The organism is Mesorhizobium hunchu (assembly GCF_040081975.1).
Lineage (GTDB): Bacteria > Pseudomonadota > Alphaproteobacteria > Rhizobiales > Rhizobiaceae > Mesorhizobium > Mesorhizobium hunchu.
This window is the reverse complement of the sequence record NZ_JBEBMG010000017.1, coordinates 1-55,764: the sequence shown is the minus strand read 5'-3', so window position 1 is coordinate 55,764 and position 55,764 is coordinate 1. Positions and strand designations below refer to the sequence as shown.

49 protein-coding genes and 5 pseudogenes are annotated in these 55,764 nt (G+C 61.3%); 32 read left to right on the top strand and 22 right to left on the bottom strand.

Annotated elements, in window-relative coordinates; genetic code table 11:
- A pseudogene (locus ABMA46_RS20390) lies at positions 1-122 on the top strand (ATP-binding protein); the annotation flags it as partial.
- Positions 123-195: 73 nt separating this feature from the next.
- Here the strand turns inward: ABMA46_RS20390 and ABMA46_RS20385 are convergent.
- From ABMA46_RS20385 to ABMA46_RS20350, 8 genes and pseudogenes are all read right to left on the bottom strand, one after another.
- Positions 196-698 (bottom strand): annotated as a pseudogene (locus ABMA46_RS20385) (IS5 family transposase); the annotation flags it as partial.
- Between the two features lie 359 nt (positions 699-1,057).
- Entirely contained in the window at positions 1,058-1,912 is an 855-nt protein-coding gene (locus ABMA46_RS20380; RefSeq protein WP_349001837.1) for a hydroxymethylglutaryl-CoA lyase, read from the bottom strand.
- On the bottom strand, positions 1,912-3,411 hold the full coding sequence (locus tag ABMA46_RS20375; protein ID WP_349001836.1) for a sugar ABC transporter ATP-binding protein: 1,500 nt from the start codon (positions 3,409-3,411) through the stop codon (positions 1,912-1,914). The genes ABMA46_RS20380 and ABMA46_RS20375 overlap by 1 nt, the downstream gene beginning before the upstream one ends.
- The gene (locus ABMA46_RS20370) at positions 3,408-4,490 is read right to left on the bottom strand and encodes an SMP-30/gluconolactonase/LRE family protein (RefSeq protein WP_349001835.1); all 1,083 of its coding nucleotides are present in this window, start codon (positions 4,488-4,490) and stop codon (positions 3,408-3,410) included. Before ABMA46_RS20370 ends, ABMA46_RS20375 begins: the two co-directional genes overlap by 4 nt.
- Positions 4,490-6,601, bottom strand: a complete 2,112-nt coding sequence (locus tag ABMA46_RS20365) for an ABC transporter permease (RefSeq protein WP_349001834.1) — start codon at positions 6,599-6,601, stop codon at positions 4,490-4,492. Before ABMA46_RS20365 ends, ABMA46_RS20370 begins: the two co-directional genes overlap by 1 nt.
- Positions 6,602-6,614: 13 nt before the next feature.
- Entirely contained in the window at positions 6,615-7,631 is a 1,017-nt protein-coding gene (locus ABMA46_RS20360) for a sugar ABC transporter substrate-binding protein (RefSeq protein WP_349001833.1), read from the bottom strand.
- Between the two features lie 32 nt (positions 7,632-7,663).
- A complete protein-coding gene (locus tag ABMA46_RS20355; protein ID WP_349001832.1) occupies positions 7,664-8,677 on the bottom strand; it encodes an ABC transporter permease in 1,014 nt (337 codons plus the stop codon).
- On the bottom strand, positions 8,674-9,999 hold the full coding sequence (locus tag ABMA46_RS20350) for a hydroxymethylglutaryl-CoA reductase, degradative (protein ID WP_349001831.1): 1,326 nt from the start codon (positions 9,997-9,999) through the stop codon (positions 8,674-8,676). The genes ABMA46_RS20355 and ABMA46_RS20350 overlap by 4 nt, the downstream gene beginning before the upstream one ends.
- 116 nt (positions 10,000-10,115) lie before the next feature.
- Between ABMA46_RS20350 and ABMA46_RS20345 the strand changes: the two genes are divergently transcribed.
- The gene (locus ABMA46_RS20345; protein ID WP_349001830.1) at positions 10,116-10,346 is read left to right on the top strand and encodes a GntR family transcriptional regulator; all 231 of its coding nucleotides are present in this window, start codon (positions 10,116-10,118) and stop codon (positions 10,344-10,346) included.
- Between the two features lie 63 nt (positions 10,347-10,409).
- The gene (locus ABMA46_RS20340; protein ID WP_349001829.1) at positions 10,410-11,510 is read left to right on the top strand and encodes an aminotransferase-like domain-containing protein; all 1,101 of its coding nucleotides are present in this window, start codon (positions 10,410-10,412) and stop codon (positions 11,508-11,510) included.
- Positions 11,511-11,692: 182 nt separating this feature from the next.
- Here the strand turns inward: ABMA46_RS20340 and ABMA46_RS20335 are convergent, their stop codons facing one another.
- The 3 genes from ABMA46_RS20335 to ABMA46_RS20325 are packed head-to-tail and all read right to left on the bottom strand — an operon-like array spanning position 11,693 to position 15,538.
- Positions 11,693-12,802, bottom strand: coding sequence for a serine hydrolase domain-containing protein (locus ABMA46_RS20335; protein ID WP_349001828.1), 1,110 nt, complete (start codon positions 12,800-12,802; stop codon positions 11,693-11,695).
- Positions 12,803-12,812: 10 nt separating this feature from the next.
- Positions 12,813-14,408, bottom strand: coding sequence for an ABC transporter substrate-binding protein (locus ABMA46_RS20330; RefSeq protein WP_349001827.1), 1,596 nt, complete (start codon positions 14,406-14,408; stop codon positions 12,813-12,815).
- Positions 14,405-15,538 (bottom strand): NAD(P)/FAD-dependent oxidoreductase, encoded by a 1,134-nt coding sequence (locus tag ABMA46_RS20325; protein WP_349001826.1) that lies wholly within the window; start codon positions 15,536-15,538, stop codon positions 14,405-14,407. The genes ABMA46_RS20330 and ABMA46_RS20325 overlap by 4 nt, the downstream gene beginning before the upstream one ends.
- Positions 15,539-15,665: 127 nt before the next feature.
- Here ABMA46_RS20325 and ABMA46_RS20320 point away from each other — a divergent pair, with 127 nt between their 5' ends.
- Entirely contained in the window at positions 15,666-16,298 is a 633-nt protein-coding gene (locus tag ABMA46_RS20320; RefSeq protein ID WP_349001825.1) for a helix-turn-helix domain-containing protein, read from the top strand.
- A 163-nt stretch (positions 16,299-16,461) separates the two neighbouring features.
- Here the strand turns inward: ABMA46_RS20320 and ABMA46_RS20315 are convergent, their stop codons facing one another.
- Positions 16,462-17,169, bottom strand: coding sequence for a GntR family transcriptional regulator (locus ABMA46_RS20315; RefSeq protein ID WP_349001824.1), 708 nt, complete (start codon positions 17,167-17,169; stop codon positions 16,462-16,464).
- A 173-nt stretch (positions 17,170-17,342) separates the two neighbouring features.
- Between ABMA46_RS20315 and ABMA46_RS20310 the strand changes: the two genes are divergently transcribed.
- The 8 genes from ABMA46_RS20310 to ABMA46_RS20275 all read left to right on the top strand — a co-directional run bounded on the left by ABMA46_RS20310 (position 17,343) and on the right by ABMA46_RS20275 (position 25,969).
- Positions 17,343-18,941 (top strand): ABC transporter substrate-binding protein, encoded by a 1,599-nt coding sequence (locus ABMA46_RS20310; RefSeq protein ID WP_349001823.1) that lies wholly within the window; start codon positions 17,343-17,345, stop codon positions 18,939-18,941.
- Positions 18,942-19,024: 83 nt separating this feature from the next.
- Positions 19,025-20,200, top strand: coding sequence for a mandelate racemase/muconate lactonizing enzyme family protein (locus tag ABMA46_RS20305; RefSeq protein ID WP_349001822.1), 1,176 nt, complete (start codon positions 19,025-19,027; stop codon positions 20,198-20,200).
- Between the two features lie 4 nt (positions 20,201-20,204).
- Positions 20,205-21,239 carry an ABC transporter ATP-binding protein gene (locus ABMA46_RS20300; RefSeq protein ID WP_349001821.1) on the top strand — a complete coding sequence of 345 codons (1,035 nt, stop codon included), beginning with the start codon at positions 20,205-20,207 and terminating at the stop codon, positions 21,237-21,239.
- Complete coding sequence (locus tag ABMA46_RS20295; protein WP_349001820.1) at positions 21,236-22,249, top strand: ABC transporter ATP-binding protein; 1,014 nt, start codon at positions 21,236-21,238, stop codon at positions 22,247-22,249. Before ABMA46_RS20300 ends, ABMA46_RS20295 begins: the two co-directional genes overlap by 4 nt.
- Positions 22,250-22,253: 4 nt before the next feature.
- Entirely contained in the window at positions 22,254-23,204 is a 951-nt protein-coding gene (locus tag ABMA46_RS20290) for an ABC transporter permease (RefSeq protein WP_425475780.1), read from the top strand.
- A 4-nt stretch (positions 23,205-23,208) separates the two neighbouring features.
- Complete coding sequence (locus ABMA46_RS20285) at positions 23,209-24,066, top strand: ABC transporter permease (protein WP_349001818.1); 858 nt, start codon at positions 23,209-23,211, stop codon at positions 24,064-24,066.
- A 25-nt stretch (positions 24,067-24,091) separates the two neighbouring features.
- On the top strand, positions 24,092-24,967 hold the full coding sequence (locus ABMA46_RS20280; protein ID WP_349001838.1) for an NAD(P)-dependent oxidoreductase: 876 nt from the start codon (positions 24,092-24,094) through the stop codon (positions 24,965-24,967).
- Positions 24,968-24,985: 18 nt separating this feature from the next.
- Positions 24,986-25,969, top strand: a complete 984-nt coding sequence (locus ABMA46_RS20275; RefSeq protein ID WP_349001817.1) for a hydroxyacid dehydrogenase — start codon at positions 24,986-24,988, stop codon at positions 25,967-25,969.
- A 25-nt stretch (positions 25,970-25,994) separates the two neighbouring features.
- Here the strand turns inward: ABMA46_RS20275 and ABMA46_RS20270 are convergent, their stop codons facing one another.
- Genes ABMA46_RS20270 through ABMA46_RS20255 form a run of 4 tightly spaced genes read right to left on the bottom strand, consistent with a single transcriptional unit; the run spans position 25,995 to position 30,192 of the window.
- Positions 25,995-27,203, bottom strand: coding sequence for a CaiB/BaiF CoA transferase family protein (locus ABMA46_RS20270; protein WP_349001816.1), 1,209 nt, complete (start codon positions 27,201-27,203; stop codon positions 25,995-25,997).
- 54 nt (positions 27,204-27,257) lie between these two features.
- Positions 27,258-28,211: a Bug family tripartite tricarboxylate transporter substrate binding protein gene (locus ABMA46_RS20265; RefSeq protein ID WP_349001815.1), complete on the bottom strand. Its 954-nt coding sequence runs from the start codon at positions 28,209-28,211 to the stop codon at positions 27,258-27,260.
- The gene (locus ABMA46_RS20260; RefSeq protein WP_349001814.1) at positions 28,208-29,737 is read right to left on the bottom strand and encodes a tripartite tricarboxylate transporter permease; all 1,530 of its coding nucleotides are present in this window, start codon (positions 29,735-29,737) and stop codon (positions 28,208-28,210) included. The genes ABMA46_RS20265 and ABMA46_RS20260 overlap by 4 nt, the downstream gene beginning before the upstream one ends.
- 8 nt (positions 29,738-29,745) lie before the next feature.
- A complete protein-coding gene (locus tag ABMA46_RS20255; RefSeq protein WP_349001813.1) occupies positions 29,746-30,192 on the bottom strand; it encodes a tripartite tricarboxylate transporter TctB family protein in 447 nt (148 codons plus the stop codon).
- 134 nt (positions 30,193-30,326) lie between these two features.
- Here ABMA46_RS20255 and ABMA46_RS20250 point away from each other — a divergent pair, with 134 nt between their 5' ends.
- Positions 30,327-31,253, top strand: coding sequence for a LysR substrate-binding domain-containing protein (locus ABMA46_RS20250; protein WP_349001812.1), 927 nt, complete (start codon positions 30,327-30,329; stop codon positions 31,251-31,253).
- 148 nt (positions 31,254-31,401) lie between these two features.
- On the top strand, positions 31,402-32,574 hold the full coding sequence (locus ABMA46_RS20245; protein WP_349001811.1) for an acetyl-CoA C-acyltransferase: 1,173 nt from the start codon (positions 31,402-31,404) through the stop codon (positions 32,572-32,574).
- A 67-nt stretch (positions 32,575-32,641) separates the two neighbouring features.
- Here the strand turns inward: ABMA46_RS20245 and ABMA46_RS20240 are convergent, their stop codons facing one another.
- A complete protein-coding gene (locus ABMA46_RS20240; protein WP_349001810.1) occupies positions 32,642-33,550 on the bottom strand; it encodes a LysR family transcriptional regulator in 909 nt (302 codons plus the stop codon).
- A 91-nt stretch (positions 33,551-33,641) separates the two neighbouring features.
- Between ABMA46_RS20240 and ABMA46_RS20235 the strand changes: the two genes are divergently transcribed.
- From ABMA46_RS20235 to ABMA46_RS20220, 4 genes are read left to right on the top strand one after another with little or no spacing between them, the layout of a single operon-like run.
- A complete protein-coding gene (locus ABMA46_RS20235) occupies positions 33,642-34,796 on the top strand; it encodes a mandelate racemase/muconate lactonizing enzyme family protein (protein WP_349001809.1) in 1,155 nt (384 codons plus the stop codon).
- Positions 34,797-34,833: 37 nt separating this feature from the next.
- Positions 34,834-35,808 (top strand): TRAP transporter substrate-binding protein, encoded by a 975-nt coding sequence (locus ABMA46_RS20230; protein ID WP_349001808.1) that lies wholly within the window; start codon positions 34,834-34,836, stop codon positions 35,806-35,808.
- A complete protein-coding gene (locus ABMA46_RS20225) occupies positions 35,808-36,326 on the top strand; it encodes a TRAP transporter small permease (protein WP_349001807.1) in 519 nt (172 codons plus the stop codon). The genes ABMA46_RS20230 and ABMA46_RS20225 overlap by 1 nt, the downstream gene beginning before the upstream one ends.
- A 10-nt stretch (positions 36,327-36,336) precedes the next feature.
- Positions 36,337-37,617, top strand: a complete 1,281-nt coding sequence (locus ABMA46_RS20220; RefSeq protein WP_349001806.1) for a TRAP transporter large permease — start codon at positions 36,337-36,339, stop codon at positions 37,615-37,617.
- A gap of 114 nt (positions 37,618-37,731) precedes the next feature.
- Here the strand turns inward: ABMA46_RS20220 and ABMA46_RS20215 are convergent, their stop codons facing one another.
- Positions 37,732-37,974 (bottom strand): conjugal transfer protein TraD, encoded by a 243-nt coding sequence (locus tag ABMA46_RS20215; protein ID WP_349001805.1) that lies wholly within the window; start codon positions 37,972-37,974, stop codon positions 37,732-37,734.
- Position 37,975: 1 nt separating this feature from the next.
- Positions 37,976-38,302, bottom strand: coding sequence for a conjugal transfer protein TraD (locus tag ABMA46_RS20210; RefSeq protein WP_349001804.1), 327 nt, complete (start codon positions 38,300-38,302; stop codon positions 37,976-37,978).
- Positions 38,303-38,483: 181 nt separating this feature from the next.
- On the opposite strand from ABMA46_RS20210, the pseudogene traA reads away from it, so the two are divergent.
- The 11 genes and pseudogenes from traA (at position 38,484) to ABMA46_RS20155 (ending at position 51,094) form a co-directional block, all read left to right on the top strand.
- Positions 38,484-41,601, top strand: a pseudogene (gene traA, locus ABMA46_RS20205) (Ti-type conjugative transfer relaxase TraA).
- A 129-nt stretch (positions 41,602-41,730) separates the two neighbouring features.
- Positions 41,731-41,958, top strand: coding sequence for a helix-turn-helix transcriptional regulator (locus tag ABMA46_RS20200; RefSeq protein WP_349001803.1), 228 nt, complete (start codon positions 41,731-41,733; stop codon positions 41,956-41,958).
- A gap of 428 nt (positions 41,959-42,386) precedes the next feature.
- Positions 42,387-43,445, top strand: coding sequence for a LacI family DNA-binding transcriptional regulator (locus ABMA46_RS20195; RefSeq protein ID WP_349001802.1), 1,059 nt, complete (start codon positions 42,387-42,389; stop codon positions 43,443-43,445).
- A 152-nt stretch (positions 43,446-43,597) separates the two neighbouring features.
- Complete coding sequence (locus ABMA46_RS20190; RefSeq protein WP_349001801.1) at positions 43,598-44,938, top strand: extracellular solute-binding protein; 1,341 nt, start codon at positions 43,598-43,600, stop codon at positions 44,936-44,938.
- Between the two features lie 90 nt (positions 44,939-45,028).
- Entirely contained in the window at positions 45,029-45,967 is a 939-nt protein-coding gene (locus tag ABMA46_RS20185; RefSeq protein WP_349001800.1) for a carbohydrate ABC transporter permease, read from the top strand.
- Positions 45,960-46,784: a carbohydrate ABC transporter permease gene (locus ABMA46_RS20180; RefSeq protein WP_349001799.1), complete on the top strand. Its 825-nt coding sequence runs from the start codon at positions 45,960-45,962 to the stop codon at positions 46,782-46,784. Before ABMA46_RS20185 ends, ABMA46_RS20180 begins: the two co-directional genes overlap by 8 nt.
- Positions 46,785-46,813: 29 nt before the next feature.
- Positions 46,814-47,578, top strand: a complete 765-nt coding sequence (locus ABMA46_RS20175; RefSeq protein WP_349001798.1) for an SDR family NAD(P)-dependent oxidoreductase — start codon at positions 46,814-46,816, stop codon at positions 47,576-47,578.
- A 25-nt stretch (positions 47,579-47,603) separates the two neighbouring features.
- A complete protein-coding gene (locus ABMA46_RS20170; protein WP_349001797.1) occupies positions 47,604-48,713 on the top strand; it encodes an ABC transporter ATP-binding protein in 1,110 nt (369 codons plus the stop codon).
- A gap of 32 nt (positions 48,714-48,745) precedes the next feature.
- Complete coding sequence (locus ABMA46_RS20165) at positions 48,746-49,516, top strand: SDR family NAD(P)-dependent oxidoreductase (RefSeq protein ID WP_349001796.1); 771 nt, start codon at positions 48,746-48,748, stop codon at positions 49,514-49,516.
- A 40-nt stretch (positions 49,517-49,556) separates the two neighbouring features.
- Entirely contained in the window at positions 49,557-50,450 is an 894-nt protein-coding gene (locus tag ABMA46_RS20160) for a sugar phosphate isomerase/epimerase family protein (RefSeq protein WP_349001795.1), read from the top strand.
- The gene (locus tag ABMA46_RS20155) at positions 50,450-51,094 is read left to right on the top strand and encodes a nucleoside/nucleotide kinase family protein (RefSeq protein WP_349001794.1); all 645 of its coding nucleotides are present in this window, start codon (positions 50,450-50,452) and stop codon (positions 51,092-51,094) included. The genes ABMA46_RS20160 and ABMA46_RS20155 overlap by 1 nt, the downstream gene beginning before the upstream one ends.
- 107 nt (positions 51,095-51,201) lie before the next feature.
- Here ABMA46_RS20155 and ABMA46_RS20150 read toward each other — a convergent pair.
- Both ABMA46_RS20150 and ABMA46_RS20145 read right to left on the bottom strand, forming a co-directional pair.
- A pseudogene (locus ABMA46_RS20150) lies at positions 51,202-51,760 on the bottom strand (integrase core domain-containing protein); the annotation flags it as partial.
- A 182-nt stretch (positions 51,761-51,942) separates the two neighbouring features.
- Positions 51,943-52,857 (bottom strand): LysR family transcriptional regulator, encoded by a 915-nt coding sequence (locus ABMA46_RS20145; protein WP_349001793.1) that lies wholly within the window; start codon positions 52,855-52,857, stop codon positions 51,943-51,945.
- A gap of 102 nt (positions 52,858-52,959) precedes the next feature.
- Here ABMA46_RS20145 and ABMA46_RS20140 point away from each other — a divergent pair, with 102 nt between their 5' ends.
- The 3 genes from ABMA46_RS20140 to ABMA46_RS20130 are packed head-to-tail and all read left to right on the top strand — an operon-like array spanning position 52,960 to position 54,807.
- On the top strand, positions 52,960-53,697 hold the full coding sequence (locus ABMA46_RS20140) for an SDR family oxidoreductase (RefSeq protein WP_349001792.1): 738 nt from the start codon (positions 52,960-52,962) through the stop codon (positions 53,695-53,697).
- Positions 53,697-54,584 carry an SDR family oxidoreductase gene (locus ABMA46_RS20135; protein ID WP_349001791.1) on the top strand — a complete coding sequence of 296 codons (888 nt, stop codon included), beginning with the start codon at positions 53,697-53,699 and terminating at the stop codon, positions 54,582-54,584. Before ABMA46_RS20140 ends, ABMA46_RS20135 begins: the two co-directional genes overlap by 1 nt.
- Positions 54,585-54,597: 13 nt before the next feature.
- A complete protein-coding gene (locus ABMA46_RS20130; protein ID WP_349001790.1) occupies positions 54,598-54,807 on the top strand; it encodes a tautomerase family protein in 210 nt (69 codons plus the stop codon).
- A 494-nt stretch (positions 54,808-55,301) separates the two neighbouring features.
- Here ABMA46_RS20130 and ABMA46_RS20125 read toward each other — a convergent pair.
- Positions 55,302-55,764: pseudogene (locus ABMA46_RS20125) on the bottom strand (hypothetical protein); the annotation flags it as partial.

Genomic DNA, 55,764 nt, shown 5'->3' with positions numbered 1-55,764 from the left:
ATCGCCTCACCCATCACTGCCACATCCTGGAGACCGGAAACGACAGCTTCCGCTTCAAGAACAGCTCCGCCCAGACCACACCAACAAAGAAGGAGAAAGCACCCACCTTGACCAAAACCTAAGACCCAAACCATACATGAAGGCGGGTCACTTCTCGGCGAAAATCCCGGGTCAGCTCTCAACGGAAATCAACACCTTGTCGGCCAAGAGCATTGCGCCCTCTGGAAGATCAGCGATGAGGTCTTCCGCCGAGGCGATGTCGCTCTTCTGACCTGCGGACAGCGTCAGTTTTATCGGCCTGCCCTGCGCATCGACAAGGGCGTGGATTTTGGTTGTCAGTCCGCCTCGGGAACGACCGAGACAATGATCTCGATCCCCCTTTTTGCCGTCGCACCCTGCTGGTGGACGCGAACAACAGAAGTGTCGATCATCTGCACCTTGCGATCGTGGGCTTTGGTGATGGCATCCATCAGGCGATCCCCGACACCTGCTTTTCGCCATCGAACGAAGCGATTGTAACAAGTGGTTCGCGGGCCGTAGCGCTCGGGCAGATCGCGCCATGGCGCACCGGATCGCAGCACCCAAAAGATGCCATTGAGCACCCGCCGGTCGTCGACACGCGGCACGCCTCGCGGCTTGTTGGGCAACAACGGCGCAATCATGCGCCATTCGAAGTCAGTCAGATCGTATCGGCTCATGATGAGCCTGAATCAGATTTCACCGAAGTAGGAAAGGCATAGTCGGGGAAGTGGGCAACGCGTAGCCTCATTCGGCCAGCCGACGCGCCAACTCTTTCTCAAGATTGTATAGGCGGCTTGTCCTGAGTTTCCGAAGGGACGAACTGAGGTGAGGCAATGTTTGAAGCTGCGAACGCACGCGAGCAATCTCCCGGCGGAGCCCTTCATTGTCATAACTGTCAGGCTTGTTGCCTCTGTCCTTCGTCCTCGTTCCCAACGTCTCACCTCAGCAAACGCGACCTTTTCGGTGATCGCAGCTTACCGGCGGCAGCGGCCGCTTTCTACCCAATCGCAGCCATTCCCATTTATGAGTTCACGGCCTAGGATTTCAAATTGTGAGCGAACTTTTCCGCCGAATTTAAAGCTGCAATATCCACGCCTGTTTGGAAGCCAAGTTGAGACAGGTGCTGCACCAACGAGCCGGTCCGCAGATTGCCGGCCGCCCCAGGCGCATAGGGGCATCCGCCAAGCCCGTCAGCCGCGGCGTCGAATGTTCGAACTCCAAGAGCCAGTGCGACATCGACATTCGCTAAGGCACCGCCGAACGTATCGTGGAAGTGGCATGCTATGCGATCTGGTGGCAGCTTGGCGACAACCCGCTCGAGCATCGCCTGCACACGTGCAGGCGATCCTCGCCCCAACGTATCCGCCACCGCAACCTCATCGCAGCCGAGTTTATCCAGCGACGAGACCACAGCCTCCACGGCATTCGGTTGAATCTCTCCTTCGAAGGGACAGTCAGTTGCGCAGGACACGTAACCTCTGACGCGTAGGCCGGCTTTATGCGCAAGTGCGAGCACCGGCCTGAAGCGATCCAGGCTTTCGGCGACGCTACAATTGATATTTTTCCTCGCAAACGTCTCCGAAGCGCTTGTAAAGACCGCCAATTCGTGTGCGCCCGCAGCGATTGCGTTTCTTGCGCCGTATTCATTGGGAACAAGAGCCGAGTAAACAACTCCCGGCCTTCGCACAGCGCCCTGCATGACCGCGTCGTGATCAAACATTTGTGGCACCCATTTCGGTGAGACGAATGCCGTCGCCTCGATAAATCGAAGCCCGGCCTCAACCAGCAACTCGATCAGCCGAAGCTTGTCCGCCGTCGCGATAATCGACTTCTCATTCTGCAACCCGTCACGCGGGCCTACTTCCACGATCGAGATCTCGTCGCCCGACATCAATGCACCGCGGCGTACATGATACTTTCCTCGGTGGCGTCTTCGATCGACATTTCTTCCACGATGCGTCCTTGTCGCGCCACCAGAATGCGGTCTGAGATGGAGAGAATTTCCGGCAGATAGGACGAAACGACCACCACCGCTGCGCCGGCATCCGCCAAATCCCGGATCATTGCGTGTATCTCGGCGATCGCACCCACGTCGACCCCACGTGTCGGCTCGTCGAAGATGATGATATTGGGCGCTTGTATAAGGCTTTTCGCTATGACTACCTTTTGCTGGTTGCCACCAGAAAGTTCGACCACGCGAGCATCGGCGCGGATCGTGCGAATGGTGAGCTTTTCCAGCCAGCCGGCAGCCTCGCGGCGCGCCTGCGCCATCGAGACCACGCTGATTGGATTGGCGCCTTTGGCCAACTTGCCGAAGAAGATGTTTTGAGAAATGCTCATCGTGTCGAAGATCCCGTCGAGTTTGCGGTCTTCGGTAATATAGGCAATGCCCTTGTTCACAGCCTGGCGGGGCACGGAGAATCTGACACTTTCTCCATTCAGCTTGACGCGCCCACCATGGAAGAAATCGCGCTTCAGGACGCCGGCCGCGATCTTCATCATTTCCGTGCGCCCCGCGCCGACCAGACCGAACATTCCAGTAATCTGGCCTGCGAATACCGACAACGTCGCGCTGCGAACCGTCTTGCCCATAGAGACGTTTTCAAGTGCGAGCGCCTTTGCGCCGGCCGGTCGCGCAGTGCGTTTGGCCTGCTCCCCGTACAGCTCATCTTTTAACTGCCGACCGACCATCGCCTGGACGATGCGGTCGCGCGTGAACATGGCGGCGGCGTCAGTTGCCACCAATTCGCCATCGCGCAGGACGCTGATCCGGTCCGCGATGGCCAGCGCTTCTTCCAGCGCATGGCTGATGAAAATGATTGAGTTGCCGTCCTGTTTCAGGCGTTCGACGAGCGCGAAGAAATGCTGCTTTTCTTCCGGTGTCAGTGTAGCCGTCGGCTCGTCGAAGATGAAAATCCTAGCATTGCGCTGCACCGCGCGGGCGATCTCCACCATCTGCTTCTTGGCAGCGCCGAGCGACGAGACGAGCGCGGTCGGCTCGACGTGAAAGCTTAAGCGCTGGAGCTGCTGCTGCGCCTTGATGTTGATGCCGCGCAGGCGGTTGAAGAAGTTTTCTTCTCCCAGGAACAGGTTCTGCGCCACCGTCATCGACGGGATCAGGTTCGTTTCTTGGAAAACCATCGCGACGCCGTGTCCCAGTGCGTCGATCGGAGACGAGAAGCTGCGTGCCTTTCCTTCAACGAACAGCTTTCCCGACGTAAGCGGATAAAGGCCCGCAAGCACCTTGGTCAGCGTCGATTTGCCCGCGCCGTTCTCGCCGAGAAGTGCATGAACTTCGCCTCTGGCAAGCGTGAAGTTGACATTCCGAAATGCAGGGACATTGCGAAACGACTTGGTCGCGTTGCGGAATTCGACAATCACCTCGCTCACGTCATCTCCTCCAGCGGCAGGCGCAGCAAGGCACCCGCGCCCCGCGCGGCGATGTAGAGGTGGCCGTCCCATTCAAGGATCGAGGCAATGCCGTGCATGTGACCATCAGCGCGAGAATGATAGCTGCTGACGGGCTGTAACTGCGCGTCCAGGTGAACCACCAAACCGTAGCTGCGTGATGGCGCCCATGGCTTCATGATCCCCATTTGCCGCACCGATCCGGATTGCAGGGGCTGGTCGCCATTCGCATGGTCACGAAAATCCGGCCCTATCCAGCTCTCTTGGGCAATGGTTGCCATCATCTCTCGCCGATAGTCGTCCTCGCGCAGAACCAACTCCGTCAGCTGTCGCCGCGGCGCAAACAAAGCCAGCCAAAAGCCGCCGTCGGATGCCGGACTGATCCGTGCCGGATAGGCCGGCAACTCACCCAGCATCACACGCGCTAACCCGCCGGCTGGCGGCATCGCCAAAAGCCGGTGCCTCCAGCTCTCGGAAACAATCAACTCACCGTTCGCGGCTATCTCAATGCCGTAAGGAAATGCCAGGGCATCACGAACAACCCGCGCTTCACCACTGGCGATATTGACGCTCACCACCCCACCTGACGCGCCGCGGCTCATCAGATCGCGCTTCCATTCGGTCCAGGGATGATGGCGCGAACCTACCGTCACCAGCAACTCGTTTTCCGACCGGAACAAGGCCGCGGTGATGCAACCATTGGCGTCGCCCAGATTGCGCGAATGCCATGCGCCGCCTGCGCAAATCTCGAGACCGCGTCCCTCGACGCCTACCGCGAGCACGCCGCCGGGCGATACGGCCACAGCTGTAATATGCCCTTCGAAGCTGCGAATTGGCGCGGTTTGCCATCCAGCGGGATCTACCGAAAACAAGGTGTCTCCGCTGCTGCAGATCAGGCGTGCGCCGTCAAGCGCCAGATTATCTATCTGCGGCAGGTGTAAAAGCCGTTCGGCGGCATCCAGCCGGCTATTGGGTTTGAGCTTGCCATCGAGGGGAGGGATGCTCAGCGCATCATCCTCGCTGCGGCCGAACCACTTGGCAAAGCGTGACCAGATCGTCATCAGGCCTGCCCCCAGTAGTCGCGCTGGGCAGTCCAGTCGGGATCGGCGTTGGGTAGTTTCACCCGACCGATGCGATTGTTTGAGACGCCGCCGAGATAGAGATACCCCTTGTGTTCGCAGCTAGAGGTGATCGACGGATGGTTCTTGCCATCCCGGTCCCATAGGACGTCGAGGAGTTCGCCTGTTTCTGAGATCTGGACGATACAGCCGCGATTGACGTTCGGAAACAACCATTCGTCCGCCGCGATCCTTCGTGCCATGCGGCGGCGAAAGGCGGGCTTGCGCATCGCCAGATCGAAGGTCGATGTCCGCAGACCGAGCAAGGCCACCCAAAAGGTTCCCTTCGAGCCGCGGTTGATGTTGTCGGGATAACCCGGCAAATTCGAGACGAATACCTCGCGCGTACCCTTCTTCGGTCCGTCGAACCAATAGCGGGAAATCCGGCACGCCCAGGTTTCGGCAAACAGCAGCGACTGGCCGTCGCGGCACATTGTGATGCCGTTGGGAAAGACCAGGCCGCGCAGGACGGTTGTGGTCCGGCCCGTGTTCGGGTCATGGCAGATCAGTCGTCCGTTGCCGCGACCTTCAAGGGCGTCGGTGACCCAATCCGCCATCTCGTATCGGATGGTCGCCTCGCTGAAGAAGATGCGTCCATCGGCTGCGATGTCGAGATCGTCGGGCAGACGCAGACGTGAATCGTCGATCACCGACACAAGGCTGCGGTTGGTCTCGTCGGTGATGCGAGCGACCGAGCCACTGGGGCTGACGCGATAGACCCCCATGCCGCCGACGCAGGTCAGCAGGTTCCCGTGGCGGTCGAAGGCAAGCCCGAGCGGATGTCCGCCAATGCGGGCGAAGATTTCACTGCGGCCATAGTCCGGCGCAAAAAAACGCACGATCGTGCCATGCCGCGTGCCGGTATAGAGGTTGTCGTCGGCATCGAGTACCACATCCTCCGGACCTTCCACGACGCCAAGACCAATCGGCTCGACCACGCCCAGGCGGTCGTTAAGTGCGTAAGGGTCATCCTGGCGCTCCGGGCGGGCAGGCAGCGCCAGATAGGTCGGCGAGACGTAGACTTTGGAGAGGATCTTGCCGCGGTTCTTCACCCATTTGGCGTCGAACAGCACAGCGAGGATCAGGATCAATCCCAAGACAAGCTGATTGACCGAGCCCGGCGTCGACATGCGGATCAGGCCGTTGGTCAATATCAGCACCAAAAGGGCACCAACGATGGCGTTGCCAACCGATCCGCGACCGCCGCCCAACGAAACGCCGCCGAGCACGACAGCGGTCAGGACGGAAATCTCCATGCCGATCCCCGTGTCGGCTCCCGTCGAGCCGAGACGCGCCGAAAACAAAAAAGCGGCGATCGCGACCAGCACACCGGACGAGGCATAGGCAAGACAGACGGTGCGCTTTACGTCGATGCCTGCGTTATAGGCGGATTTGCGTGCGCCTCCCACGGCGCGCAGACGCCAACCTGGGCGCAACCGCGACAGCGTCATGTGGATGATCAGGGCAATTGCCGCAAAGATGAGGAACGATACCGGAAATCCGTACAGAGTGCCGAACCCAAGATAATCCCACAATGTTGATTCAGGCGTATTGCCAACGATGGCGCTCGCCAGCCGAGGAAAGATGATGTCGTAGACGGCACGGTAGATCACCAGAGTGACCAGTGTCGTGATGAAAGCGCGGAGGCGCAGATAGCCGATCAAGAGGCCATTGAGCGTCCCGCAGATGGCGCCTGTACCCAGCGCCATGACAAGCGATACGCCGAGCGGCAGACCAAGAACGTTCATGCCGATAAGCGATGCAAGCACGCACAAGGCAAACGTCGACCCGACTGAAAGGTCGATGCCGCCTGACATCACCACAATGGTCAGCGCGAGTGCGACCAGTCCGAACTCGGCTAGTTGCCTGGACAGATCGGCCACATAGGCCACAGTGAAGATGCCTGGCACGAGAACGGCCATGGCCAGCAGCACCACAGCGAGCGCCGCCACGGGAATAGCGCTGTCGATCCAGCTCTTCGACAGGATTTCTCCGACCAGACGGCCGGAGAAAAACCGATAGCGCAACCGGGTGAGCGCATCGCTGTTTGTCATGAGCAGCGCTGCCTTACTTCAAATCGTCCAGCGTCCAGCAATTGCGCTGGTTCACATTGTCCTTGGTGATCAGCGTCAGCGGGTTGAAGTACATGGTCTTGACTTCGCCGGCGGGGCTGTCGGACATCAGAAGCCGGGCGATCTCCTGGTTGAGCAGGTCACCCTGAAGGGGCACGTTGTAGCTGATATAGAGGTTGAAGAGGCCGTTCTTGACGTTCTCGCAGCCGACCTGGTTGCCACCACCGGAGGTTACGAGAAACACCTGGTCGCTCTTGCCGGCTTCCTTAATGGCAGATGCGGTGCCGGTATCCTGATTGTCCCAGATTCCGATCGCGCCGCACAGATCGCCGTGCTGCTGCAGCACGGTCGCCATGATCGAGCGTGCCTTCTCGGGATTGTATTCGGTCGCCTGCTGCGACACGACCTGGATAGCAGGATGAGCGTCCAGAACCTTGTAGATGCCGTCCAGCTGGAACACGTCGGAGGCGGCGGTGGGGACGCCGGTATCGATTGCGACCTTGGTCGAAATGCCCTTGCCGGCATCGCACTTGTCGACGATCGCTTCGGCGGCCTTCTCGCCGATTTCGGTCCAATCGGCGCCGACATAGGAGTCGGTCGTCGTGTTCGATTCCAGATTGATCTGAATGACCTTGATGCCGGCGGCCTGAGCCTGTTTGAGCAAGCGGGCATAGGACTGGATGTCAGGATTGTGGACAACCATCAGATCCGGCTTTTCCGAAATCAGCGACTGGATCGCCTTGGTGCCCGCGTCCGTGCTCCACGCCGGATCCCTGATCTCGAACGAGTAGCCAAGTCGCGCAGCCTGCTTCTTCATCTGCGCAGCCCAACCCTCGGTCAGGTCGAAGCCCATCGAGAGCGGCACGAAGACAACCTTCTTGTCTTTCAGCGCCGTGTGGAAGGTGGTGCTGCGCGGGTTTTCCAGACCCTTGTCCTGCGCGTGCGCAACCGAAAGCCCAACTGCGATCGCGACCGCGGCGGCCAATGCCTGAACGAGTATTTTGATCTTCATGGTTTCCTCCCAGATGAATGAAGCGGTCTTTCCTACAGATCACCCTGCTGCGAGGTTTGCTCGTCGCGAGGGTTGACCAGGGAATCGACGACGATGGCCAGCAACAGCACCACGCCTTTGACGAGGTTCTGGATCGTGTAATCGATGTTCAAGATGGTCATGCCGTTGAGCAGGATGCCGACGAAGACGGTACCAAGAACGACATTGCGCACGCTGCCATGGCCGCCGTTGAGGCCGATCCCGCCCAGTACCACGACCAGCAAAATGTCGTAGATCATGGTCGAATTGAACAAGCGGGCATTGATGGCGGCGGCCGAGGAGGCAAGGATCAGGCCGGCGAGATAGGCGATAAAGGCGCTGATTGCATATTGCGCGACGACCATGAGCCGCGTCGGCAGGCCGGTCACGCGGGCTGTGTTGGGGTTGTTGCCCATGGCGTAGGTGGTCCAACCGAAACGGGTGCGGCTCAACACCAGTTGCATCACGATGCACAAGACAGCGAAGGCGATGATTGTGATGGGGATGCCGAAGAGACTGCCCTGTCCGATTAGCCGGAACCAGTCGGTGTCAGGCGGCACGTTTTGCATCTCCAGTGTAAAGAAGAATGTGCGGCCGGTTCCATAGATGACGGATCCAGCCGCCAAGGTCGCAAAGATGGGCGGAACATCACCAAACGCAATCAGCGTACCGATGCCTACCCCAGCCAGCAGTGCAAATCCGGCACCGATCAACAATGCGATTTCGAACGGATAACCCGCGCGGGTGATAACGAACGCCCATGAGACCGAAACCACCATCACCGCGATCATCGAGACATCGATGCCGCGTGCGATCACAACCAGTGCCATGCCGAGCGCGAGAATGCCGAGGATTGAGACGCTTCGCACCAGCACCAGGAGATTACCGGCGCTGAGAAAGCTTGGAAGCAGAACCGAAAACACCACGAATGCAACCAAGGCCAGCAGGAAGACAATGCCTTCCTGGCTTCGCAAAAGCCGCTCCACCCACGCCTTTGAACCCGCTTCCCTGCCAGCCGCGCTGCTCATTCTCCGGATGCCCCGTTACGCATGGTTTCAAGCAGTTCCCTTGCGCGATCGACGCGAACATCGTGCGTGCGCGCGAGTTCGCCAGCAATCTGGTCGATCTCCTCGCCGCTGGCGCCGGCAACAATCGCGATATTGCGCGCGTGCAGCGCCATATGACCTTTCTGGATCCCTTCCGTCGCCAATGCGCGAAGGGCGGCCATGTTTTGTGCCAGACCGACCGCTACGGTCACCTCTGCGAGTTCCTGAGCGGTTTGAACGCCAAGAACCTTCAGTGCCGCACGGGCGGCCGGATGCGTCTTGGTGGCGCCGCCGACGAGACCAAGCGCCATCGGCATTTCCAGTGTCCCTACCAAGGCCCCGTTCTCGCCGATCTCCCAGTTGGAGAGCGACGTATATCGGCCGGACCGCGCAGCCCACACATGGGCCCCGGCCTCTATGGCGCGCCAGTCATTGCCGGTAGCGACCACGATGGGATCGATGCCGTTCATGATACCTTTGTTGTGGGTGGCGGCGCGATAGGGGTCGACAATCGCGAAGGCGCAGGCTTCGACAATGCCACGCGCGATGCGCTCACCCGAATAGGCGCTGTTCGCGAGCGCCTCGGGTGTTACCGACACCATGGCGCGCGCCAGACGCAGATCGGCGAAGTTCGACAGAATGCGCAGCCGAACGGCGCCACCCGCAATCTGCTCGATCATCGGCGCGACCGCTTCGGCCATGGTATTGACGGTGTTTGCTCCCATTGCGTCGCGCACATCAACCAAAAGGTGCAGCGCAAGCATGGGACCGGCAGGCGTCTGCTCGAAGATATGGACTTCGATGTCCTGGCAGCCGCCGCCGAGCGAGACCAGCAATTTGTCCTTGGCGTTCGCGGCTGCGATGATCGCCTCGCGTTCGCGCAGCAATCTGGCACGTGCCCCGTGCAGATCGCGCACGTCGATAATCTGCACCTGTGCCCGCATAATGGGCCCGGTGCTCGACGTTTTAAACCCGCCACAGTCGCGCGCAATGCGCGCCATATAGGATGCAGCCGCGACAACGGAAGGCTCTTCGACCGCCATGGGGATCAGGTAGTCGCGACCATTGACGGTGAAATTGGTTGCCACGCCGATTGGCAATTCGAACGTGCCGACGACATTTTCGATCATGCCATTTGCCAGTGGAATTGGCAGACCGCCGCCGCTCAAGGCGGCGCGCTCCTGCGCGCTCAACGACACGGCGTCGGCCACCCGGCCAAGCCTGTCGGCGGGCGTCAGGTTGCGAATGTTTTCCAAACGCGAGTTGACGGCGGAACGGGTCCCACCCGATGCCAAGTCGACCAAGCATTTCCTCCCAGGACGCAAACTTCCTCTTGCACACAATCAGACAGATTTCGTACCCTTGTAAAAGGTACAGTTTTTGAAAAATCGAAGAAATTGTACCTCTTAGAGGAGCAGGCATGGCCGAATTGATTTCCCCGAAAAAGGGGGAGACCCTCGTGGAGGCGGTCACCGATCGGCTACAGCGCGATATCGAGCAGGGCATCCTGCCCGCCGGGTCGAAGTTGCCCTCGATACGGCGCGCGGCATTACAGTTCGGGATGTCGAAGAACACGATTGTCGATGCCTATGCGCGGTTGGTCTCCAGCGGGCATGCATCGGCGCGCCCGGGATCCGGTTTTACCGTCTAAGCTTTAAGCGGCGAGCGCCGGCGCCCCCGCCACGTCACGGAAGCGGTCGACATCGCGTCGCTTTTGAGCGCACAGCTGGAGCAGGATTTCGAAGTTCGCGTCGGCGATGGCCGTCCTCCGGCATCGTGGACCGAAGGATCGGAGATCAAGCGCTATCTCGGCATTCACGCACGCACATTGTCGGCCGACTCCGATGCGTACGGGTCTGCAATGGGACATCTTCCATTGCGCCAACTGCTGGCACGGCGCCTCGTCTCGCAGATGATCGAGGCCGGTCCCGACAGTCTCTTACTGACGTTCGGGGCCAATCACGCCCTTGACCTTATCATCCGCGCATTGGTCTCGCCGGGTGACACAGTCTTCGTCGACGATCCGGGCTATTATCCGCTGTTTGCCAAGCTCAAGCTTGCGCGTGCCAACGTGGTGGGAATCCGGCGCACGCCAGATGGACCGAGCGTGGAGGATTTTACGGCGAAAACCGACGCGCTGCGGGGAGGGCTTTTTTTTACCCAGTCGATCGGACACAACCCGACCGGCGGCTCGACCACCCTGCCGTTTGCGCATGCCATTCTCAACATCGCCGCCCGAAACCGGGTGATCGTCGTGGAAGACGATCCTTTCGCCGACCTCCCGATTGTCGGCGAAGACTGCCGTCTCGCCCGCCTCGACCAACTGGAGAACGTCATCTTCGTGGGCACCTACTCCAAGACACTGTCGGCGAGCCTTCGCTCCGGGTTTATCGCTGCACGGCCGGATCGGATCGCGGCACTGGCTGAGCTGAAGATGCTGACCACGGTCAACAGCTCCGGCCATATCGAATCTTTGATCCACCGGGTGATTGGCGACGGGCATTATGACCAGCACCTCAAGCGCCTTGGTCGCCGCATTCAGACCGCGGCGGCGCGCGTGAGGGGCAATCTGACAAAGGCTGGAATGCCGATCTTTTCTGATCGTACGGAGGGCTACTATCTCTACATGCAATTGCCGCCGGCCGTGGATGATATCGAACTGGCAAGGCGCGCTGCCAAGAAGGGACTGTTTATCGCGCCTGGCAGTTTGTTCTGCATCGACAAATCGAGCCGTCTGGCAAAGGGAATACGCGTGAACGTCTCGCGGGCAGACGATGATCGATTCTACAGCTTCGTCTTGAGCGAGATGGCGTAGTGGCACCAAGCGCAACCATCCCTGAACGAGAACGATGACGCCCACGCGCATTGCCGTACAGAATGTAGCCCCAGTTGCGCACAGACCCGCCTTCGGCACCGTGCGTGGCGGGAATTCGCCCTCAAAATGTGGACGTCGACCTTAGCGGCGACAACAGCACACGGTTGGCGCGAAGAACTTCGTCAATTCAATATATCCTCGACCACACTGTCGACGACCTCGTGAAGGCCGCTTGCCTGGAAGGAGAGGCGGTTTCCCGATCCTACATTGCTCGCCATGGCGATCGTCAGACCGCTGTCCGGATCATGTTGCATGACGCAGACATAGCCCGGGATGCTGCCCTGGTGGCCGTAAAAGGCGCGGTCGCCGTAGCTGCTGAGGAACAGGCCGGCACCAGTCTCGCGCATGCGCGTGCCGGGGAAGGAGACGGTTGCGCGCGAGCCGAACATCTCGTCAAACCATTTTGGCGCAATGACCTTGCCTGCGAACAGGCCGCGCATGAAGCCGACGAGATCGGCGGGCGTGGCGATCATGTCGCCGCAACCGTAGGCACCTGAATAGGGGAAGGTGTCGGAGGAATCCTGCAGTTCTTCCGAATAGGGCAAGACCCCTTCCATGCGCCACATCTCGCCACCTGCCGCCAGCGCGGTGGAAGCATTTTCCGGGGGAGGGGGACGGTGATAATAGCCGCGCACCAGCCGTTCGGCGGGAAACGACTCGCTGGCGGGCGACCAGGTATCGCGCAGACCGAGCGGCTCGAGCACCACCTGCCGCACATAAGCGCCGAGGGGCAGGCCAGTGACCTTCTCGATCAGCAGACCAGCCAGGACGTAGCCGGTGTTGTTGTAGACGGCGGTGCCGCCCGGTGCTTTCTGCCCACCCGCCTTGAAGGCGATGTCGACCAGGTCCCACGGCTTCCACACCCGGCCGGGATCCATCGGGATGTCGTATTCGAATTCCGGCAGGCCGCTGCGGTGGTTGACCAGTTGCCGGATGGAGATCTTGTCTCCACCCGGCAGGTCGGGGAACCAGCCGGCAATGGGCGCGCCCAGATCGATCTTGCCGTCCTCTGCCAGCCGCACCAGGGCGGCGGCGACGAAGGTCTTGGTGCAGCTGCCGATCTTGAAAAGCCTGTCGGGCGTGACCGGCATGCCGTCGCGACGGTCCGCCACGCCGGCCGTTGCGGTCTCCACCGGAGCGGTTGCGTCAGAGAAGGCCAGTGAAGCGCCCACCGCGCCCCGCTCGATATAGTCGGCCAGCAGGCCGCGGATTTCGTCTGCCTTGCGGGTCATCCGGCCTGTCCTATTCGGCAATGTCGACATGGGCGAAGTTCTGCCGGCCGAACGGGTCGAGAACGTAGTTCAGCACGCTCTTGCGCACCGGGATCGAGACGACGGAATGGGCGATCGGCTCCAGCGGCACCTGCTCCTTCAAGATGTCCTGAGCCTTGCGGTAGATGTCCGCGCGCTCAGTGGCATCAGCGGTTTCGCGGCCTTGCATGAGCAGCTTGTCGAAATCCCTGTCGCACCAGCGCGAGCGGTTGGATCCGCCGGCGATGCCTTCGCAGGTCAGCATGTAGCTCAGCATGTTGTCGGGATCGCCATTGTCGCTGCTGCCGCCGAGCAGGAAGGTGTCGTGTTCGCCGGCCGCCGTACGCTTCAGGTATTCGCCCCATTCGTAGGTGACGATCTCGGACTTCACGCCGACAGCCGCCCAATCCGCCTGGATCAGTTCCGCCATGCGGCGCGCATTGGGGTTGTAGGGGCGCGACACCGGCATCGCCCATAGCGTGAGCTTGAGATCGTCGGCATGGCCGGCCTCGGCCAGCAGCTTCTTTGCGCCTTCCGGATCGTACTCGACGGCGGCATCCTTGACCGCGCCGAGTTGCGCGGGCGGCACCACGCTGCCGGCCACCGTGCCGGCGCCTTCATAGACCGCGTCGACGATCGCCTGCCGGTTGACCGCCTTGGAAAGCGCCATACGCACCCTGACGTCGTCGAGCGGCTTGTGCTCGACATTGAAGCCCAGCACGCCGATGTTCTGTCCCTTGAGCTGGAGCACGTCGATGTTTGGATCGCCCTTCAGGCCGGCCACCGCGGAGGGCGGCGGCGGCGCCGCTACCTGGCACTCGTCGGCCTTGAGGCGTTCGACCCGCACAGTCGGTTCCGGCGTAATTGCGAAGACCAGCGTGTCGATCTTTGGGGCACCGCCCCAGTAGTCCTTGTTGGCGGTGTAACGGATCTGGCTGTCCAGCATATAGGCCTGGAGCATGAAAGGCCCGGTTCCGACCGGCTCCCTGTCGATCAGTTCCGGTGTGCCGGCGGCGACCATCTTCTGCGTCTGCTCCAGCGACATGATCGACATGTAGTCGAGCGCGATGCCGGAGAGGAACGTCACGTTAGGCGCGGTCAGGGTGAAGCGCACGGTGTAGTCGTCCACCTTCTCGATCTTGCCGATCATTGAACCGAGGCCGAGCGCGTTGAAATATTCGTACGAGGCGTTGCCGAGCTTGTGGTAGGGATTGTCCTCGTCGCGCTGGCGGTTGAACGTGTAGAGCACGTCGTCCGCGTTGAACTCCCGCGTGGGCGTGAAATGCGCACTGGAGTGGAATTTGACGCCCTTGCGCAGATGGAACGTATAGGTCTTGCCGTCGGGCGAGACGTCCCAGCTTTCCGCCAGCGCCGGTCCGATCTCGGTCGAGCCCGGCTTGAACTCGACCAGCCGATTGAAGATCGTCTTGGCGGCCGCGTCCATGGTGGAGTCGGCGGTGCCGATCATCGGTGTGAAGGTCTCGGGGCTTGCTTCGGAACAATAGACAAGCGTCTTGGCCGTGGCATGCCCGGCCACGAGGACAGACGACGCAAGCACGGCAGTGCGCAAGAGCTGCAGGGACTTCATTTCGGAAACTCTCCTGTTTGAGGATCTATGAAACGGTCCGGCGCCAGCGCAGCGCGGGCGACGCCGAGGGCGGCGATGTCGTCCGGCACCTTGTTGTCTCGCAGCAGTGCGGAGGCGATGCGGGCAAGGGCGAAGGAAACCTGGAAGCCGTAGCCACCCTGGCCCGCCAGCCAGAACAGGCCGGACAGGCGCGGATCGGTGCCCACCACGGGGGACCGGTCGGGCGAGAAGGTGCGCAAGCCGGCCCAGGGTGTATGAGGCCGGTCGATACGCAATTTCGTCGCCTGCTCGATGCGGTCGACGGCAGTAGCGACATCGATATCTTCGGGCCAGGCATCGCAGGGTGGTGAATCCGTCTCGTCGGCAAGCGAACCAATGAGCCGCCCGGCGTCCGGCTTGAAGTAGAAGCGTTCCCTGATGTCGACCACCAGCGGCCAATGACGTGTATCGTAGCCCGGCGCGTCGAAGATGAAGGCGGTCCGTCGCTTGGGTGCAAGGCCGATCCGCGCCAGGCCTGCCCGCTCGGCGACCGTATCGGCCCAGGCGCCGGCCGCGTTGACCACGAAGTCCGCGTCATACGCGCCGGAAGTGGTGGCGACACGCAGGCCCTCGCCGTGTCGCTCGATGCGCAGTACTTCCTCGTTCAGGCGGATAGCGCCGTCACTATCGCGGAACGCGGATGCGCAGCTTTGCACCACCTTGCCGGTGTCGATGTCCATGGCATCCGGCTCGTATACGCCGCCGCAGGTCGCAGCGATGTCGATCACAGGGACCATTTCGGCCACTTCGGAAGCCGTCAGACGCCTTATGCCCGGCAACAATGCCTGCGCTTCCCGGGCAAGGGCGTCGACCCTTTCGACATCTGCGGCTTCACCGAAATGAAGGGCTCCACGTCGATGCTCGAAATAGCCCCCGCTGGCCAGCGCTTCCCGACTTGCCAGCGACAGTGCCCGTATCAGCGCATTGCCATAGGACTCCGAAAACAGCGCCGCCGACCGGCCTGAGGCGTGGTAGCCGAGCTGGCTTTCGCGCTCGATCACCGTGACAGACGCCCATTCCTGCAGCGCCAGCGCGACGGTGAGACCCGCCACGCCGCCGCCGACCACGATGATCCTTGCTGATCCCGACATGCGCCGATGCTAGAAAGAGATATTCGTATCGTCAATAAATTTAGCGTATAATAAAATTTTGGCTCGATGTTGATGTGTCCAATAAGCGGGATTAGGTAGGTCCAGAGCGCGCATCAGGAGGAAATCCATGCAGGAACAACCCAGGCTCGGGGACTGCCTGCGCAGTCTGCGCCGGAAGCATGGCTGGACCTTGCAGGATGTCAGCACGCTGACCGGCGTCGCCGTATCGACCCTGTCGAAGGTCGAGAACGACCAGATGTCGCTGAGCTACGACAAGCTGCTGCAGGTGTGCGAAGGGCTGGGCATCCACGTCACCGAACTGCTCAGCGGCAGCGGGAAGGAGCCTTCGCCGCGCACGCGCCGCTCCGTCACCCAACCGGCCAACACCTTGCGCCAACTCACTCGAAATTATGACTATTACTATCTGGCCACCGATCTCGTGCGCAAACGCATGGTTCCGATCCGGGCTTTCGCGCGAGCCCGCAGCCTCGATCAATTCGGCCCCCTGACGCGGCACGCCGGCGAGGAGTTCCTCATCGTGCTGAAAGGCGAAATCGAACTGCATACCGACCAGTATGCGCCGGTACGGCTGAAGCAGGGTGAAAGCGTCTATATCGATTCCACCATGGGCCATGCCTATCTTTCGGTGGGCGAGGGGGATGCCGAAATGCTGTGTGTCTGTTCCGGCGAAGAACCGGAAATGGAACAGACGCTGCTCAGCCTCAATGTGATCGAGCCGGCGGCCGACAGCCTCGACTAGATAGTTTGACCTGTGCGGCCCCAGGAACACTTAAATTGCAAGTGGGCGACGGCAGCGATGCGCGCCAACGACGTCATCCCCTTCATTCGTGGCTGGTCCTCACATACTGCTCGGCCGGTATTGCGGCGGAGAGCGCCATTCCAGTAAATTGGCAGGCATGATCTTAGATGTCTAACACAGGCGCCGGTACCGCTTTACCGTCAACGGTCAGCAACTGGCGCTCATTTTCCATTCGCGACAAAAGGTCTTCTTTCGCGGAATCGCAATGCTCCTTTACGGCAAGCATTGCACGCTCGGGATCGCGGGAGCGGATCGCCTCGACGATGTTTCGATGCTGGCGCACGATTTCGTAGGTGCGGTCCTGGCTGAGGCCGAATCGGTAGCGCAAGCTGATCACCAGTTCCCATCCCTGATCGAGAATATAAGAGGCTTCTGGATTGTCGGCCACCTGAGCTATGAAGCTGTGAAAAGCCTTGTTCGCTGCGGACATGTCTTCCGCGACGCCCGTTGCCGCTGCAATCTCATGTTGGCCACAAAGCCTGTCGAGCGTCTTCAATTCTTCATCGGTGATACGTTGCGTCGCGCGGCGCACCAAAAGCCCCTCGATGGCGGCGCGTGTATCGTGGATATCCGCCACGAATTTGGGCGTAACCGGGCGCAGGATGGCACCTTTGTGCGGTTCCAGCACGACTAGCCGTTCGCCGGCCAGGTGCAGCAATGCTTCCCTTACGGGAATATGACTGATGCCATAGCGCTTACTCAGTTCATCGACCCTAAGCCGCACCCCCGGCGCCAGATTGCCCAGAACAATGTCGCGCCTGATTGCGTTCAGCAGCCGCTCTGAGACCGTTTCGGAAATGGGATTTGCCACCACTGGCGATTGCCTCTCACAACGCGTCCCGACCAACCAACGATACAACATTGTGCGTCCCTGCGTAAAAGGCCGGTTGCATCGTTTTCCATATTATATATAATATAGATCTCAATGCCAAGACGACTCCGTTGGCGGGAGGTGCTTCCAGCGGAGACACAGGGAGGAAAGACATGGCGCTGAAGTCAGGCGAAGACATTGTTGTCGAATCGGCGGTGCGGTTGCATCGCCGGCAACTTCTGCAAATGTTGGCGGCGGGGACCGCCCTAGCACTTGTTCCAGGAGTGACGGCAGGTCCGGCCCATGCTCAGGAAACGCCGGCCAAGGGCGGGGTGCTTCGCGTGTCGGCTCCCTTCAATCCGTCCAGTCTCGATCCGGTTACCAGCGGTGCCGGCTCCGATCACATGATCCTTTATTCCCTTTACGACACGCTGGTGGATTTCGAACCAGCGACACTCCAGCCGAGGCCCGGCCTGTCGACTGAATGGAAGTTCGAGACTCCGACCCGCCTCGTCATGACGCTGCGGGAAGGCGTGAAGTTCCATGACGGCACGGACTTCGACGCGGAGGCGGTCAAGGCAAACCTGGATCGTGCGCTCAACCATCCCCGGTCGACGGCAAAAGGCGATCTCGCGTCCGTCAAATCCGTCGAAGTGATCGACAGCCACCGCGTTGCAATCAACACGGATCGTCCCGATACGGCGCTGCCGCTGATCCTCGCCGACCGGCCGGGGATGATGGTCTCGCCCACTGCTTTCAATGAGGCCCCGGAGCGTTTCATCGATCGCACGCCGGTAGGCACCGGCCCCTTCAGCTTCGTTCGCTGGAATGACGGCGACGTGGTCGAGATGAAGCGCTTCGACGGGTATTGGGAAGACGGTATCCCATACCTCGACGGCATCGTCTTCCGTATCATAACCGATCTGAACACCGGCCTGCGTTCGGTCATCGCCGGAGAAAGCGACTTCGTCTATCGCCTCAATCCACAGCAGAAACTTGTTGCTGATCGCATGGGTGATCGGGTGGTCGTGCGCAGCTCTCCAACGATTGCCAACTATCATATCGTTTTCAACTACGCGAAAGCACCGCTGAACGACGAGCGGGTGCGGCAGGCCATCAACTACGCAGTGGACCGCGACGCCTTCAATAAGGCAGCTCTTCTGGGGCTCGGAACCGTGGCGCAGACAATGTTGCCACCCGGCTACTGGGCCCACGATTCGTCCCTCGACGGCTTCTACAAGCTCGACCGCGGCAAGGCGCGCGCGCTGCTGGCCGAGGCCGGATATCCAGACGGATTCGAACTCAAATACTACAGCAACGCCGACCAATCCTCGCAGCAGCGCGCCGAGGTCATCATGGAGCAGTTGCGCCAGGTGGGAATCCGCTGCGTTCTGACGACAGGCTCCAATGCGGACATGTTCCAGCGGTTCATGGTGCAGGGTGAGGGCGACGCCATGATGGTGAACTGGACGGGCCGTCCAGATCCGGTCCAGTGCTTCCTGTTCATTTATGGCGAGCAGGGCGCCAACAATGCCGGCAAGGTACCGCCGCCGAAGGATTTGGCTGATGCCATCGCGGCCGCGCAGGCTGGGGTCACGCAGGATGAGCGCAAACCTGCCTTCGCCCGGGCCGAACGTGCGGCGCTGGAGCATGCGCTGTCATGCGAGGTTGCCTTCGTTCCAGGCATCGAGGTGCACGGGAAGAATGTCGGCGGCTATGAGCCAAGCCTCTTGGGCAAGCCGAAATTCAACCGGTTGTTCCTGAAAGCCTGAGCGTTTCTCGCGAACCGGCTGGCGCATCGGTGCCAGCCGGCCATTCGTGTCGATCACGTCTCATTTCCCATAGAGCGTATTTCATGAAGATTGCCCGTTTCGAAGTCCTTCACGCTACGTCGGGTTGGCGGGTCACTTCCTACCTGAAGGTCGAAACCGCCTGCGGCATCGTCGGCTGGTCCGAATTCAGCGAGAATGTCGGGACGCGCGGGCTCTCGGCTACGATCCTTGCGCTTGGAGACAAAGTAGTGGGGCTCGATCCCCGGCGGATCGAATGGATAACCGCGGTCCTGAACACTTCCGTCGTGCCTGCATGGAGCGGCATCAACCAGCATGCCGTGGCGGCCATCGTCAACGCGATGCTTGACATCAAGGGCAAGGATCTCGGCGTGCCGGTGCATGCGCTGTTCGGCGGCACGGTGCGCGACAGGCTGCCGCTCTACTGGTCGCATTGCGCGACTTACCGAGTGCGCTACGCCGACAGTCTGAACATGCCGGCGCTGACGACGTTCGAGCAACTCGAGGAAGCGGGCGCGGAGGTCGCGCGACGCGGTTTCGGTGCGCTCAAGACCAACGTCATGATGTTGGAGCAAGGCAGGTTGGCCAATTATCGCGCCGCTTTCGGCTCAACGCCGGGGTATCCCGAGCTCAATCCGCAGCCGGACGTCCTCAAGGTTCTCGACAGGCAACTCAAGGCCTTGAGAAAAGGGGCGGGGCAGGACGTGCAGATCATGCTGGATGCCAATTTCAATTTCCGCCCGGAAGGCTATCTGCAGCTCATCCGGACGATACGGCCGCATGGGCTCGCCTGGCTGGAACTCGATTGCTATGACCCCGACGCAGTCGCCCTGATGCGGCGCGAGGCGGGGTTTCCGATCGCGACGGGCGAATCCCTCTACGGGCGCCGCAGCTACCGCCCGTTCTTCGAGAGCTGCGCCATGGACGTGGCCATCGTTGACGTGTTGTGGAACGGCGTGCTGGAAGGTCTGAAGATCGCTGCCCTGGCGGACGCGCACGACGTGAACGTCGCGCCTCATAATTTCTACGGTCACCTTGCCGACCACATCAGCGCGCATTTCGCCGCCATGATCCCCAACTTCCGCATAATGGAGATGGATATCGATGACGTGCCCTGGAAGGGAGAGTTCGTCACTCATCAGCCGGTGATCGAAGCGGGGCAATTGGTCGTGCCCTCCCGTCCCGGCTGGGGAACCGACGTTGACGAGAAGGCCGTTGCTCGGCACCCGGTGACTTGGTAGGCCGATGACGACGCAGCACCAAAGCGTGACGAAGGGACCGGCCACGCCCGTTGCCGGCACATTACTCGACGTGCGTGGACTGGGCATTTCCTTCGCCACGCCCGACGCTACGGTCTCGGTCGTGCGCGACGTCTCTTTCAGGGTGGCTCAAGGCGAGTGCGTTGGGCTCGTTGGCGAAAGCGGATGCGGCAAGACCGTCACCGGTCTCGCTCTGGTGGGGCTCCTGCCGTTCCGCTCCAGTCGCTTCGAAGGACAAATCCTCCTCGATGGCGAAGACCTGCTGTCGCTGCGCGAGAGCCAGTGGCGCAAGCGGCGTGGGCGCCGGATCGGCATGATCTTCCAGGAACCGATGAGTGCGCTCGACCCCGTTTTCACCATCGGCGAGCAGATCGGCGAAACGCTGCGTACCCACTTCGATATCGGCCGGGCCGAGGCGCGCAAGCGGGCCATCGACGCCTTGGACAAAGTCGGAATTCCCGAACCTGCGACGCGCTATAATGCCTATCCACATGAACTGTCTGGCGGCATGCGTCAGAGGGCTATGATCGCCATGGCGATAAGCTGCGAGCCTTCGCTGCTGATCGCCGACGAGCCCACGACCGCGCTCGATGTCACGGTCCAGGCGCAGATCATGGATGTTCTCGCCGAGATCAGCGCGCGATCAGGCATGGCGATCCTGTTCATCAGCCACGATCTCGGCCTTGTGTCGCAGACCTGCAGTCGCATCGTCACCATGTATGCGGGAGAGGTGGTGGAAAACGGCGCGGCCGACGACGTGCTTGTGCGCCCACGCCATCCTTATACGTCCGGTCTGTTGCGCTCGTTGCCGTCATTCACACAGCGCAAGGGCCGGCTGAATTCCATTTCCGGCCGAGTGCCTCGACCCGGCGACTTTTCCGACGGATGCCGGTTCGAGGAACGTTGCACCCATGCTCAGCCGGAATGCTCAAGGCGACAGGTCCTGTTGCCGCTTCCCGACGGCCGGCTGGCACGCTGCCGCCGCAGCGCGGAACTCGATTTGCCCGGTGTAGACACATGAAGGAGAACAGGGCCTGCTCGACGGATATGCCGATCGTGACAGTGGAGAACGTCACAGTCCGGTTCCCCATCGGCCGGACCAGGACGTTGACGGCAGTCGACAGTGTAACGCTGTCGGTTCGTAGAGGAGAGACGTTCGGTCTCATCGGTGAATCGGGGTCTGGAAAATCGACGCTCGGACGCGCCGTCGTCTGTCTTCAGAAACCTGCCGAAGGCAACATATCGCATGAAGGGCAGGATCCCTATTCGATGCGACCCGCCGACTTGCGGCGCCATCGGCGGCAATATCAGATCATCTTCCAGGATCCGGCCGCCGCGCTCGACCCTCGCATGACGATCATCAAGTCCGTACGTGAGCCGCTCGATGCCGTGGGCGAAGGTTCTGTGGCGGAACGCGATGCCCTCGCGCTTGAAATGATGGAACGCGCAGGGCTAGGTCCTGGCTTTGCGAAGCTCTATCCGCACCAGTTGTCGGGCGGGCAGAAGCAGCGTGCCTGCATAGCCCGGGTTCTGACGCTTCGGCCTTCGCTCATTGTCTGCGACGAGGCCGTCGCGGCGCTCGACGTGTCCATCCAAGCCGAAATCCTAAACCTTCTCGCCGACCTGCAGCACGAGTTCGGGCTGACCTACCTGTTCATCACGCACAATATCGGGGTGGTTGAGCACATCAGCGACACTATAGCGGTGATGTATCTCGGGCAGATCATCGAGATCGCGCCTGCCGAGCAGCTGTCGCAAAACTATCGGCATCCCTATACGGAAGCCCTGCTCTCGGCCGAACCGGTCGCGTTGCCCTCACATCTGCGGCCCGACCGGCGCATCATCCTCGAAGGCGAATTGCCGAGCCCGATGGAACCGCCGTCCGGCTGCCGGTTCCGCACGCGCTGCCGCTATGCCACGACGCGCTGCGCCGCGGAAATGCCGGCGCTGCGCGAAATCGCGCCGAGGCACCATGCCGCCTGCCACTATGCCGAGACGTTTCGCGACGGTCAGTCGCCAAGGGCCGTGTGATCCGATGCCGGTGCTCCGCTTTCTCTTCTGGCGTGCCATGCAGGTGATCCCGGTGATCTTCATGGCCACGCTCGCAATTTTCGGGCTTGTCCAGCTCGTGCCGGGCGATCCGGCGGCGACGATCGCTGGAGAATACGCGACCGCCGAAAATATCGAAGCCATCCGCCAATCCCTCGGGCTCGACCGGCCTGCCTGGGAGCAATACGGCACCTGGCTCTGGAACGCCGTTCATGGCGACCTTTCGAATTCGCTTCTGACAGGTCTTCCTGTACTCGATGAAGTCATGCGCCAGCTGCCATCGACCTTGCTGATCGCGGTTCTGGCTCTCGTTATCGCGATACTGGTCGGCGTTCCGCTGGGCATCCTGGCGGCAACGCGCGCCAATTCCATGCTGGATCGGGTCGTGACGGGGATCGCTTCGCTCGGCGTCGCCGTCCCCAACTTCTGGCTCGGCATGATTCTCGTCAGTATTTTCGCCGTGGGTTTCGGCTGGTTTCCGACGACGGGCGCCCGGCCGTTGACGACAGATTTCTGGGGCGCATTGCAGCACGCGGTGCTGCCGGCGGCGACTTTGGCAACCGGAGGCATCGCCGAGATCACCCGGCAACTGCGCAGCTCCCTTATCGAGGTCCTGCAATCCCAGTATGTCCGCACACTTCGCGCCAAGGGCCTGTCGCCGGCGCTGATCCTGTGGAAGCACGGGCTGCGCAACGCTTCGCTGACGCTGCTGACCGTGGTGGGCCTTGTCTTCAACCATACGCTGGGAGCGACTGTGGCGACCGAGGCGGTGTTCGCCATTCCCGGCGCCGGCTCGATGATCGTCAATGCAGCCATCAACAAGGACTTCCCGATTGTCCAAGGGGCGGTTTTCGTCCTGGTCATGATCGTGATCGCAATGAACCTGATCATCGACCTCCTCTACACCGTGCTGGATCCGCGGGTGAAGAAGGACTGATTTCATGACATCCACCTTCGACAGACCGGCTTCCTCCTTCCTGTCCTGGATCAGGAGCGATCTGCGCGCCGCGTTGTGCTTCGGGTATCTCGTGCTGCTGGTTCTGCTGTCGGCTGCGGCACCTTTGATCACGCACTATTCGCCCATCGAGCAGACGATGGATTTCCTGGCTCCGCCCGGGGCCGATCACTGGCTCGGCACGGACGATCTGGGGCGCGATGTCTTCGCCCGCGTCGTCTACGGCACGCCCATGAGCCTCTACGCCAGTTTCCTCGCCGTCGGCGTCGGCCTGGTGATCGGTCTGCCTTTTGGAATGCTGGCCGGGTACTGCGGCGGTTGGTTCGACGCGGTGGTCAGCCGCATGATCGACACGCTGCTTTCCTTTCCGGGAATTGTGCTGGCGGTTGCCGTCACAGGTGCGCTGGGCATCGGCCTGACCAATGCGATGATCGCGGTCGGCATCGTCTTCGCGCCCAACATTGCCCGCTTGATCCGTATCCAGACCATCGTCGTGAAGAACGAACTCTATGTCGAAGCGGCTCACAGTTTCGGCATGCCGGTCTGGTCCATCATCCTGCGTCATATCGTGCCGAATGCTATCCAGCCGATCATCGTTCAGGTGACACTGATGTTGGCCGGCGCCTTGCTCGCCGAAGCGAGCCTCAGTTTCCTGGGGCTTGGCGTGCAGCCGCCTTGGCCGAGCTGGGGACAGATGCTGGCCCGCGGCTATACCTACATGGAGATCGCCCCGGCGCAGATGTACGTGCCCGGCCTCGCGATCCTGCTGACGGCGCTGGCCTACAACGGCCTGGGCGAATCGTTGCGATCCCGCCTTGATCCGACCCGCCTCGGACGCGGTTGACGTTCAAATTGCAGTTCAAAAAAGGATAGAAAAGATGAAAATCGGTTTCATCGGGCTCGGCGTCATGGGCGCCCACATGGCGCGCCATCTGGTCACCGCCGGGCATGAGGTGACGGTCTACAACCGCACGAGCGCCAAGGCGGAGGCCTGGGTCGGCGCAAACCGGGGAAAGGCGGCGGCCACGCCGCGCGCCCTGGCCGAAGGTCAGGATATCGTCATGTCCTGCGTCGGCAACGACGCCGATCTCGCCGAGGTCACGACGGGCAAGGAGGGCGCCTTCCATGGAATGGCTCCGGGCACGCTGTTCGTTGACCATACGACCGCTTCCGCCGAAATCGCACGCGATCTCCATGGCAAGGCAAGGGCCCTGGATATCGGCTTCATCGACGCTCCGGTCTCGGGTGGCGAGGCGGGCGCGCGCGACGGAAAGTTGACGGTCATGTGCGGCGGCGAGGAAAAGGACTACGCACGAGGCGAACCGGCTATCGCCGCCTTTGCGCGCGCTTGTCGCCTGATGGGTCCGTCCGGTGCCGGCCAGCTGACCAAGATGGCCAATCAGATCTGCATTGCCGGACTGGTGCAGGCGTTGTCGGAGGGGATTCATTTCAGCCAATCCGCCGGGCTGGATGTGGAGGCGATGCTTGACGTCGTTTCCCAGGGAGCGGCCGGATCCTGGCAGATGCAGAACCGTGGCAAGACAATGAACAGCGGCGAGTTCGATTTCGGATTCGCCGTGCAACTGATGCGCAAGGATCTCGGCATTTGCCTGTCCGAAGCGAAACGCAACGGTGCCTCGCTGCCCGTGACTGCGCTGGTCGATCAGTTCTACTCCGACGTGGAAAAGGCCGGCGGCGCGCGCTGGGACACGTCAAGTCTTATCACCCGATTGAAAACCGCCTGAGCCTTGCGGAGAGCATCGATGAGCCGCCAATTTCGTGTCATCGCCACCAATCCGCTGCATCCGGATGCCGAGGCACTCTTGCGCCAGTCATATGACTATGAGCCTGTGCCAGACAGCAGCCCCGGTACGCTGAAGCGTTGGATCGCGGACGCTGATGGAATCATTGTCCGGACCAAGTTGCGGGATGACATCTTCGATGCCGCACCACGCCTGTTGGCCTGCGTTCGCCATGGTGTGGGCCTGGATTTCATCCCGGTGGAGAACGCGACGCAAAAGGGCATCGCGGTAGCCAATCTGCTGGAAGCGAACAAGCAGGCCGTTGTCGAATACGTCGTTGGCTCGGCGCTGCTGTTGGCAAGAAGGTTGGCTGTGACCGACCAAAGGTTTCGTGGGGAAGGATGGGCTTCGCGCGCGGATTACGGTGGCTTCGAATTGGCGGGCAAGACGCTCGGCATCGTCGGCTGTGGGCGGATAGGACGGGCCGTAGGGCAGGCGATGCGCGCGGCTTTCAATATGACGGTGCTGGGCTACGATATAACGGAGCCCACGGAGGAGGGCGGCATCGAGCGGGTCGCGCTTAAGGATCTGTTCGCTCGGTCTGATGTCATCACGTTGCATATGCCGTCGACGCCCGCGACGCGCGGGATGGTCGGGAAGCGGCTGCTTGCGGTGATGAGGCCCGACGCGGTGCTGATCAACGCGGCGCGCGGCGACCTCATCGACGAAGCAGCGCTCCTGGAGGGTTTGGAAAAGGGTAAACCGTCTGCAGCCGCGATCGATGTTTTCGAGCCGGAGCCCTTGCAGGCCGATAGTTCACTTTTGAAGGTCCCCAATCTGTTTCTGACTCCCCATATAGCAGGCGGGACGACCGAGAGTGCTCTGCGTATGAGTATGCAGTCGGCTGACGCGATGATGACACTGCTGAAGGGTGAGCTACCTGGTTCCCTCGTTAACCCGATCATTTGGCAGAGGTATTTGGAAAGACTTCGGTCCCGAAGATAAGGTTTGCGCGACCAGCCCTTCTTGATCAGAGTGCGTCCGAACAGACCTGGCTCAGTCGGTCTCCCCCACTGCTATCGATCTTTAAGTCTCGCAGGACGCTTTCGGTGTCGCTGCCAAGAGTTGGAGGCGGCGAAAGGGGCGTGATTGGTTGCCCGTTCGCGGTGAAGCTGAGAGAAGGCACGTGGATTGGTCCGTCGTGACCGTCCAGACGTAACTCGCACAGCAATTTTCGAACAGTGACATGAGGGTCGGCAAGTATCTCCTCAAGCCCCCGGATTCTTGCAGCCGGAACATCAACGGCCTCCAGGATTTCTTCCCATTCTTCGGCAGCGCGGGCGAGAAAAGTCCGGTTGAGCGTTTCACGCAATTCAATTCCGTTTTGCCTGCGTGCTTCAGGCGTATGCCAGCGCACATCTTCAAGAATGTCGGACCGGTCGATCGCCAGGCATAAATTCCGGAACTGCCGCTCGTTGTTGGCCGCAAGCATCAGAACGCCATCTGCGGTCTCGAATGCTCCTGACGACGGGCTGGCGCTCCAGGCTTCGTTGCCGTTCTGTGCGGGCTTCCAGTTCGCCGTCCTGTGCTGGGTCATAAGCGAGGCCATCAGCATGAGTGCGGTGTCCAGCATGGCTACATCGAGACGGACCGCGGCGCCGGTGCGCTTGACCTCCATCAATCCGGCGATCATCGCCATCGCCGCATTCATACCTGTCGCGAAATCGACATAGGGCGCTCCGACCTTGGTTGGACCGTCACCTGGTTTGCCGGTGGTCAGCATGATGCCGCACATGCCCTGGATGATATGATCGTAGGCCGGACGTCGACTTAGCGGACCGCTTTGGCCATAGGCTGAGATCGAGCAATAGACGATGTCGTTCTTGATCTGGCGAACGACGTCGTAACCAAGGCCCAGCTTTTCGGCAACGCCGGGTTTGAAGTTCTCGATGAAGATGTCTGCCGTCGCCACGAGCTTTTTTGCCGTTTCAAGCCCCTCTGGCGTCTTGAGATCGATCGTGACCGATTTCTTGGCCGCATTCTGTGTCAGGAAACCCAGCCCCATGCGGCGATCCGACAATTCCTGCACAAGCCCACCGGTGCGGGTCCAGTCGCCTTCGCCCGGCTTTTCGATCTTGATCACCTCGGCGCCCATCAGCGCCAGTTGATAGGTGGCGTACGGTCCAGCCAGTACCTGGCTGAGATCAACGACGCGTACACCTTGGAGAGGCTGGAACATCAATCGCCTTTCATAGGCTGCAAGAAAAAGACCGGAAGGTTTTCCCAAGAAAGGTCACTTCGAGACGATTCCCGCGGCCTTCATGATTGCCTTGTTCTTGGCGGTGCTCGCCGTCATCTCCTTGGTCGCCTCTGCGGCATCGAGATATTGGATCGGGATGTCGGCTGCGTCCGCGACCTTCTTGAAATCGGCATCGGTCTGGCAGGCTTTCAGTGCCGCCGACAGCTTGTCGATCACGGCTTTCGGCGTGCCCTTGGGAAGAATCAGCGTCGTGCGCGTATCCATCCCGAGTTGAAATCCCTGCTCTTCGATCGTCGGCACTGTCGGAGCCGATGGATGACGGAAGGTCGTGGTCGCGGCGATGCTCTTGAGCTGATCGGGATAGCGGTAGTGAATACCGCCGGAGTAAGCCAACATTACCTGTCCGCCCAGGAGTGCATTGATCATCTCCGAGCCCGACTGCACGGGCACGATATTCACCTGAATGCCCGTCTTCTTCATGATTTCGTTGATGTATAGCCGCGCCTCGGGAGCGAGCGCGGCGTAGCTGGATCCTGGATTTTTCTTTGCCCATTCAACGTATTCGGCGAGGTTATTGAACGGTGCATCCTTGGGTGCGGCCAAGGCGAGCTGGAAAGCTGTTATCATGCCAGCGTAGTCGAACTCGTCCGGCTTGAAGTCGGCGTTCTTCATCACGAAGGGCGCCAGATTGATCAATGCGTTCGAGTTGAACAGGATTGTGTAGCCGTCCGGGTTGGCATGGGTCAGCTCACGCGCCGCCACGGCGCCGCCGACGCCCGGCTTGTTGATCACGTTGATCGGCTGACCGAGCTGTTTCGAAATCACGTTCGCCGTGGCGCGGGCGATCAGGTCCGTTTGGCCCCCCGCACCATAGCCGACAAGCATGGTGATCGGACCGGTCGGATAATCATCTGCCAAAACAGGCCCGCTGAAGGCGCTGAACGATAGCGCCGTAGCGACGCCCAGCAGTGTCCGTCTCTTGATCATGCTTCTTCCTCCCTTGAATTTCTTGTCGCCGAAGTCGGTGCTGCCACCACGGGCGAATGCCCCCGGCCAACCCACCAGATCGTTCCAAGCGTCAGAAAGCCGAAGGCCATGGCGATGGGATGATGGATCAGGTTGGCGGGATCGTGGTTGAGGATCTGAATGGACTGGCGGAAGCTCAGCTCGAGATTTGGTCCAATGACGAAGCCGATCAGGAAGGTGACGAAGGAGAAGTCGAGCTTGCGTGACAGCAGCCCCAGCCCGGTAAAGAACAGCATCACCCAGATCGAAAAGACCGTGGAGGTCTCCAGATAGGCGCCGATGGAGCACAGCAGCAGCACGCCGGGAATAATCAGCCGCAGCGGCACCCGGATGACCATGGCGAAAAGCCTTTGGCCGACTGAACCGATTATCAGCATGATGAGGCTGGCGCACAGCATGGCCGCGTAGACATCGGCAACCAGACGTGGCTGTTGTTTGAACATCAAAGGTCCCGGGGTAAGCCCATGAAGAATGAAGGCGGCTATCAGGATTGCGGCGATGACGCTGCCGGGAATGCCGAGGGCAAAGAGCGGAACCAGCGATGACGGCACGACCGCGTTGTCTGCGCTTTCGGCGGCCGCGATGCCCTCGATCATGCCGGTGCCGAATTTCTCCGGCGTTTTGGAGGCTTTGCGGGTTGCCGCGTAGGACAGAAACGAACCAACCGAGGCACCTAGTCCGGGCAAAATCCCGACAACCGATCCGATGAATGTTCCGCGGAGGATGACGGGAATGCAGCGCCGCCATTCCGACCGCAGGATTACCCGGTCTTCATGCGCCGTACCGTCCTTGATCTGCTCGAACTCGGCGTCGAGTGCCTTCAGATTTCCGGCCTGTGCGATCATCTCTGCGACTGCCAGCATTCCAATCGCCATCGGAACGAGCTTGATGCCGTCGTCGAGCTCGAGGAGGCCAAAGGTCAGTCGTGGAACAAACGTCTCGGGCTCTATCCCGACGGTGGCGAAGAAGACGCCGAAGGCGGCGGCGATCAGTCCTTTAATGAGCGAGCGGCCAGACAGACCGCCAATGAAGGTTAGTGAAAACAGCAGGATCGCACACAGTTCAACGGGACCAATGAGCAGCGCGTAGCTCGCCAGGGGCGCTGCCAGGAAAATCAGGACGAGCGTCGACAGGAAATCGCCGATCACGGAGGCGTAAAGGCCCATCTTGAGAGCCTTCTGCGCCTTGCCCTGACGCGCAAGCGGATAGCCATCAAGTGCTGTGGGTGCAGAGGCCGGTTCTCCCGGAGTATTGATCAATATCGCCGAAACCGCGCTGCCGGCGGCGGATCCCTTGGCAATTCCGATCAGCATTCCCAGCGCCGCGACCGGATGCAGGTAGAAGGTCAAGGGGATCGAGACCGCAACGCCGGTCGCCTTGCCGAGACCGGGAAGCGCACCGACGAGATAGCCGATCGTCACGCCGATCGCGATCCACATCAGTATTTTGGGCGTCAATACGTCAGCGAAGCCGGTGATGATATCCATTTCCGGCCTCAGACGATCGCGGTGCCGAGCACCTTGTAGAAGAGCAACCAGACTGTGATCAGCAAGCCAGCTGGCATCGCCACGATGACCCAGGGCCGCCGTTCGCCCAGCGCAATGAGAGAGCCTGCGACGAGCGCACCCCCCGAAACGGCGGGAGATACCCAGAAGTAAAGCGCGATGGCGACGGCAAACACCGTTGCAATCTTCACGATGGCGAGCATTTCTGCCCAGGTGAAAAGCGGCGGCTCATCACCCGGTGCTGCATCAGACGCCAGATTACGAATGGCCAGCAGCACCGACAGACCCGTTATCAATACCATCATGAGGACAGGCACCAGCCGAGGCGACATGTAGCCCGCTGGACCCGGTTCGATTTGCCAGGGAATGATGATGAAAAGCGTAATCAGGCCGAAAACGGCCAGGATGACGCCAGAGATAACGTCGGCGCGTCTCATGTTCTCCTCCTGCAACCGCCCTACGTTCGGCCGCCACTCCCTCAGCCAACACCTATCCTCAAATAAGCCAAAAGAAAAAGTCGAAACTTTTTTCAACGTGATAAGCTTTTTCTATGTCTCGGATTCCCATACGTTTGGACAGCCTGCGCCTTCGCCATCTGCGATTGCTGGAGCTGATTGACGAGCACAGGTCCTTGAGAGCAGTTGGCGCAATACTCAACCGGACACAGCCGGCCGTCTCCCAGATGCTCAAGGACCTGGAATACGCATTCGGTGTTCCTTTGGTGGAGCGATCGGTCAGAGGTGTGGCGCTCAACGCTGCTGGCCTGCTTGCCCTGCAGCGAGCCCGCTCCGGTTTGGCATCGTTCGACCATCTCGTTTCTGAATTGACAGCTGCCCAGTCCCCGATCCTCAGGGTCGGCACCAACCCTGCACTGGCATTCCAGATGTTGCCTGCGGCGTTGCAGCGCCTTCAATCGCGCGGTGAGCCTCTAAGGCTTAGAGTCCAAACCGGCGTGGTCGCCGACATGTTGCAGTCGTTGTGGGACGGCGAACTGGACTGTTATGTCGGTCGCGTCGACTGGGATCAGATGCCCCAGATGATGGTTCCCACTCTACGGCACGATCCTCTCATCGAGACCGACCTGGTCGTCGCATGCTCCGTCCGACATCCGCTCACGACCCGACAGAATATATCGATTTCGGAGCTGTCCGAGTGGCAATGGGTGCTTCCGCCAATAACATCCAACAATCGGGTCGCGCTTGAAACGGAGTTTCGAAACCACGGCATCGCCGTCCCTGTCCCGAATACCGAGATTGCCGATCCAGCCGGGTTGCTGATCCTGGCGCGAGAGCTGGACGTCCTTATCTGCGCACCGCGATTTACGCTCGACACCCATATCGCCGGCGGTGAGCTCTGTGCGCTCGATATTCCCTCACTGGCTCTGCCGCTCATACGGGTCGGTTTCGTGACGCTTGCGGAGCATCGGAACATGGCGGCACTACAGCTTCTGTGGCAGGTATTGAGTGAAGCCGCCGAGCAGTTCCGCGCGCGCGACTGACACGCCGAGACCCCGTACCCGCGGAAGGACAATCAGCATTTGTTGTCACCCGGCACAAAGTTTCGATTGTTTTTTCCAACCGCCGCCGGGCTAAGTTGATTCATGGTGTGCCTCTGGTCATTTCAACCTCGCGAAGGAGACCTGAACGATGCGGGACGCGGTAATCGTTTCAACTGCACGCACCCCCATCGGCAAAGCCTATCGCGGCGCGTTCAACGCTGCTGCGGCCCCGACGCTCGGCGCTCACGCCATTCGCTCTGCGGTCGAGCGCGCTGGCATTGAGACCGGCGAAATAGACGACTGCGTCATGGGTGCTGCCTTGCCACAAGGTTTTCAACACACGATCGGACGGACAGCGCCTTTGCGCGCTGGATTGCCCGTCACCGTGCCTGGCATGACGATCGATCGACAATGCTCGTCCGGTCTTATGGCGATAGCAACCGCCGCAAAACAGATCATCGTGGACCGCATGGACGTTGTCCTGGCGGGTGGCGTTGAGTCCATTTCAACAGTGCAAACCGATTCGCTGCTTATCGACATGGACAACGAACTCGTTGCCATGCACGGGGATATCTTCATGCCGATGATCGACACTGCCGAGGTCGTCGCGAAGCGATATGGGATCAGTCGCGAGCGCCAGGACGCCTATGCTCTGGCATCACAGCAGCGCACAGCCAGAGCGCAGAAGGCCGGTCTCTTCAACGCTGAAATTGTTCCGGTTACGGCGACAATGACATCGGTCGACAAGGCCACGGGCGAGACGTTCCAGCACGCTGTTACGCTGTCGAGTGATGAAGGCAATCGACCCGGAACAACAGCCGAAGGGTTGGCAGCGTTGAATCCGGTGCGGGAAGGGGGGACCGTCACCGCAGGCAACGCCAGCCAGCTTTCCGATGGGGCGTGCGCCTGTGTCGTCATGGAGGCGAGGCAGGCGGAGCGCCGTGGCCTCCACCCGCTCGGGCGCTATGTGGGGATGGCTGTTGCAGGCACCGAGCCGGACGAAATGGGCATCGGCCCCGTTTTCGCCGTCCCGAAACTGCTGGAGCGGTTCGGTCTCTCCGTCGACGACGTTGACCTTTGGGAGCTCAATGAAGCATTTGCGGTGCAGGTGATTTACTGCCGCGATCGGTTGGGCATTCCTGATGAGAACCTAAACGTCAACGGGGGAGCGATTTCCATCGGTCATCCATACGGGATGTCGGGTGCCCGCATGGTCGGTCACGCGCTGATCGAAGGTCGGCGCCGGCGAGCGAAACACGTCATTGTCACCATGTGTGTGGGCGGCGGAATGGGCGCTGCCGGGCTCTTTGAAGTATTCTGACCACACCTCACAGACCGACAATTTAAGAACCGCGGCGACGTGAAGCCTGTCATCCATCCTATCCATCTCAACCCGAAACGGCTTTGAGGTAGTCCATCTTAGAAAGGACCTCGCGCGCCGTACTCAGAAAAGCGCGAATATTGTTGCTGTCCTCATTCGTCCTGTATTTGGCGAAGATCGGCGTATCCGCAACGGGTGGTGAGGTCTTGAGGATGCGCACCGTGCCGTCACGGATGTCGCTATCGGCCATCTTGTTCGGGTAAATGCCGATGGCTACACCGTTCGTGACCAGATGGGCGAGCATGGCGACGCTGTTGCAAATGTCGACACGCGCCGGAACCAGGCCCGCACTGGCAAACCAGCCGATGACCTGCCGGTGGTTGATGCTGCCCACCGGGTTGGAAATGATCGGATAGCCGGCGATGTCATGCGGGCTCACTACGGGTGGCAAATCCCAGGATGCGGCCGCGATCCACGCCGTTTCCTGCGCGCCGAGCGGAACGAGCGTGAACCCGTCATGTTCAACCGGCTCCACCAGAAAACCCAGATCAAGCTTGTGGGCGTGAAGCTCGGGCTCAACCGAGGCCGTTGTGGATACGACAACTTCCGGGTGGAGATCGGGGTAAAGCGCGTGGACCGCCTTGAGGATCGGCGAAAGGCAAATCATCGCGAAGCCCTCGGCAAAGCCGACCTTGATGGTGCCACGCACGTCGGCGGCGCCGAATTTGCCCGAAATCCTTTCAACCGATTCCAGTATGTCCTGGGCTTCGCCAAGCAGCGAATGTCCGTTCGGTGAAAGACGTATGCCCCTGCCGATACGGTCGAACAGCACCGTGCCGACATGGTCCTCCATCGCCTTCAATCTCAGCGAGACGGAAGGTTGCGACAGGTTCAGCTTCCTTGCGGCCTTGTCGACCGAGCCAAGAGTCGCCGTCCAGTAGAATGCTTCGAGCTGCGCGACCGTGAGACGACTCATAGGAAATCCAAATGAATTAGCCGAAGATTTCTAATTTGTTTTCAAAAATCTAAATGGCTATGCGGTGACTTGCAAGACAGGGGAGGGGTGAATGCCGCGACCGGAAGGGCGTGTCGTCAGGATCGATGGATACGAGCTTCGCTGCGCCATGCCGTCCGTCGCGGGCAATGCACTCAGGACGTTCAGCGAGCGCTCGACCCTGCTGGTCAGGATCGTGACCGCGTCGGGCTATGAAGGCTGGGGCGAGACCTGGGCTTATCCCGGATCGGCCGGCTCCTTGATCCGATCGATACTCGGCCCCGCTCTCCTGGGCGCTGATGTCGCTAATCCGCGCGCCGCGCAGGCGCGAATGCTGCAAGCGGCCGTCCCCGATCGCCGCGGCCAGGTCCATATGGCAGCCAGCGCGCTCGACATCGCGATGTGGGATGCGCTCGGGCAGATGACCGGCCAGCCCATGTATACGCTGCTTGGCGGTGCGCTGCGCGATCGCGTCCGGGCGTATGCGAGCGGACCGCTCCTGCCAGCCGACGGCGACCGTTATCGCGGTTTCGAGGGGGAGGTCGCCCGCTACGTCGAAGACGGATTTACGGCGGTCAAGATCAGGATCGGCATATCGCTCGCGGCCGATCTGCGCGCGATCAGGCAGGCGCGCGCCATTCTGGGCGATGCTTCGCTGCTGATGGCGGATCTCAATGAATCCTCAACGGTCCGGGACGCCGTCACCCTGGCGCAGCAAGCAGCGGATTCCAATCTGGCCTGGCTCGAGGAGCCTCTGCCGCATGACGATCTCCCCGGCTACCGGCGCCTTGCCGCATCGCTGCCCGTGGCGCTGGCCGGCGGCGAATCCTTCTGCGGCGTTCAAGCGTTTCGAGACGTCCTGAGTGAAGCTGCGCTCGACCTCGTTCAGCCCGACCTCGCAATCTGCGGAGGCTTGACGGAAGGCTTGCGGATCATGGGGCTGGCCGACGCATTCTGCGTGCCGGTGCTGCCGCATGTATGGGGCGGGGCCGTCAATTTCCTCGCGTCCCTTCAGTTCGCCGCGATCCTGACGCCGGGTCGCGGCCAGGTATCGGCACCGCTGTTCGAATACGACATGAGCTTCAATCCGTTGCGTGACCGCATCTACGATCCAAAGCTGGACGCGGACGGCAATCTCGCCATCCCGGACGGTCCCGGTCTTGGTATGAAGATCGAGATCGACCGGCTCGGCGACTATGTGCGGGATCACTGGGTTCTTGAGCCTTGATTTTTTGAAGACAGTTCAATGGTGGAGGAGAGTGGAAATGAGAAAGCTTCTGGTGGCCGCGATCGTCGCGCTGGCAACATGTCCGACCTGGGCTTGGGCAGCCCCTGATATGACGCTCAACCTGGGCCTGGTCGGAGGCCCAAAGGCGCCCGAGGCGATCGCTATGGGCCAGTTCGCCGAGGAGATCAAGGACAAGACCGACGGGCGCATCGAAATCCGCGTTCAGGGCGGCGGTGCGCTGGGCGGCGACCGTGAGGTCATCGAGGGGGTCCAGCTCGGCACCGTTGACATGACCGTCGTCAGCACGTCGATCGTCGTCAATTTCGATCCCGACTTCGCGATCCTGGACATCCCGTTCCTGTTTCGCGACTTCGACCACGCGCAGGCTGTGCTCGACGGGCCGATCGGCAAGGAACTGCTGGACGGCCTGCCGCAGAAGGGACTGGTCGGGTTGGCCTTCGGCGGAATGGGCTTTCGCGAGCTGACAAACAACGCAAAGCCGGTCAAGACCCCGGACGACGTCAAAGGTCTCAAGATCCGCACGCAGCAGAACGAGATGCACATTGCCGTTTGGCGCGAGCTTGGCGCCTTGCCAACGCCGATGGCCATTCCGGAAGTCTACACCGCGCTTCAGCAGGGCGTTGTCGACGGTCAAGAAAATCCGGTCGGCGCGATCATCAACAATCGCTTCGGCGAGGTTCAAAAATATATCAGCCTCACAGACCATGCATTCACGCCCTTGGTCTTGCTGATCTCGCCATCGGTCTATTCTTCGCTCAGCGAGGAGGATAAGCAGGTGTTCGCAACGGCCGCCAAGAATGCGATGGCGCGCAATCGCAAGGAGGTCGACGCTGTCCTCACGTCCGGACTGGAGACGCTGAAGTCCCAGGGCATGACCGTGGTGGCTGATGTCGACAAGGCGGCTTTCCGGGCCAAGCTCGGCGACATCTACAAGGAATTCGCCAAGCGCTTCGGCGAAGACAGGCTGAAGGCGATCGACGAGACCAAATAATGGGAACCGCTTCATCGCTGCGTTCGGCCTTCCTCGTTGTGGAAGGCCGAATAACACAAGGTGCGGTCGCGCTGGGTACCTGTGGCCTGGCGCTGGCCTGCCTTGTCGGCTTCTACCAGGTTCTCACGCGATTCATCCTGCACGCGCCCTCGTCCTGGTCCGAGCCGCTCATCCAGACGACCTTGATCTGGATGGCCTATGTCGCGCTGGCCGGAGCGATGCGTGCCGGCACGCTGATTTCGGTCGACCTCATCCAAAGCATGAGCACCGGCCGGATGCGAATGCTGGTCAACGCGGTCACCTATCTATCGACGCTGGCCCTGCTGGCGGTCCTCTTCTGGTTCGGCTGCCAGCTCGTCTGGCGCGTTCGCTTCCAGACCATCGCCGGCCTCGGCGTATCCGCGTCATGGGCCTATGCGGCGCTGCCGACAGGATCGCTGCTGTCGGCGCTGGCCCTTGTGGCCCATGCGCTCGACCCGGAACAGAAACGCGACTTCCGCGTCGAGAACGCAGGCTAGGAGCGCCGACATGCTTCCCGTGATGATCGTGGTGATGATCGTGCTGATGGGGCTGTCGGTTCCCGTCGCCGTGGCCATCGGGCTTGCGGGCGTGGCGGGAACGGTCGGCTTTTCGAACCTGCCGCTGATCGTGGTGCCCCAACAGGCCTTCATTGCGCTCGACAAATTCCCGCTCGCCGCCATTCCCTTCTTCATCGTGGCGGGCAACATCATGGCTGCCGGCGGCATTTCGTCCAGGCTTGTCGATCTTGTGGAAAGCATCGTCGGCGACGTGCGCGGCGGCCTGCCGCTGACCTGTATCCTGGTGTGTATGATCTTCGCCGCCGTCTCCGGATCGAGCGTGGCAACCACCTACGCGATTGGGGCGATTTTGATTCCGGCGATGGTGCGGCAGAACTATCCAACCGGCTTTGCCGCATCGCTGCAGGCTACGTCGGCGGAACTGGGCGTGATCATTCCTCCTTCGATCCCCATGATCCTCTACGGCGTCTCCGCCAGCGCTCCCGTCGGCGATCTGTTCATCGCCGGCTTGGGGCCAGGCCTGCTGATTGCCGTGGCGCTTGACATCTTCGTGATCGTCTGGTCGCGGCTCTATCATCAGCCCGTTCAGTCCGAGGAGCCCGCTAAGGAATTCATGCCAAGTCTGCGGCGGGCTTCGCTTGCCCTTGCGATGCCGGTCATCATTCTCGGTGGCATCTACGGCGGCGTCTTCACGCCGACTGAAGCTGCGGTGGTGGCCGTGTTCTACGCGCTCATCGTAAGCCTTCTGGTTTACCGCGAGATGTCTTTGCGTGACCTCGCCACGGTATTGCGCCGTTCGACCCTGTCATCTGCCATCATCATGTTCATCATCTCGATGGCCGGGCTGTTTTCCTTCGTCATCACCCGCGCCGGCATTCCCGCGATGATCAGCGAGTGGATCGTGACGACCTTTGCCACTGGTCTCACCTTCCTTCTGGCGGTGAACATGCTGCTCTTCCTCATCGGCATGTTCGTGGAGACCTCGGCATCGATCGTCGTCATCGCGCCGATCCTGGCGCCGGTCGCCATGCGCTACGGCATTGATCCCGTCCACTTCGGCATGATCATGATCGTCAATCTCGCCATGGGAATGATCACGCCGCCTTTTGGCGTGAACCTCTTTGCGGCCTCCGACGTTGGCAAGGTGTCTCTGCACCGCATGGTGCCCTATCTCGTCCCACTCGTGTGCGTCGTCGTTCTATGCCTGGCGCTCATCACCTATGTGCCAATGATCAGCCTGGGATCGCTGTATCTCCTCGGTATTCGGTAGTGGTTCTGTTACTGCCTCACGATTCATCCGGAATCCAAGCGAAGTTTTTAAAGATGCGGCCGACGCTCCGATATTTGAGGTCTTCGCGCCGCCCGCCATTAGTCACGTTTGTTTTTACGGCGTCTGCAACTTGGTCGGATGCGCCGCTGCTAAAGCCTCTCTGCCCTTGTCGACCCATAGTTCGCGGGCCTGCTCACCCTGATTGCTTTTGAGCTTTTCGGCCATCCAGAGCAGAGCGCCGTAGATCATGGCGCGGTCGTCACCGGTCAGATCGACGATACCTGCCTTGACGACGAGGCCGCCGAGTTCGATCAGCTGTTTCGTGCGCTTGCGGCGCTCGACCTGCCAGGCGCGCATGTCATTGCGTGACAGTGCCGCTTGCCGGCGATTGCGCGCTGCCCGGTTGCGTTTGAGCGCCGCGAGGATTGCTCTGAGATGCCGGAGCATTTCGCCGGGATCTGCTCTCGAAAAACATCGCACCGCGCTTCGCCCATGCCTCCCGCTTTCCGGCGTCTTTCGTCTCGGTGATGGCGACCAGCGCTCCCGCCAGCTCGTCGGCGGTGAGACTGTCGGCGCCGGTAGCAATCACCAGTTCGCCGAGCTGCTGCACCTTTCGAGCTTTGAGGTCTTTGGCCTTGTCTTCCAGCGCCTTCAGTTCCGCGTTGTAGTCGCGTGGCTTGCGCATCTGCTCTCTCCATCGCCTCGTCCGTTGTCGATGCAGCGATGATAGTTGGACGCTCCGCGGAAGGCTTCCCTGTTGCCGGGACGGGTTGCGACGGCTTGGTCCATCCCGAGAATTTTTCGAGGGAGGGCGCGCTTATACGTCGTGCCGACGTGGCTGCTGCTGTGTAGATGGTTTGGTCGCGATGGCGATCTATCATCTTCACGTCAAGGTCATTGGCCGTAAGGCCGGCTCGAGCGCTGTGGCGTCCGCCGCCTACCGCTCGGCCTCGCGGCTGCGCGACGAGCGCATCGACCGTGTCCAGGATTTTTCCGCCAAGCGCGGCGTCGTCCATTCCGAGGTGCTGCTCCCCGACCATGCACCCGAAGCCTGGAGCGACCGGGAGCGGCTCTGGAACGATGTCGAAGCCTTCGAGGTACGCAAGGACGCCCAGCTTGCCCGCGAAGTGGAGTTTTCTCTTCCGCGCGAGATGACGCAGGCACAGGGCATCGAGCTTGCCCGCGACTTCGTGCAGGCCGAATTCGTCGATCGCGGCATGGTTGCCGATCTCAATGTGCATTGGGACAGGGCAGAGGATGGAAGCTTCAAACCTCATGCCCATGTCATGCTCACCATGCGGGAGATCGATAGCAATGGCGGCGAACCCGGCTTTGGCCAGAAGGTGCGGGACTGGAACACAACCGCAATGGTCGAGCGCTGGCGCGAACGCTGGGCGGAACTTGCCAACGAGCGTCTTGCCGAACTCGACATCGACGCCCGCATCGATCACCGCAGTCTGGAAGCGCAGGGCATCGAACTGGAGCCGCGGACGCAGATAGGCGCACCGGCGCAGCGCATCGAAAACATTGGCGTTGGTGAAGGTACTATCGCCGACGGGATTGCGACTACAGATGTTGCCGACCGTGCCGAGATGCACCGCGAGATCGCCCGCTACAATGGCGCGCGGATCATCGCCGATCCTAGCTTAGCACTTGACGCCATCACGCATCAGCAATCGACCTTCACCCGCCGCGACATGGCAAAGTTCGCGCATCGCCACAGCGACGGCATCGAGCAGTTCAACGAGGTCATGGGCGCGATCTCGAATGCGCCCGACCTGGTTGAACTCGGCAGCGATGCACGAGGACAGAACCGCTTCACCACTCGTCAGATGATCGAGGCCGAACAGCGCCTGCATCACGCCGCAGAATGGATGGCGGAGCGGGAGCGCCACGAGGTCAGTGATCGGGACAGAGAGATTGCTCTTGCTCGTGCTGAGCAGCGCGGTCTTGCCCTGTCCGGTGAGCAGGCCGACGCGCTTGCGCATATCACCGATGGGCGTGATCTCGGCATCGTCGTCGGCTATGCCGGCACCGGCAAGAGCGCCATGCTTGGCGTCGCGCGCGAGGCATGGGAGACAGCCGGCTACGAGGTCAAGGGTGTTGCTTTGTCCGGCGTTGCCGCCGAGAACCTGGAAAGCGGATCGGGCATATCTTCTCGAACCATCGCCAGCATAGAACTTGGTTGGGAGAATGGTCGGGACCTGCTGACTTCCCGCGATGTGCTGGTGATCGATGAGGCCGGCATGGTCGGCACACGTCAGTTGGAGCGCGTGCTTTCGCACGCGGCGGAAGCCGGCGCAAAAATCGTGCTGGTCGGCGATCCTCAGCAGTTGCAGGCGATTGAAGCCGGTGCCGCCTTCCGCTCGATCCACGACCGCCATGGCGGCATCGAGATCGAGACCGTGCGCCGCCAGCAAGAGGACTGGCAGCGTGACGCCACGCGTGATCTGGCGACGGGAAAGATCGGTGCTGCGATCGATGCCTATGATGCGAACGGCATGGTGCATGCGGCACAAAGTCGAGAACAGGCGCGCAACGATCTGATCGAACACTGGGACCGCGAGCGGCAGGCGCAACCGGATGCGAGCCGCATCATCCTCACCCACACCAACGCCGAAGTGCGGGAACTCAACGAATCGGCGCGCGACAGAATGCGGGAGGCCGGCGATCTCGGCGAGGATGTTCATGTCACTGTCGAGCGTGGGCAGCGAGCCTTCGCCAGCGGCGATCGTGTCATGTTCCTGCGCAATGAACGTAGTTTCGGTGTCAAGAACGGCACGCTCGGCATCATCGAGCAGGTCAGCGCCGAAAGCATGTCGGTGCGCACCGACGACGGGCGCTCCGTCGCGTTCGACCTGAAGGATTATGCCCATGTCGACCACGGCTATGCGGCGACCATCCACAAGGCGCAAGGGATGACGGTGGATCGTACCCATGTGCTGGCAACGCCGGGCATGGATGCCCATGGCAGCTATGTCGCCCTGTCGCGGCATCGCAGCGGCATGGATCTGCACTATGGCCGCGACGACTTCGCAACCCGGGACAAGCTTATCCGCACCCTGTCGCGCGACCGGGCCAAGGACATGGCGTCGGACTACGGACAACGCGATCCGGCCCAACACTATGCAGAGCGGCGCGGCATCACTTTCCGCCAGCGTGTCGTCGAGATCGTCCGCAAGATCGTGCCGGAGAGGCTGCGCGACCGGATCGATGGCCTGCTGGACGGAATGCGCCAGCCCGGAGACGAAGAGTCAGGTCAGGAAAGCGGGCGCCGGCCGGGAAGGGAAGATGGTGGAGCGCAGACCGGGGATGGCGTTCCCAAGCCGGAACGGGAGAGGCCGGGAAGGGAAAGGTCAGGGCCGGGCGCACAGCGCGATGCGACCGAGCCGGCAGACCGGGAGGATGCATTGCGCAAGGCACGCACGCAGGCGCTGGTGCGTCATGCGCGTGCGCTCGACGCAAGCCTCACCAGCGGAAGTGCGGACGGCCACGGCACGCCAGAGCAGACGCGCGAACTGCGCGATGCCCGCGACGCCTTCGAGACGGTGCGCCCGCACGGCTGGCGCGATGCCGAAGCGGCCTATGTGAAGAATCCCGAGTTCGTCCACGAGGCAGGCGCCGGCCGCGTCAATCGCGCCGTGCGCGCCCTTCAGCTCGAAACCGAAATCCGCACCGGACGGAGCATCGATCCAGACATCACTCCGACCCTGCGCGCCGAGCGCTTCGTAAAAACGCTGGCAGAAACTCGACCAGACCAGCCAGCGTCAATATCAGGCCGGCGATATGGCGGCCTACACGTCAACGCGCTCGGCCATGTCCGACATGGCCAAAAGTCTCGAACGCGATCCGCAACTCGAATCCATCCTTGTCAACCACAAGAAGGCGCTTGGCATCACGTTCGAATCCGGCCGGCGTCTCGGCGCCGAACTCGCGTTCAACCACGGCATCGGGCTCGGCAGGGGACGCGGTGTCGGACTCTGACCCGTCCGATTTGTGGCCCTCTCCACGCCACCTTACCACACGGCGGCGATCCCTCTTGCGTTACCGATGCCACCTTGTCTTGTCCGATCCATCAGGTCTCAGAACCACCCAGCAGGAGGCAGGCCAGCCATGCGCGAACCCGACCGTATCATCCGCAGCAAAACCGTCCTTGCCCGGACCGGTCTGTCCCGCTCGACCATGTATCGCAAGATCGCAGAGGGTACGTTCCCTACGCAGGTCAAGATCAGCATCAACGGCGCCGGATGGTATGAGTCGGAGATCAATCGGTGGATTGCTGATCCTGTCGCCTGGCGCTCCCGAGGGGAGGGAACACTGACGGCTGATTGCAATCTATAGAACGGTACGTTGCGGTCACCGGCGGGCGATCATCTCTCGGCATTCAATGACCGGTTAGGGGCCGCCAGCGGAATGGCGGGTGTTGGACGGTGTGGCAAGAAAGCTGCCGCCCCGTAAAAGGTCAGCAGCTCGATGTTCTGAATCCATGGTTCGGTCGGACTTTTCACCGTGCGTGGGCGAGCGCGTTCGATCCGGTGCCCGACTTTCATCATCTATGCGGAGGGCGACCCGCTTGGAGCCGATGCCATTGCGTTTTTCGACACGCCGAATTGTCTCAAAGCGCCGAGTATGCCTCCACGATTTCGCGATGCTCTTACTCCGACCCCGGAATCGCTCGGAAAATTTTGCTTGCATCGGCGCGCCCGGATACGTAAAACGATTTACGAAAAACGTTTTACGTTTGGCTTCTGGGAGGAGGCAAGGCTACCGTGACAGCGTCCATCAAGGATGTCGCCAAGAAGGCTGGCGTGTCCGCAGGGACCGTTTCGAACGTGTTCAGCGGCAATCGCGTCGTGCGGGCCGACTTGGTGGAGCGGGTGCGCGAAGCCGCTCGGGAGCTCGGCTATCAGCCCGATCGCGCTGCATCGCAGTTGCGGGCCGGCAAGGCGCGCATCGTGGCCGCGCTTGTGCCCGACCTCAACAACCCGTTCTTCACCAGCTTGATCGCCTCCATCGAGTCCAGCTTGCGCGCGGACGGTATGGATATCATCGTCGCCAGTTCGAATGATGATCCCGCCGAGGAACGCACCCGCCTGGCCGCCCTGCTTGCGTGGCGTCCTGCCGCGCTCATCGCCATACCCTGCGCCGACGAGTTTGCCAGCCGGGACCTGGTCGACAAAGCCGGTATTCCGTACGTTGTCGTTGATCGTGTGCCGCATCTTTTCGAGGGCGACGCGGTAACCGTTGACAATCCGGAAGCCGGCCGCATGGCGGCGGACCACCTCATTGGCCTCGGCCACCGCAATATCGTGGTGGTCGCCTCGACCATGAAGCTGAGGAACATTCGGGAGCGCTGCGAAGGTATAGAGCAGGTATTCACGGACCACGGATTGGGCCGCCCGACTTTGATCGAAGTCGGCCTGGACTTCGAGACGGCTTCCGAACGCCTGGCCGACTTCATGGAGGGCGAGCGTCAGGCTACCGCTTTTCTTGCACTCACGAACTTCGCCACCCTGGGAGTTCTCGCATCGCTCCACCAGCGAGGTCGCAGGGTCCCCGAGGACGTGTCGGTCCTCGGCTTCGATGACTATTCCTGGATGCGCGCCGTCAACCCGCCCCTGACAGCCATCCGACAGCCGGTCGAGGAGATGGGTCGCATGGCGTGGCTGCGGCTGCGCGAGCGCATCGCGGGAGAAGACGTGCCGTTCTCGCGCATGAGGTTGAACTGCAAGCTGATGGTCCGGACGTCGACGGCGCCCGCGGTCGGCTCGCCGCAAACTGACAGGCCGAGCAGTGCTGGAAGGAGTGCGCCAGCGAAAACCGGATAGAGGAGGTTCTCCCGCCAGGCGGGAGTGATCGTCTGACGATGGCGAGACATTCGAACACGGAGAGCTGCCTCCCCGTGAACAGGAAGGCTTTGCCGACATTTCGGCGCAGTCACAAGGCCTCGACCACAAAGCGCCAGAAAGCGGAGGATGAAATGAGAAATATTACCTTGCTGGGTTCAATCTCGGGAGCGGCGCTGCTGCTGGCTTCGGCCGCCGTCGCCCAGGATATCGACTGGAAATCGGAACTGGGCGACCATTCCGGCAAGACGCTGCACATGATGACGATCACCGATCCGTTCATCGATTCGATCAAGGCGACGAAGGACGGCTTCACCGACATCACCGGCGCCAAGGTCGAGGTCGATGGCTATGGCTACGATGCGCTTCACGAAAAGGAGCTCCTCGCCTGCTCGCAGAACGATAGCAGCTACGACATCTTCATCATGGACGGCATCTGGATCGGCGAACTCTCGGAGGCCGGCTGCATCGACAGCGCCGAGAAGCAGATCGCCGAAGGCAAGCCGGAGATTTTCGCCTGGGACGACTACACGCCATCGGCCGCCGGCCAGGCGAGTTGGGACGGCGAGCGCATGTGCATCCCGATCGGTATCTATTACGAGCTGATGTACTACCGCACCGATCTCTTCGAGAAGGCCGGCATCAAGGTTCCCGAGACATTCGAGGAACTCAAGCAGGCGGCCAAGACTTTCACCGACAATCCCGAATTTCCTGGCGTTTACGGGTACGCCATGAACAACAAGCGCGGCGCGGCCGCCGGCCAGCAATGGTTTGAATGGATCTACAGCGCCGGCGGCAAGCCCTGGGTTTCCAACGATATCGGATCGAAAGACCCCTACGCTGACCAGACACCGCTGCTGAACTCGAAAGAATCGGTCGATCTCGTCCAGTTCTTCAAGGACATGACCGCTTACGGTCCGCCCGGCGTGGAGTCGTTCGCCTGGGACGAACGGGCCAATGCATTCGCCGCCGGCAAGCTTGCCATGATCAATGACTGGTCCGTGCGCGCGCAGATTGCCAACGATCCGTCGCAAAGCCAGGTTGCGGGCAAATTCAAGGCCGCGCTGATGCCGCACAAGGAAGGCGCCAAGACCGTCTCGCCGGTCGGTGGCTGGGTGGCCTGCGTCAACGCGCACGGCGCGCAGAAGGACGTCGCGTGGGATTTCCTGAAGTGGTTCGGCAGCCCCGCGGTGCACAAGCAGTTCGTCATGGCAGGCGGACCGCCGAGCCGCCTGTCGGCGATGCAGGACCCCGATGTCGTCGCTAAATATCCCTGGACCGAACAGCTTTTTGAAGCCCAGAAGAACGCCTGGGTCGAGGTCCGCCCGCGCCACCCGCTGGCGTTCCAGATGATCGACACGGTTGGCGCCGATGTGAATAAGGCAATCATCGGCGAGGCCACGCCTCAGGCCGCAATGGACAACGCTCAGGAGCAGGTCACCAAACTGCTGAAGCAGAACGGCCTGCTCCAATAGGCACGGCGGATTGGGAGTCTCCCATTCCTGCCCGCCCGCCGCCGACCGGGCATTGCCGCCCGGTCGGAAGTTTCACGGGGAATTCATTGAATGGCCAGTTTGGTTTCCGGCACGACGAGCGATATGACGCCGCGACCGTCACGGCGCGCCTTCTACACGGGCGATCGATTCCAGGCCGCCGCCTTCATCGTGCCGTCCTGTATTTTTCTGGCGCTTCTGACCATCTGGCCCTTTTTTTATTCGGTCTATCTCAGCCTTCACAGAGTGCGCCTCACCGCCCTCAAGCGCGCCGTCTTCGTCGGTTTCGAGAACTACTGGAACCTCGTTACCGATACGCTTTTCCAGCACGCGCTGCTCAACACGCTGATGCTCGCGACAGCGTCGATCGCATGCGAGATCATTATCGGCTTCGTTGTCGCCAAAGCGTTCGTCAGCATCGCCCATCTTCGCTGGTCGAACTGGCTGCGTTCCTTCTTCCTGATGCCGATGATGGTGACGCCGCTGATCGTCGGCATGATCTTCGCCTATGTCTTCAATCCCGTCCTGGGTATCGCCAACTATCTGCTGAATTCCGTCGGTCTTGCGCCGGTCTCATGGTTCGGCGATCCGTTCCCCGCCATGCTCTCGATCCTGTTGATCAATGTCTGGCAATGGACGCCCTTCATGATGTTGCTGATCATGGCGGGGCTGTTCTCGATCCGCTCCGATCTCTACGAGGCGGCGCGCGTCGATGGCGCGAAGTGGCACCATATCCTGCGCTTCCTGGAAATTCCGTCGATCCGCGGCATCGTGCTTCTGGGCATCATCTTGCGCATCATCGACACGCTTCGCTTCTTCGATGTCGTCTATGTGACCACGCGCGGTGGGCCGGGCGACTCGACCATGGTGTTGACGCTCTATGCCTATCAGCAGAATTTCCAGTTCTTCCAAGCGGGAACCGGCTCCGCGGCCGCCGTGATCATCCTCGTCATATCGATCGTCATCACGACCTTTGCCGTGCGGCTTTTGCGGAGGATCGAAAATGACTAGCGCCTTTCGTCTCCGCGATCTCGGCCCACTGATCCTGGTCCTGCTGTTCGTCTTCATTTCGAGCGCGCCGCTTCTGTGGATCTTCCTCGGCGCGTTCAAGACGACGGCGCAGATCATTTCGATTCCGCCTGTCTGGGTACCCGACTTCACCTATCTGAACAATTTCCGGGACGTGCTTGGCCAGTTCTGGCCGTTCATCGTCAACTCGCTGATCGCGACGGTCGGAGCGACGGCTCTCGCCCTGCTGCTTGCCGTTCCGGCCGCATTCGGGCTGGTCAACTTCAGCTTCAGGGGTCGCGCGGCGATCGCCGATTGGATCCTGTCGACGCGCATGATGCCGCCAATCGCGGCGGCGGTGCCCCTGTTCGTGATCTTCCGTGGAGCCGGGCTGCTCGACACCCTGCCGGCCCTCATCATCGCCTATGCCGGTTTCAACCTGCCATTCGCCATCTGGATGTCCATGTCGTTCATCCGGCGCGTCCCGCAGGAACTGATAGAGGCGGCACGGCTGGAAGGATGTACCTGGTTGCGTGTGCTGTGGGAAATCGTCCTGCCGCTTTCCAAGAGCGGATTGGCGGCGGTCGCCACCTTCGTGTTCATCTTCGCGTGGAACGAATTCATGCTGGCTCTTTTCCTCACCACCCGCGAGGCGAAGACGTTCCCGGTTGTGATCTCTTCCTTCATCGGCACTGGCCGCGTCTATTGGGAATACATCACCGCCGCCTCGGTCATCCAATGTCTGCCGCCGGTGCTGTTCACCTTCTTCATGCAGAAACACATCGTCTCCGGCATCACGATGGGTGCCGTGAAAGACTGATCGATAACTCTTTTCGGAGAAAGACCAACATGATCCCGAGACGCGGAGAAAATCATACGGCGCTCGTTACCGGCGCGTCGCGAGGCATAGGGCGCGCGATCGCCGAAAGGCTCGCGGCCGAGGGCTATCGGGTCTTCGCCAATGACCTCGAACGGCAAGCGTCGGAACTGGCGGATCTCGTCGCCGAAATCACCAAATCCGGCGGCCGGTGCGAAGCCGTGTACTGCGATGTCAGCAATCCGCGATCGGTCGAGGACATGGTTCACGGCTGCCTCGTCGCAGCCGGCTCGATCGATCTTCTGGTCAACAATGCCGGTGTCCTGTCGGTTCATCCTGTAGCCGAGATCGAGCCGGATGAATGGGACCGCATGTTCGACGTCAACACCAAGGGGACATTTCTCGTCACCAAAGCGCTGCTCGGACATTTCCGCGGCCGCAAAGCCGGGCGCATCGTCAACATAGCCTCGATCGGCGGCAAGCGCGGCGGCCCTGGTCAGTCGCACTACTGCGCATCGAAGGCGGCCGTCATCAACTTCACTCAGGTACTGGCAATGGAAATCGCAAGGGACGGGGTAACCGTCAATGCCGTCTGCCCGGGCATCATCGACACGGACATGGGCCGCAACAACTATCGCAATGAAGAATCCCTGCGCCAGGTGAAGGAAAAGACCGCCATGGGCCGGCTCGGCTATCCGGCCGATGTGGTCGGCGCCGTCGCTTTCTTCGCGTCCGACGACGCAGCTTTCATCACCGGACAATCGCTCAACGTAGACGGCGGAATCATTTTCCACTGAAGCCGCGTCGGCAAAGGAACTGACAATGGGCGAGATCTGCCTCAACAATGTCGTGAAACGCTTCGGCACCCTTTCAGTGATCAAGGATATCAGCCTTACGGTGGCCGAGGGCGAGTTCGTCGTTTTCGTCGGACCGTCCGGCTGTGGCAAGTCCTCCTTGCTGAGGCTCATCACGGGACTGGAGGAGCTGACCTCCGGGAGCATCCTGATCGACAAGCAGGACGTCTCAAACCTGCCCCCTTCGGAACGCCGGCTTGCCATGGTCTTCCAGTCCTATGCGCTGTTTCCGCACATGACCGTCGCGCAGAATATCGGCTTCGGCCTCCGGGTCGCCGGCATGCCGAAAACCGCGATCCGAGAACGAGTGGAAGCGGCGGCGCGTACGCTGGAGCTGGACAGCTATCTCGATCGTTATCCGCGCCAGTTGTCCGGAGGACAGCGCCAGCGCGTCGCCATCGGACGCGCCATCGTACGCCAGCCAAAGGCCTTCCTGTTCGACGAACCGCTGTCCAATCTCGATGCGGCGCTTCGCGTCCAGATGCGCATCGAACTGATCCGTCTGCATGACGAGCTCAAGACGACCATGATCTATGTCACCCATGACCAGGTCGAAGCCATGACCATGGCGCACCGCATTGTCGTTTTGAACGAAGGAAGGGTTGAACAGTTCGATACGCCTATCGCGCTGTACGACCGGCCGGCGAACCGTTTCGTGGCGGGCTTCATCGGCTCGCCGAAGATGAATTTCATTGAAGGAAAGGCCTCCGGCGCCAGGGATTTCGATGTCGCTGGCTGCAACGTTGAAATATCGGATCTGCTTGACCCGATGCCGGCCGGACCGCTGACGCTCGGGATCAGGCCTGAGCATATCGACTACGACCGGACCGCAGGGTTGTGGAAAGGGCGCATCCTGATCGAGGAGCAACTGGGCAGCGACGCCTATTTCACCGTCGAGGTCGCGGAGATCGGTCAGCTTACGGTTCGTGCCGTCGGCGAGCGCGGCTATCGCCGCGGTGACGAAATTCACCTGACACCACGCCCCGGCCACTGCCATCTGTTCGACGGCGATGGCATCGCCCTGAGGCGCGCCGCCGCGCCGGAGAACCGGACGGCTTCGAGCCGGTCGCGCACCTGAGAAATACCCCCTTCTCCGCCGGAGGAACGAAGATGTACATGGATAAACTCAAGCTGGAAGGCCGCGTCGCCGTCGTGACCGGCGGTGGGCGCGGGATCGGGCTCGCCATCGCCGAAGCGCTGGCCGAGGCGGGCGCGCGTCTGGTGCTGCTCGACCGTGAAGACGACGTGCTGGAAGCCGGCCGGGCCGCTCTTTCGGCAAAGGGACGCGATGTGACGTGCATCGTCGCCGATGTGACGAAGCCGGAAGACATCCAAAGCGCGGCCGACCGCGTCGCGGCCGATCACGGCGCGATCGACATTCTTGTCGCCAATGCGGGCATAGGCCGCGCGCCGACCGCCGCCGAAGAGATTTCCGACGCGGATTGGCTGGCGGTCAACGACGTGAATCTCAACGGCGTCTTCTGGTGCGACAGGGCCTTCGGTCGACACATGCTCGCGCAAAGGCGCGGCGCCATCGTCAACATCGGCTCGATGTCCGGCCTTATTGTCAACCGGCCGCAAGGCCAGTCGCACTACAACGCCTCGAAAGCGGCCGTCCATCACCTGACCAAGTCGCTCGCGGCCGAATGGGCGGACCGCGGTGTGCGCGTGAATGCGGTCGCGCCAACCTATATCGAGACACCGCTGATCGCCCATGCTGAGGCGAGCGGCCTTGCCGACATCTGGCGGCGCGACACGCCGATGCACCGCTTCGGTCAGCCGCATGAGGTCGCCAGCGTGGTGCATTTCCTGGCCTCTGACGCCGCGAGCCTCGTGACCGGCGCCGTCGTTCCCGTCGATGGCGGCTTTACCTGCTGGTGAGTGAAATTTCGGATCTTTTGCATGTTGAAAGGGAACATCCATGAATAAACTTGGCGTCCACGCACTCGTCTGGGAGGCAGGCTGGAGTCATGACGAATGCAGCCGGGCGATCGCCAGAACCGCGGAGGTCGGTTACGATTTCATCGAGGCGCCTGCCCTCGATCCCGGATCTATTGACGTCGATTTCACCCGCCGCCAGCTCGAAAAGAATGGCATAGGCATCAATTTCTCGCTTGGCCTCGACGCCGATACCGACATTTCCAGCGGCGATCGGGAGAAAGCCGGAAGGGGCACGAAAAGGCTTGAGGACGCGATCGCCCTGGCGCGCGACCTTGGGGCGACGCATGTGTGTGGCATCCTGCATTCTGCCTTCCAGAAGAACGCGGTGCCGACGACCGCTGCCGGGGTGGCAATGTCGGTGGACATCATCGGACACGTTGCGGAGATTGCCGCCAGAAGCGGGATCACGCTCGGCCTCGAAGTGGTGAACCGCTACGAATCGAACGTCCTCAACACGGCCTCGCAAGCCGTGGAGTTCTGCAGGCGCGTGAACGCCCCGAACGTCAAGGCGCATCTTGATGTCTATCATATGAACATCGAGGAATCCGACATCGCCTCTGCGATCAGGGACACGGGCGACTACCTCGGCTACTTCCATACCGGCGACTCGCACCGAGGCTATATGGGATCCGGTTCGATCGACCTCGCCCAGGTATTCCGGGCGCTTGTCGCATCGGGTTATGAAGGACCCATCGCCTTCGAAAGCTTCTCCTCGCGGGTCGTCGGCCAGCCGCTTGAAGGCATCCTCGGCATCTGGCGCAACCTCTGGGAAGACGGGCAGGATCTTGCTGCCCACGCGCTGATGTATACACGCGCGCAGCTCAAGTCGGCTCAGGAGACCCTCAAGCAGGCGGAGCGGAGCCGCCTGCCGTAATGCCGGATGCTGCTCTGCAAACCGATCTTGGCACCCTGTCAGCTTATCTGCGACAGACCCAGGGGCCATCCCGGCGGCTGGTCGCGATCGCCGGCGCGCCCGGTTCGGGCAAAAGTATGTTTGCCAGGCGGTTGAGTGAAGACCTCAACCGGGTTTGGCGCGACATCAGTCAAGTCCTGCCCATGGACGGCTATCATTTCGACGACGCCGTCCTGATCGAACGGGGCGAGCGGGCCCGCAAGGGCGCGCCTCACACCTTCGACGTCGGCGGCTTTGCCGTCATGCTCGATCGTTTGCATGCCGACGATGGCAGCGAGATCGCCATCCCGGTTTTCGACCGGTCGCTGGAAATCGCTCGCGCCGGTGCGGAGATTGTCTTGCCTTCGACGCGCATCGTTCTCGTCGAAGGCAATTACCTGCTGCTCGACGATCCGGCGTGGGCCGCCTTGCGATCACGCTTCGATGTAAGCGTCTGGCTGGATGTGCCTCGTCTTGTCCTGGCCGACCGGCTGGTTCGGCGCTGGAGCGATCTTGGCCTGTCATCCGACGAGATAAGGACCAAGGTCGAGGCGAACGATCTGCCTAATGCCGATATGGTGATCGCGCAAAGCTGTCCGGCGGCTTTTTCAATCCGCAATTTCTGACACTGTGACATGCCACTGAGTTCTCATCCAGCGGCGATTAGAGCCTCGACCGCTTTTGCTCCGGTTCCATTCCTTAGACCGCCGGAAGGTAGAGTTTCCCGGCCTTTTCACGATGGCGGGCTGATGGCGCCATCGGGATTGAGCAACGAGATCGGCACATTGTGCCCGATCGCCCTATGCGGGCGCACCTCGTTGTAGTATCTGCGCCAATCATCAATCTTTTCGGCCGCATCGGCAAGCGTCAGGAACTAGTGGGCGTTCAAGCACTCCGCCCGGAAGCGACCGTTGAAGGCTTCGATGTAGGCGTCGTCGGTTAGCTTGCTTGGCCGACTGAGTCGAAGGTCACCCCTTTCGGTCGCGGGAGACGAACTCTGAGTCTTGGTCGAAGCGAATCGTCTCCGGATAACCGATCATCGGACAGATCTTTTCCAATGCCCTGACCACGTCCTCGGCGCGATAGCTGAATCGGGGATCACGCACGGGCACGAAGCGGGTGAACGTGTCGACAACTGTCAGGACACGAATCTTCTTGCCCGTAGCGAGCTGATCGTGGACGAAGTCCATGGCCCAGACATCGTTCGGCCCGACGGCTTCCTGGCGGTCCTCCCGAAGCTTCGCCTTCACCCGTCGCTTTGGCATCTTGCTCCTGAGCTGCAGGCCTAAGTTCAGAGCAGGGCAGGGGCGGTTGGTCTTGGTTCTGGACGCATGGAGCCCACCGTTTCCTGTCTACCACCTCTATTTTCCGAGCCGCCGTCAGATGTCGCCGGCACTAGGCATAGAGGCCCTGCGATACCGGGAGTCTAGTTCTGTTTGTCAATTCGATCCTCTTGGCTAAGGCCGTGCAGTACCTAACTCGCAGACGAGCGCGACCGCCGCTTCAGATCTGAAAACACCTCCTTCACCCAATTCAGGAACACCTCAAGGCGGCGCGAAAGGACTTGGTCACCGGCGTGGATCGCATTGAGAGGCAGCGGCTCCGGCGGCGCATCTGGCAGCAGCTCGACGAGCGCGCCGCTGGCGAGGTCGTCCGCGAAGCGGTAGCGTGGCGCCTGGATGAGGCCGAGGCCCTGCCGGGCCAGCGCCGCGGCCGTATCGGAATTGTCGGTCGAGACCAAGGCGGGCAATCGGCGCGATACCGTCACACCACCATACCGAAAATCCAGCGGCATCACCTCGCCGGTGCGCGATGAGATGAAGCCTACCATCCTGTGGCCCTCTAGGTCGTCGATGTTGCGCGGCTCGCCATGGCGCGAGATGTAGGCCGGGCTCGCGCAAGTGACTTCCGGCAGTTCGCCCAACTGCCGCATGCGCAGGCTGCTGTCCTGCGGCTGCCCGGCGCGGAGCGCGCAATCCACCCCTTCACGCACGATGTCCACCAGCCGGTCACTCTGCGTGAAGGCGATCGTCAGGTTTGGGTAACGGGAAAGGAACTCCGGCAGGCGCGGAACGAGGAAGGTCCGCGTGAGTTGCCCCGACGCCTCGACGCGTAGGTGCCCGCTGGGGCTCGCGCTGGCGAAGCGGCCGAAGGTATCCTCCACCTCGGCGAGGATCGCCCGCGCCCGGCGATACAACTCCGCGCCTTCCGGCGTCGTCGTGACCTGCCGCGTCGTGCGTGCCAGCAGACGAACGCCGGTCTCCCGCTCCAGCTCGTTGATCGCATTGGTCGCGGTGGACCGCGCCACATGCAGCTCCTGCGCCGCGCGAGCGAAACTGCCGCCTTCGACGATGCGGGCGAAGAGTTCGAGGCGGCCCAGCCTGTCCATCGGCTAATTGTTAGCGGAAATCGAATTGTCATGTCAATTATCAGCCAATTGTTCTGATGATGAGACACCTCTATCTGTCCCTACAACAGAAAGGAGATTGTCATGACCCAGCGACAAAAATCGGCAATCGTAACTGGCGCCTCCCGCGGGATCGGCGCTGAGATTGCCCGCCACCTAGCCGCTGACGGCTTCGCCGTGGCTGTCAATTACGCCAGCAGCCCGGATGCAGCCGAGGCCGTCGTGGCGGAAATCGCAGCGCGCGGCGGCGGTGCCACGGCGATCCACGCGGACCTCAATGATCCAGTAGCGCCTCGCGCGCTCTTCGATGCGGCGGAGGCCGCATTCGGAGGGGTCGACATCCTCGTGAACAATGCAGGCGTGATGCAGCTTGCTCCCGTCGCGGAGGCCGGGGACGACATGATCGACACCCATCTCGCCCTCAACCTCGTCGCCCCCTTCCGACTGATGCGAGAGGCGGCGCGGCGGCTGCCCGAAGGCGGGCGGATCGTGAACCTCTCGTCCTCCGTGGTCGGGCTTTACCAGCCGGGCTACGCTATCTACGCCGCGACAAAGGCCGGGATCGAGGCGATGACCCATGTCCTTGCCAAGGAGCTCGGACCAAAGGCGATTACCGTCAACGCGGTCGCACCAGGCCCTGTTGGAACCGAGCTTTTCCTGAAGGGAAAGAGCGACGATCTCGTGTCCAGGATCAAGGGCATGAATCCGTTCGGCCGGCTCGGTACCCCCGAGGACATCGCCCGCGTCGTGACATTCCTTGCAAGCGATCAGGCAGCCTGGATCAGTGGGCAGGTCATCCGCGCCAATGGAGGGGTCGTCTGATGGTCCGCGTCCTGATCACCGGTGCGTCAAGCGGGTTCGGCGCTATGACGGCAGAGGCTTTGGCCCGTGACGGCCACCGGGTCTTCGCCTCGATGCGCGATCCCGGAGCCCGGGGCGATGCCTCCGTCGCGAGGGTCGCTCAGCTCGCAACGGAGGGATTGGCGATCGAGGCCATCGCGCTCGACGTGACCGACGACCGCTCCATAGCCACGGCCGCCGCTCGGATCGGCGAGCGGGCGGATGGGCTTGACGTGCTGATCCACAATGCGGGTCACATGGTCTTCGGTCCGGCCGAGGCCTTCATGCCCGAACAGCTCGCCCATCTCTACGACGTGAACGTGCTCGGCACGCAGCGGGTAAACCGGGCCTTCCTGCCCGCAATGCGAGCGGCGCGGGACGGGCTGGTGATATGGATCGGCTCAAGTTCCACCCGCGGCGGCACACCGCCCTTCCTCGGCCCCTATTTCGCCGCCAAGGCGGGCATGGACGCGCTGGCGCAAAGCTACGCGCTGGAACTCGCCCGCTTCGGGATCGAGACCAGCATCGTGGTGCCGGGCGCTTTCAGCGCAGGGACGAACCACTTCGCTCATGCCGGCACACCGGAAGACGCGGAGCGTGCCGAAGCGTGGTGGGGCGGGCCATACGCCGGTCTCGACCATGCGGTGCTCGACGGGTTGGCGGCGCTTGAGCCCGCGGATGCCGATCCTGCATCCGTAGCACGCGCGATCTCGCGGATCGTTTCCCTGCCGAAGGGCGGCCGCCCGTTCCGAACCCATCTCGATCCATCCCAGGACGGAGCCGAGATTGTCAACGGCGTGGCTGATCGTGTCCGCGCCCAGCTTCTGGAGCGGATCGGCCTCGCCGACCTTCTCCACCCACATCCCTGAACAGGAGAGAACCATGCCCTTCGTGAACATCAAGACCCCCGAAGCTGCGCTGAGCGCTGGACAGAAGGCCGAGATCGGCCACCGCGTGACGGAGCTTCTCGTAGAATATTTCTCCGAAGCGGCCCGGCCGCATACGATGGTGCTGATCGAGGAGGTGAAGGACGGCGGCTACTACCGCGCCGACGAGACCTTCATCCTCCCCGACGCTTACCGAGCCAGGTAGCGCGCGTCGTCACCCGGTCGCCGCGCGCCCTGTTGCAGGTCGAGGAGAGCTTCCGGTGAGATTACACGTCTTCCGACCCGTCTGTGGACGGTCGGATGGGGCACGTCGTTGCCCAAGGCGAGATGCAGCGCTGGCTTACTTTTCGCTAGCCCCAGTCAGGTCCGGCAGCCTTGCCATCATATTTGGCAAAGCAGTCGGTCCGCGTACGGGTTGAGCGACCCACAGCGCGAACGACCGACTTAAGGGCGCATGACGGAAATCAGTTCTGTCGAGTCCGGGGCCGGTAGCAGAATTGCAGCTTGCGGACATTTGAGGCGGAAAGCTGCCGTTCGTTCCTGCAGCCGGTCAACTAAGCGTGCGGGTGTGGTGTCGCATGGCGACCGCCTGATGTTGCGAGGCCTGACTGAGCGTAGCGGGGCATGCTATCCTAGCTGGCTGGGCGGCGGACCAAGTACGATTCGACAATGATCTCGACCATCGTCGTCCGCCCTCTCTCAGTTATCCCAATGAACCCCGGACAGCACACGGCCACCCTCCGGGAGGACCAGAAATGGCTCGGCGAGCGGCCGCTGGTTTGACCCGGTGATGCGCCGCCATTGAACGGTCTCGTCGAAGGCCCATGCCTCGTCGGGCGGGCTTTCGGGAACGAAATAATGGCAGTAGACAAAGCGCAGCGGCTTCCCCTTCGCATCGAACCGACCTGTGCTCGCCAGGATCTTCTCGTAACGCGCCTTTTCCACCTCATCGCCTTCCAGGGCCTCGAATGTCAATCGGCGCGCAAAGTTGACCCCGGATCGGCGTCCAATATTGACCCCCTTTTGGGGCACGACGGTAAGCGCCCGACCGGGTGGAGCTGGTCGGGGTTGCGCAGCCCGGTCGGGCGCGTTGGTTAGGCTCCCCGGCTTTAGTTTTGAGAGCGGTTCTTGAAGCGCCAGGATTCGTTGCCGGTCTCGATGA

Bases quoted from the DNA above. Each gene is read 5' to 3' on its own strand.
- ABMA46_RS20380 (WP_349001837.1), bottom strand. From the start codon at position 1,912: ATGTCGGGCGACGAGATCTCGATCGTGGAAGTAGGCCCGCGTGACGGG.
- ABMA46_RS20370 (WP_349001835.1), bottom strand. From the start codon at position 4,490: ATGACGATCTGGTCACGCTTTGCCAAGTGGTTCGGCCGCAGCGAGGAT.
- ABMA46_RS20365 (WP_349001834.1), bottom strand. From the start codon at position 6,601: ATGACAAACAGCGATGCGCTCACCCGGTTGCGCTATCGGTTTTTCTCC.
- ABMA46_RS20360 (WP_349001833.1), bottom strand. From the start codon at position 7,631: ATGAAGATCAAAATACTCGTTCAGGCATTGGCCGCCGCGGTCGCGATC.
- ABMA46_RS20355 (WP_349001832.1), bottom strand. From the start codon at position 8,677: ATGAGCAGCGCGGCTGGCAGGGAAGCGGGTTCAAAGGCGTGGGTGGAG.
- ABMA46_RS20345 (WP_349001830.1), top strand. From the start codon at position 10,116: ATGGCCGAATTGATTTCCCCGAAAAAGGGGGAGACCCTCGTGGAGGCG.
- ABMA46_RS20335 (WP_349001828.1), bottom strand. From the start codon at position 12,802: ATGACCCGCAAGGCAGACGAAATCCGCGGCCTGCTGGCCGACTATATC.
- ABMA46_RS20330 (WP_349001827.1), bottom strand. From the start codon at position 14,408: ATGAAGTCCCTGCAGCTCTTGCGCACTGCCGTGCTTGCGTCGTCTGTC.
- ABMA46_RS20325 (WP_349001826.1), bottom strand. From the start codon at position 15,538: ATGTCGGGATCAGCAAGGATCATCGTGGTCGGCGGCGGCGTGGCGGGT.
- ABMA46_RS20320 (WP_349001825.1), top strand. From the start codon at position 15,666: ATGCAGGAACAACCCAGGCTCGGGGACTGCCTGCGCAGTCTGCGCCGG.
- ABMA46_RS20310 (WP_349001823.1), top strand. From the start codon at position 17,343: ATGGCGCTGAAGTCAGGCGAAGACATTGTTGTCGAATCGGCGGTGCGG.
- ABMA46_RS20305 (WP_349001822.1), top strand. From the start codon at position 19,025: ATGAAGATTGCCCGTTTCGAAGTCCTTCACGCTACGTCGGGTTGGCGG.
- ABMA46_RS20300 (WP_349001821.1), top strand. From the start codon at position 20,205: ATGACGACGCAGCACCAAAGCGTGACGAAGGGACCGGCCACGCCCGTT.
- ABMA46_RS20295 (WP_349001820.1), top strand. From the start codon at position 21,236: ATGAAGGAGAACAGGGCCTGCTCGACGGATATGCCGATCGTGACAGTG.
- ABMA46_RS20290 (WP_425475780.1), top strand. From the start codon at position 22,254: ATGCCGGTGCTCCGCTTTCTCTTCTGGCGTGCCATGCAGGTGATCCCG.
- ABMA46_RS20285 (WP_349001818.1), top strand. From the start codon at position 23,209: ATGACATCCACCTTCGACAGACCGGCTTCCTCCTTCCTGTCCTGGATC.
- ABMA46_RS20275 (WP_349001817.1), top strand. From the start codon at position 24,986: ATGAGCCGCCAATTTCGTGTCATCGCCACCAATCCGCTGCATCCGGAT.
- ABMA46_RS20270 (WP_349001816.1), bottom strand. From the start codon at position 27,203: ATGTTCCAGCCTCTCCAAGGTGTACGCGTCGTTGATCTCAGCCAGGTA.
- ABMA46_RS20265 (WP_349001815.1), bottom strand. From the start codon at position 28,211: ATGATCAAGAGACGGACACTGCTGGGCGTCGCTACGGCGCTATCGTTC.
- ABMA46_RS20260 (WP_349001814.1), bottom strand. From the start codon at position 29,737: ATGGATATCATCACCGGCTTCGCTGACGTATTGACGCCCAAAATACTG.
- ABMA46_RS20255 (WP_349001813.1), bottom strand. From the start codon at position 30,192: ATGAGACGCGCCGACGTTATCTCTGGCGTCATCCTGGCCGTTTTCGGC.
- ABMA46_RS20245 (WP_349001811.1), top strand. From the start codon at position 31,402: ATGCGGGACGCGGTAATCGTTTCAACTGCACGCACCCCCATCGGCAAA.
- ABMA46_RS20240 (WP_349001810.1), bottom strand. From the start codon at position 33,550: ATGAGTCGTCTCACGGTCGCGCAGCTCGAAGCATTCTACTGGACGGCG.
- ABMA46_RS20235 (WP_349001809.1), top strand. From the start codon at position 33,642: ATGCCGCGACCGGAAGGGCGTGTCGTCAGGATCGATGGATACGAGCTT.
- ABMA46_RS20230 (WP_349001808.1), top strand. From the start codon at position 34,834: ATGAGAAAGCTTCTGGTGGCCGCGATCGTCGCGCTGGCAACATGTCCG.
- ABMA46_RS20225 (WP_349001807.1), top strand. From the start codon at position 35,808: ATGGGAACCGCTTCATCGCTGCGTTCGGCCTTCCTCGTTGTGGAAGGC.
- ABMA46_RS20220 (WP_349001806.1), top strand. From the start codon at position 36,337: ATGCTTCCCGTGATGATCGTGGTGATGATCGTGCTGATGGGGCTGTCG.
- ABMA46_RS20215 (WP_349001805.1), bottom strand. From the start codon at position 37,974: ATGCGCGCCTGGCAGGTCGAGCGCCGCAAGCGCACGAAACAGCTGATC.
- ABMA46_RS20210 (WP_349001804.1), bottom strand. From the start codon at position 38,302: ATGCGCAAGCCACGCGACTACAACGCGGAACTGAAGGCGCTGGAAGAC.
- ABMA46_RS20200 (WP_349001803.1), top strand. From the start codon at position 41,731: ATGCGCGAACCCGACCGTATCATCCGCAGCAAAACCGTCCTTGCCCGG.
- ABMA46_RS20190 (WP_349001801.1), top strand. From the start codon at position 43,598: ATGAGAAATATTACCTTGCTGGGTTCAATCTCGGGAGCGGCGCTGCTG.
- ABMA46_RS20185 (WP_349001800.1), top strand. From the start codon at position 45,029: ATGGCCAGTTTGGTTTCCGGCACGACGAGCGATATGACGCCGCGACCG.
- ABMA46_RS20180 (WP_349001799.1), top strand. From the start codon at position 45,960: ATGACTAGCGCCTTTCGTCTCCGCGATCTCGGCCCACTGATCCTGGTC.
- ABMA46_RS20175 (WP_349001798.1), top strand. From the start codon at position 46,814: ATGATCCCGAGACGCGGAGAAAATCATACGGCGCTCGTTACCGGCGCG.
- ABMA46_RS20170 (WP_349001797.1), top strand. From the start codon at position 47,604: ATGGGCGAGATCTGCCTCAACAATGTCGTGAAACGCTTCGGCACCCTT.
- ABMA46_RS20165 (WP_349001796.1), top strand. From the start codon at position 48,746: ATGTACATGGATAAACTCAAGCTGGAAGGCCGCGTCGCCGTCGTGACC.
- ABMA46_RS20160 (WP_349001795.1), top strand. From the start codon at position 49,557: ATGAATAAACTTGGCGTCCACGCACTCGTCTGGGAGGCAGGCTGGAGT.
- ABMA46_RS20155 (WP_349001794.1), top strand. From the start codon at position 50,450: ATGCCGGATGCTGCTCTGCAAACCGATCTTGGCACCCTGTCAGCTTAT.
- ABMA46_RS20145 (WP_349001793.1), bottom strand. From the start codon at position 52,857: ATGGACAGGCTGGGCCGCCTCGAACTCTTCGCCCGCATCGTCGAAGGC.
- ABMA46_RS20140 (WP_349001792.1), top strand. From the start codon at position 52,960: ATGACCCAGCGACAAAAATCGGCAATCGTAACTGGCGCCTCCCGCGGG.
- ABMA46_RS20135 (WP_349001791.1), top strand. From the start codon at position 53,697: ATGGTCCGCGTCCTGATCACCGGTGCGTCAAGCGGGTTCGGCGCTATG.
- ABMA46_RS20130 (WP_349001790.1), top strand. From the start codon at position 54,598: ATGCCCTTCGTGAACATCAAGACCCCCGAAGCTGCGCTGAGCGCTGGA.